At 63.6% G+C, this 56,873-nt stretch carries 54 protein-coding genes, 1 tRNA gene and 1 other annotated feature (1 of these 56 cut by a window edge); of the genes, 28 read left to right on the forward strand and 27 right to left on the reverse strand.

The window, feature by feature from the left end; genetic code table 11:
* Positions 1–409: 409 nt before the first annotated feature.
* Together katG and GGR39_RS06450 are read left to right on the forward strand one after the other, a co-directional pair.
* Positions 410–2,683: a catalase/peroxidase HPI gene (gene katG / locus GGR39_RS06445; protein ID WP_183616347.1), complete on the forward strand. Its 2,274-nt coding sequence runs from the start codon at positions 410–412 to the stop codon at positions 2,681–2,683.
* A 134-nt stretch (positions 2,684–2,817) separates the two neighbouring features.
* Entirely contained in the window at positions 2,818–3,081 is a 264-nt protein-coding gene (locus GGR39_RS06450) for a DksA/TraR family C4-type zinc finger protein (protein ID WP_058735818.1), read from the forward strand.
* A gap of 45 nt (positions 3,082–3,126) precedes the next feature.
* Here the strand turns inward: GGR39_RS06450 and GGR39_RS06455 are convergent, their stop codons facing one another.
* On the reverse strand, positions 3,127–4,605 hold the full coding sequence (locus GGR39_RS06455) for a SulP family inorganic anion transporter (RefSeq protein WP_183616348.1): 1,479 nt from the start codon (positions 4,603–4,605) through the stop codon (positions 3,127–3,129).
* A gap of 66 nt (positions 4,606–4,671) precedes the next feature.
* Positions 4,672–4,727 (reverse strand) — a sequence feature (sul1 is cis-regulatory element that is thought to sense ions involved in sulfur or methionine metabolism; They are found in Alphaproteobacteria).
* A 223-nt stretch (positions 4,728–4,950) separates the two neighbouring features.
* Here GGR39_RS06455 and GGR39_RS06460 point away from each other — a divergent pair.
* The 4 genes from GGR39_RS06460 (at position 4,951) to GGR39_RS06475 (ending at position 10,523) form a co-directional block, all read left to right on the forward strand.
* Positions 4,951–6,237, forward strand: coding sequence for a PepSY-associated TM helix domain-containing protein (locus GGR39_RS06460; RefSeq protein WP_183616349.1), 1,287 nt, complete (start codon positions 4,951–4,953; stop codon positions 6,235–6,237).
* A 420-nt stretch (positions 6,238–6,657) separates the two neighbouring features.
* Positions 6,658–8,853 carry a TonB-dependent receptor gene (locus tag GGR39_RS06465; protein WP_183616350.1) on the forward strand — a complete coding sequence of 732 codons (2,196 nt, stop codon included), beginning with the start codon at positions 6,658–6,660 and terminating at the stop codon, positions 8,851–8,853.
* 177 nt (positions 8,854–9,030) lie between these two features.
* Positions 9,031–10,287, forward strand: a complete 1,257-nt coding sequence (locus GGR39_RS06470) for a PQQ-dependent sugar dehydrogenase (protein WP_183616351.1) — start codon at positions 9,031–9,033, stop codon at positions 10,285–10,287.
* Positions 10,288–10,446: 159 nt separating this feature from the next.
* A tRNA-Arg gene (locus tag GGR39_RS06475) sits at positions 10,447–10,523 on the forward strand.
* Positions 10,524–10,722: 199 nt separating this feature from the next.
* On the opposite strand, the gene GGR39_RS06480 is transcribed toward GGR39_RS06475, so the two are convergent.
* Positions 10,723–11,190, reverse strand: coding sequence for a GreA/GreB family elongation factor (locus tag GGR39_RS06480; protein WP_183616352.1), 468 nt, complete (start codon positions 11,188–11,190; stop codon positions 10,723–10,725).
* A gap of 115 nt (positions 11,191–11,305) precedes the next feature.
* Positions 11,306–12,343: an aldo/keto reductase gene (locus GGR39_RS06485; protein ID WP_183616353.1), complete on the reverse strand. Its 1,038-nt coding sequence runs from the start codon at positions 12,341–12,343 to the stop codon at positions 11,306–11,308.
* A gap of 385 nt (positions 12,344–12,728) precedes the next feature.
* Here GGR39_RS06485 and rsgA point away from each other — a divergent pair, with 385 nt between their 5' ends.
* Complete coding sequence (gene rsgA, locus GGR39_RS06490; RefSeq protein ID WP_246388379.1) at positions 12,729–13,769, forward strand: ribosome small subunit-dependent GTPase A; 1,041 nt, start codon at positions 12,729–12,731, stop codon at positions 13,767–13,769.
* Positions 13,770–13,925 (forward strand): hypothetical protein, encoded by a 156-nt coding sequence (locus GGR39_RS06495; protein ID WP_183616354.1) that lies wholly within the window; start codon positions 13,770–13,772, stop codon positions 13,923–13,925.
* On the opposite strand, the gene GGR39_RS06500 is transcribed toward GGR39_RS06495, so the two are convergent.
* A complete protein-coding gene (locus GGR39_RS06500; RefSeq protein WP_183616355.1) occupies positions 13,922–15,331 on the reverse strand; it encodes an ABC1 kinase family protein in 1,410 nt (469 codons plus the stop codon). The genes GGR39_RS06495 and GGR39_RS06500 overlap by 4 nt on opposite strands.
* Positions 15,332–15,465: 134 nt before the next feature.
* Between GGR39_RS06500 and GGR39_RS06505 the strand changes: the two genes are divergently transcribed.
* From GGR39_RS06505 to GGR39_RS06520, 4 genes are all read left to right on the forward strand, one after another.
* Positions 15,466–15,741 (forward strand): UvrB/UvrC motif-containing protein, encoded by a 276-nt coding sequence (locus tag GGR39_RS06505; RefSeq protein WP_183616356.1) that lies wholly within the window; start codon positions 15,466–15,468, stop codon positions 15,739–15,741.
* 111 nt (positions 15,742–15,852) lie between these two features.
* Positions 15,853–17,049 (forward strand): hypothetical protein, encoded by a 1,197-nt coding sequence (locus tag GGR39_RS06510; RefSeq protein WP_183616357.1) that lies wholly within the window; start codon positions 15,853–15,855, stop codon positions 17,047–17,049.
* A gap of 18 nt (positions 17,050–17,067) precedes the next feature.
* Entirely contained in the window at positions 17,068–18,420 is a 1,353-nt protein-coding gene (locus tag GGR39_RS06515) for a lipopolysaccharide biosynthesis protein (RefSeq protein ID WP_343055799.1), read from the forward strand.
* Complete coding sequence (locus GGR39_RS06520) at positions 18,420–19,520, forward strand: glycosyltransferase family 4 protein (protein WP_183616358.1); 1,101 nt, start codon at positions 18,420–18,422, stop codon at positions 19,518–19,520. Before GGR39_RS06515 ends, GGR39_RS06520 begins: the two co-directional genes overlap by 1 nt.
* On the opposite strand, the gene GGR39_RS06525 is transcribed toward GGR39_RS06520, so the two are convergent.
* Positions 19,477–20,370 (reverse strand): glucosamine inositolphosphorylceramide transferase family protein, encoded by an 894-nt coding sequence (locus tag GGR39_RS06525; RefSeq protein WP_183616359.1) that lies wholly within the window; start codon positions 20,368–20,370, stop codon positions 19,477–19,479. The genes GGR39_RS06520 and GGR39_RS06525 overlap by 44 nt on opposite strands.
* Before the next feature lie 206 nt (positions 20,371–20,576).
* Here GGR39_RS06525 and GGR39_RS06530 point away from each other — a divergent pair, with 206 nt between their 5' ends.
* Both GGR39_RS06530 and GGR39_RS06535 read left to right on the forward strand, forming a co-directional pair.
* On the forward strand, positions 20,577–21,383 hold the full coding sequence (locus tag GGR39_RS06530; RefSeq protein WP_221225976.1) for a hypothetical protein: 807 nt from the start codon (positions 20,577–20,579) through the stop codon (positions 21,381–21,383).
* Positions 21,384–21,417: 34 nt separating this feature from the next.
* Positions 21,418–21,798 (forward strand): hypothetical protein, encoded by a 381-nt coding sequence (locus GGR39_RS06535; protein WP_183616361.1) that lies wholly within the window; start codon positions 21,418–21,420, stop codon positions 21,796–21,798.
* A gap of 14 nt (positions 21,799–21,812) precedes the next feature.
* On the opposite strand, the gene GGR39_RS06540 is transcribed toward GGR39_RS06535, so the two are convergent.
* From GGR39_RS06540 to phhA, 7 genes are all read right to left on the reverse strand, one after another.
* Positions 21,813–22,364: a DedA family protein gene (locus tag GGR39_RS06540; RefSeq protein ID WP_343055801.1), complete on the reverse strand. Its 552-nt coding sequence runs from the start codon at positions 22,362–22,364 to the stop codon at positions 21,813–21,815.
* A 123-nt stretch (positions 22,365–22,487) separates the two neighbouring features.
* Positions 22,488–22,814 carry a Rieske (2Fe-2S) protein gene (locus GGR39_RS06545; protein WP_221226007.1) on the reverse strand — a complete coding sequence of 109 codons (327 nt, stop codon included), beginning with the start codon at positions 22,812–22,814 and terminating at the stop codon, positions 22,488–22,490.
* Between the two features lie 56 nt (positions 22,815–22,870).
* Positions 22,871–23,518, reverse strand: coding sequence for a maleylacetoacetate isomerase (gene maiA, locus GGR39_RS06550; protein WP_183616363.1), 648 nt, complete (start codon positions 23,516–23,518; stop codon positions 22,871–22,873).
* Positions 23,515–24,816: a fumarylacetoacetase gene (fahA, locus tag GGR39_RS06555; protein ID WP_183616364.1), complete on the reverse strand. Its 1,302-nt coding sequence runs from the start codon at positions 24,814–24,816 to the stop codon at positions 23,515–23,517. The genes maiA and fahA overlap by 4 nt, the downstream gene beginning before the upstream one ends.
* Positions 24,813–26,120, reverse strand: coding sequence for a homogentisate 1,2-dioxygenase (hmgA, locus tag GGR39_RS06560; RefSeq protein WP_183616365.1), 1,308 nt, complete (start codon positions 26,118–26,120; stop codon positions 24,813–24,815). The genes fahA and hmgA overlap by 4 nt, the downstream gene beginning before the upstream one ends.
* Positions 26,117–27,157 carry a 4-hydroxyphenylpyruvate dioxygenase gene (gene hppD / locus GGR39_RS06565; protein ID WP_183616366.1) on the reverse strand — a complete coding sequence of 347 codons (1,041 nt, stop codon included), beginning with the start codon at positions 27,155–27,157 and terminating at the stop codon, positions 26,117–26,119. Before hppD ends, hmgA begins: the two co-directional genes overlap by 4 nt.
* 63 nt (positions 27,158–27,220) lie before the next feature.
* Positions 27,221–28,084, reverse strand: coding sequence for a phenylalanine 4-monooxygenase (gene phhA / locus GGR39_RS06570; protein ID WP_183616367.1), 864 nt, complete (start codon positions 28,082–28,084; stop codon positions 27,221–27,223).
* A gap of 93 nt (positions 28,085–28,177) precedes the next feature.
* Between phhA and GGR39_RS06575 the strand changes: the two genes are divergently transcribed.
* Positions 28,178–28,660, forward strand: a complete 483-nt coding sequence (locus GGR39_RS06575) for an Lrp/AsnC family transcriptional regulator (protein ID WP_183616368.1) — start codon at positions 28,178–28,180, stop codon at positions 28,658–28,660.
* A gap of 224 nt (positions 28,661–28,884) precedes the next feature.
* The gene (locus tag GGR39_RS06580; RefSeq protein WP_183616369.1) at positions 28,885–30,177 is read left to right on the forward strand and encodes an MFS transporter; all 1,293 of its coding nucleotides are present in this window, start codon (positions 28,885–28,887) and stop codon (positions 30,175–30,177) included.
* Positions 30,178–30,191: 14 nt separating this feature from the next.
* Here the strand turns inward: GGR39_RS06580 and GGR39_RS06585 are convergent, their stop codons facing one another.
* Together GGR39_RS06585 and GGR39_RS06590 are read right to left on the reverse strand one after the other, a co-directional pair.
* Complete coding sequence (locus GGR39_RS06585) at positions 30,192–31,952, reverse strand: SLC13 family permease (RefSeq protein WP_183616370.1); 1,761 nt, start codon at positions 31,950–31,952, stop codon at positions 30,192–30,194.
* A 93-nt stretch (positions 31,953–32,045) separates the two neighbouring features.
* Positions 32,046–33,650: an ABC-F family ATP-binding cassette domain-containing protein gene (locus tag GGR39_RS06590; RefSeq protein WP_343055802.1), complete on the reverse strand. Its 1,605-nt coding sequence runs from the start codon at positions 33,648–33,650 to the stop codon at positions 32,046–32,048.
* Positions 33,651–33,864: 214 nt separating this feature from the next.
* Between GGR39_RS06590 and GGR39_RS06595 the strand changes: the two genes are divergently transcribed.
* The 6 genes from GGR39_RS06595 to GGR39_RS06620 all read left to right on the forward strand — a co-directional run bounded on the left by GGR39_RS06595 (position 33,865) and on the right by GGR39_RS06620 (position 38,739).
* Entirely contained in the window at positions 33,865–34,713 is an 849-nt protein-coding gene (locus GGR39_RS06595) for a type 1 glutamine amidotransferase (RefSeq protein ID WP_183616371.1), read from the forward strand.
* Between the two features lie 145 nt (positions 34,714–34,858).
* Positions 34,859–35,455, forward strand: coding sequence for a TetR/AcrR family transcriptional regulator (locus GGR39_RS06600; RefSeq protein ID WP_221225977.1), 597 nt, complete (start codon positions 34,859–34,861; stop codon positions 35,453–35,455).
* A gap of 116 nt (positions 35,456–35,571) precedes the next feature.
* A complete protein-coding gene (locus GGR39_RS06605; protein WP_183616373.1) occupies positions 35,572–36,372 on the forward strand; it encodes an SDR family NAD(P)-dependent oxidoreductase in 801 nt (266 codons plus the stop codon).
* Between the two features lie 74 nt (positions 36,373–36,446).
* The gene (locus GGR39_RS06610) at positions 36,447–36,875 is read left to right on the forward strand and encodes a nuclear transport factor 2 family protein (protein ID WP_183616374.1); all 429 of its coding nucleotides are present in this window, start codon (positions 36,447–36,449) and stop codon (positions 36,873–36,875) included.
* Positions 36,872–37,852, forward strand: coding sequence for an SDR family NAD(P)-dependent oxidoreductase (locus GGR39_RS06615; protein WP_183616375.1), 981 nt, complete (start codon positions 36,872–36,874; stop codon positions 37,850–37,852). The genes GGR39_RS06610 and GGR39_RS06615 overlap by 4 nt, the downstream gene beginning before the upstream one ends.
* 56 nt (positions 37,853–37,908) lie before the next feature.
* Positions 37,909–38,739, forward strand: a complete 831-nt coding sequence (locus tag GGR39_RS06620) for a sugar phosphate isomerase/epimerase family protein (protein ID WP_183616376.1) — start codon at positions 37,909–37,911, stop codon at positions 38,737–38,739.
* A gap of 2 nt (positions 38,740–38,741) precedes the next feature.
* Here GGR39_RS06620 and GGR39_RS06625 read toward each other — a convergent pair whose 3' ends face one another.
* Positions 38,742–39,671, reverse strand: coding sequence for a LysR substrate-binding domain-containing protein (locus GGR39_RS06625; RefSeq protein ID WP_183616377.1), 930 nt, complete (start codon positions 39,669–39,671; stop codon positions 38,742–38,744).
* A gap of 112 nt (positions 39,672–39,783) precedes the next feature.
* On the opposite strand from GGR39_RS06625, the gene GGR39_RS06630 reads away from it, so the two are divergent.
* Positions 39,784–40,482, forward strand: a complete 699-nt coding sequence (locus tag GGR39_RS06630) for a pirin family protein (protein WP_058735790.1) — start codon at positions 39,784–39,786, stop codon at positions 40,480–40,482.
* Positions 40,483–40,539: 57 nt separating this feature from the next.
* Here the strand turns inward: GGR39_RS06630 and GGR39_RS06635 are convergent, their stop codons facing one another.
* The 5 genes from GGR39_RS06635 to GGR39_RS06655 all read right to left on the reverse strand — a co-directional run bounded on the left by GGR39_RS06635 (position 40,540) and on the right by GGR39_RS06655 (position 48,674).
* Positions 40,540–41,175, reverse strand: a complete 636-nt coding sequence (locus GGR39_RS06635; protein ID WP_183616378.1) for a DedA family protein — start codon at positions 41,173–41,175, stop codon at positions 40,540–40,542.
* A gap of 206 nt (positions 41,176–41,381) precedes the next feature.
* On the reverse strand, positions 41,382–44,732 hold the full coding sequence (locus tag GGR39_RS06640; protein ID WP_183616379.1) for a glycosyltransferase: 3,351 nt from the start codon (positions 44,730–44,732) through the stop codon (positions 41,382–41,384).
* A 107-nt stretch (positions 44,733–44,839) separates the two neighbouring features.
* Positions 44,840–45,601: an AcvB/VirJ family lysyl-phosphatidylglycerol hydrolase gene (locus GGR39_RS06645; RefSeq protein WP_183616380.1), complete on the reverse strand. Its 762-nt coding sequence runs from the start codon at positions 45,599–45,601 to the stop codon at positions 44,840–44,842.
* Positions 45,601–48,249 (reverse strand): bifunctional lysylphosphatidylglycerol flippase/synthetase MprF, encoded by a 2,649-nt coding sequence (mprF, locus tag GGR39_RS06650; protein WP_183616381.1) that lies wholly within the window; start codon positions 48,247–48,249, stop codon positions 45,601–45,603. The genes GGR39_RS06645 and mprF overlap by 1 nt, the downstream gene beginning before the upstream one ends.
* Before the next feature lie 77 nt (positions 48,250–48,326).
* Entirely contained in the window at positions 48,327–48,674 is a 348-nt protein-coding gene (locus GGR39_RS06655; RefSeq protein ID WP_183616382.1) for a hypothetical protein, read from the reverse strand.
* A gap of 189 nt (positions 48,675–48,863) precedes the next feature.
* On the opposite strand from GGR39_RS06655, the gene GGR39_RS06660 reads away from it, so the two are divergent.
* Positions 48,864–49,550, forward strand: a complete 687-nt coding sequence (locus GGR39_RS06660) for a winged helix-turn-helix domain-containing protein (protein WP_183616383.1) — start codon at positions 48,864–48,866, stop codon at positions 49,548–49,550.
* Positions 49,547–50,908, forward strand: coding sequence for an ATP-binding protein (locus GGR39_RS06665; protein WP_183616384.1), 1,362 nt, complete (start codon positions 49,547–49,549; stop codon positions 50,906–50,908). The genes GGR39_RS06660 and GGR39_RS06665 overlap by 4 nt, the downstream gene beginning before the upstream one ends.
* An 11-nt stretch (positions 50,909–50,919) precedes the next feature.
* On the opposite strand, the gene GGR39_RS06670 is transcribed toward GGR39_RS06665, so the two are convergent.
* The 6 genes from GGR39_RS06670 to GGR39_RS06695 all read right to left on the reverse strand — a co-directional run bounded on the left by GGR39_RS06670 (position 50,920) and on the right by GGR39_RS06695 (position 53,679).
* On the reverse strand, positions 50,920–51,414 hold the full coding sequence (locus GGR39_RS06670; RefSeq protein ID WP_183616385.1) for a GNAT family N-acetyltransferase: 495 nt from the start codon (positions 51,412–51,414) through the stop codon (positions 50,920–50,922).
* Positions 51,411–51,641 (reverse strand): DUF4170 domain-containing protein, encoded by a 231-nt coding sequence (locus GGR39_RS06675; protein WP_058737837.1) that lies wholly within the window; start codon positions 51,639–51,641, stop codon positions 51,411–51,413. The genes GGR39_RS06670 and GGR39_RS06675 overlap by 4 nt, the downstream gene beginning before the upstream one ends.
* Positions 51,642–51,750: 109 nt before the next feature.
* Positions 51,751–52,419: a hypothetical protein gene (locus GGR39_RS06680; RefSeq protein WP_183616386.1), complete on the reverse strand. Its 669-nt coding sequence runs from the start codon at positions 52,417–52,419 to the stop codon at positions 51,751–51,753.
* A 17-nt stretch (positions 52,420–52,436) separates the two neighbouring features.
* Positions 52,437–52,730 (reverse strand): hypothetical protein, encoded by a 294-nt coding sequence (locus tag GGR39_RS06685; protein ID WP_183616387.1) that lies wholly within the window; start codon positions 52,728–52,730, stop codon positions 52,437–52,439.
* Positions 52,727–53,134 (reverse strand): phage holin family protein, encoded by a 408-nt coding sequence (locus GGR39_RS06690; protein WP_183616388.1) that lies wholly within the window; start codon positions 53,132–53,134, stop codon positions 52,727–52,729. Before GGR39_RS06690 ends, GGR39_RS06685 begins: the two co-directional genes overlap by 4 nt.
* Before the next feature lie 26 nt (positions 53,135–53,160).
* Positions 53,161–53,679 (reverse strand): hypothetical protein, encoded by a 519-nt coding sequence (locus GGR39_RS06695; protein WP_183616389.1) that lies wholly within the window; start codon positions 53,677–53,679, stop codon positions 53,161–53,163.
* A gap of 175 nt (positions 53,680–53,854) precedes the next feature.
* Here GGR39_RS06695 and eno point away from each other — a divergent pair, with 175 nt between their 5' ends.
* On the forward strand, positions 53,855–55,141 hold the full coding sequence (gene eno / locus GGR39_RS06700) for a phosphopyruvate hydratase (RefSeq protein ID WP_058737841.1): 1,287 nt from the start codon (positions 53,855–53,857) through the stop codon (positions 55,139–55,141).
* A 48-nt stretch (positions 55,142–55,189) separates the two neighbouring features.
* Here eno and GGR39_RS06705 read toward each other — a convergent pair whose 3' ends face one another.
* Positions 55,190–56,062, reverse strand: a complete 873-nt coding sequence (locus tag GGR39_RS06705; protein ID WP_183616390.1) for an HpcH/HpaI aldolase/citrate lyase family protein — start codon at positions 56,060–56,062, stop codon at positions 55,190–55,192.
* A gap of 125 nt (positions 56,063–56,187) precedes the next feature.
* Here GGR39_RS06705 and GGR39_RS06710 point away from each other — a divergent pair, with 125 nt between their 5' ends.
* Both GGR39_RS06710 and GGR39_RS06715 read left to right on the forward strand, forming a co-directional pair.
* A complete protein-coding gene (locus GGR39_RS06710; protein ID WP_183616391.1) occupies positions 56,188–56,412 on the forward strand; it encodes a biotin/lipoyl-containing protein in 225 nt (74 codons plus the stop codon).
* Between the two features lie 45 nt (positions 56,413–56,457).
* Positions 56,458–56,873: the 5' portion of a peroxiredoxin gene (locus GGR39_RS06715; RefSeq protein WP_183616392.1), read on the forward strand. 127 nt of this gene lie beyond the right edge of the window; the window shows 416 of its 543 coding nt (coding positions 1–416); its start codon is at positions 56,458–56,460; its stop codon lies beyond the right edge, outside the window.

Genomic DNA, 56,873 nt, shown 5'->3' on the forward strand with positions numbered 1-56,873 from the left:
ATGGGACCGCGAGCTGCGGTCTTGAAGAAGCGCGATCATTCAGGTGATGCAGGCTACTTTGGGATTTCTGGACTTAAGCCCTGATGATCATCATGTCGCACAGCTTGATGAAGTGAGCGGGTAGACTTGGGATATCCGCATGAATTCTTGCCGGAAGATTATGCCCGATCGATGCAAACGGGTGGCAAAGATCATCTGTTGGACGATCACCGGCACTGACGTGAAGGCAAGCGCCGACCCGGTCGGCCATAGTCGCCAGCCCTTCTATGTATATCCGGAGCGGAGCCCAACTTTAGCCGGATTGTCCGGGAAAGATGGGCGATGACTGTCATCGGTCTTCTCGATTTGGCGCGCGCTCGGATTTGCGGATAACACTCCATCAGTCGCTACGTTCGACAGGGGAGCTTATATGAAAAAGACGCATCTATCGCTGATCGCGATCGCAGTTTCGCTCGTCACATCGCCGGTGATCGCCGCGCAGCCCAAGGCCAAGCCCAACAGGCCGGCCACCGCCGCCAAGACGGTCACGCAGGATCCGCCGGCACCGGTGATGCAAAAGCCCGGCGGCATGACTAACCGCGACTGGTGGCCGACCCGGCTTGACCTGACGGCCCTGCGCCAGCACGAAAATACCGGGGCGAACCCTTATGGTGCGGATTACAATTACGCCAAGGAGTTCGCGAGTCTGGACCTGGCTGCGGTTAAGGCGGACATTCGCCAGACGCTTCATACGTCCCAGCCGTGGTGGCCGTCTGATTATGGCAACTACGGTCCGTTCTTCATCCGCATGGCGTGGCATAGCGCCGGTACCTATCGCATGGGTGACGGTCGCGGCGGGTCGGACGGTGCCGAGCAGCGCTTCGATCCGTTGAACTCGTGGCCGGACAACGTCAATCTCGACAAGGCTCGCCGCCTGGTCTGGCCGATCAAGCAGAAGTATGGCGCCAAGTTGAGCTGGGGCGATCTGATGATCTTGACCGGCAACGTTGCGCTGGAAGACATGGGCTTCAAGACCGTGGGCTTCGCGGGCGGTCGCGTCGATGCCTGGGAGCCTGACGTGGTTTTCTGGGGCCCTGAGACCAAGATGATGGGCACGGAGCGCTCCAATCCGGATGGCACGCTGAAGCATCCGCTGGCCGCGACGACGATGGGCCTGATCTACGTCAACCCTGAAGGACCGGGCGGTAATCATGACCCGATCGGGGCCGCCGCCGACATTCGCCACGCCTTTGGCAACATGGCGATGGACGATGAAGAGACGCTGGCGCTGATCGCGGGCGGACACACGTTCGGCAAAGCCCATGGTGCGCATCCGCAGAAGGAATGCGTTGGGGTTGAGCCAACCGCAGCGACCACTGAGCAGCAGGGCTTTGGCTGGAAGAACAAGTGCGGCAAGGGCAATGCCGAGGACACGGTCACTTCGGGCCTGGAAGGCGCATGGTCATCCGATCCCACGCACTTCACCAATGAGTACGTCAACAACCTGCTCAATTTCGACTGGGTGAAGACCAAGTCCCCGGCCGGGGCCACGCAGTGGATCCCCGCCAAGGGCGCAGGGGCAGATCTAGTCCCCGATGCTCATCTGCCCGGTGTGCGCCATGCCCCGATCATGTTCACGACGGACATCGCGCTGAAGGAGGACCCTGCGTTCAAGGCGATCCTGGTTCGCTGGCAGAAGAATCCCGAGCAGTTCGCACAGGCCTTTGCCCGGGCGTGGTTCAAGCTGACCCATCGCGATCTTGGCCCGCAATCGCGCTATCTGGGGGCGGACGTACCGAACCAGAGCTTCAGCTGGCAGGACACCCTGCCGCAGGCGAGCTTTGCGCCGGTCGACGCCGCCGATCAGCAACGGCTCAAGACGATGGTGCTGGCCTCGGGGCTGAGCGAAGCGCAACTGATCCGGACCGCCTGGGCCTCGGCCTCCAGTTTCCGCAGCACCGACATGCGCGGTGGTGCCAACGGTGCGAGGCTCAGGCTTGACCCGCAGCGTGGCTGGGCGGTGAATGACCCTGCCGAGCTGGCAATGGTGCTGGACAAGCTGACCCAGGTTCAGACGCAGTTCGGCAAGCGCGGGCATCAGGTCTCCATGGCCGACCTGATCGTGCTGGGCGGCAACGCGGCGATCGAGCAAGCGGCGCAGCGTGGCGGATACAAGGTGGCCGTCCCCTTCACGCCGGGCCGCGTCGATGTTGACCAGGCGCGTACGGATGTGAAATCGTTCGCCAACCTGGAGCCCAAGGCCGATGGCTTCCGCAACTACTACAACCCCACGGCGGACGTCAGTCCGCCGGAGGAACTGGTGCTGAAAGCCGATGCGCTAAACCTGACGGTGCCCGAGATGACCGTACTGGTAGGCGGTCTGCGATCACTGGGCGCAAACAGCGGCGGTTCGCGGAATGGTGTGCTTACCAACCGCGCGGGAACATTGAGCAACGACTTCTTCGTGAACCTTCTGTCGATGGACAACGTCTGGTCCAAGGCATCGACCGAGGGGCTGTACGAAGGCCGGGACCGGGCAACCGGTGCGGTGAAGTGGACGGCGACGCCAGTCGACCTGATCTTCGGATCGAACTCGGAACTGCGCGCCGTATCGGAAGTCTATGCGTCCGACGATGCCAAGCAGAAGTTCGTGACGGACTTTGTGGCCGCCTGGACCAAGGTCATGAACGCCGATCGCCTCTGAATACGGCCATTCGGCTGAACACGGCCCACCCGGCGAGGAAGCTGCGCGCCGGGTGGGCTTGTTATTGAAATCAAAGGATTGAACGAGGGGACTGGGTTTCCCACATCGTTTGGGGGGCAACGCAAGAGTTCGAAATGGCCGGTGGATGGTCGCGCGATGGCGCGGTGCAGGATCAGATCGATGACACGGTAAGCGATGCCGTGCGCGGTGCGCGCGCCCGGATGCCTGCGGGCGAGGGGTTGGAGCATTGCGAAGAATGCGGCCAGGCTATTCCCGTTCGCCGCCGGGAAGCTTTGCCGGGGGTGCGCACCTGCGTGGCCTGCCAGAGCGAGCGCGATAAGGCGGTGGTCCATTCTCAGATCAACCGCCGTGGCAGCAAGGACAGCCAGCTACGGTGAACTGAGCACAGACGCCGGAAGGCCTTGCCGCGCTATGCTCGGCTCCTAACCAACTCGCGCCAAGGTGGGCGACAGACGATCCACCAGGATGGCGCTGGCCTGGTTCAGTCCCACGACGTCGACCACAATACCGTGATGCCGCAGCCGCGTGACCACGTCCTCAAGTGCGCCGACGGCCGTAATGTCCCACAAGTGGCTTTGCGTCAGGTCTATGCGCACCTTTCCGGCCGTGTCGCGCAAATCGAACTGATCGGCAAAAATATCCGCGCTGGCGAAGAATACCTGGCCCGAGATGGTGTAGGTGCGCGTGTCGGTCGCCTCGTCATAAATATCCGTCACCTCCATCATGCGCGTCACCTTGGAGGCGAAGAACACGCCGCTCAGCAGCACTCCTACCGCCACGCCCGCGGATAGATCATGCGTCGCGACGGTGACGATGACGGTCGCCAGCATGACGAAACCCGAAACCTTGGGATGACGGGCAAGGTCGCGGATCGATCCCCAGGAAAACGTGCTGATCGATACCATCACCATGATCGCGACAAGGGCGGCCACGGGAACTTGCGCTACCCAGGGCCGCAGTGGCACCATCACCAGCAGCAGGAAGACACCCGCGACCAGGGTGGAGAGGCGTCCGCGTCCACCGTAGCGGACGTTGCCCACGGTTTGCCCGATCATTCCGCAGCCGGCGATGCCGCCAAACAGCCCGGCGGCGACGTTTGCCAGACCAAGGCCGGTGCATTCGCGGGCCTTGTTGCTAGTGGTCTCCGTCAGGTCATCGACGACGCTGGCGGTCATCATCGATTCCAGCAGGCCCACCGCTGCCATCGCAAGGGCGTAGGGAAACACGATGCGCAAGGTGTCCCAAGACATCGGCACGCCGGGCCAGGTAAAGGAGGGCAGGGAGGAAGGCAGTCGGCCCAGATCGGCGACGGTATGGATCGGCATCGGGTAGGCCAGGCTGATCCCGGTGAGGACGACGATGCAGATCAGAGGTGAAGGGATGGCCTTTGTCACCCGGGGTGCCAGATAGATGATCGCCAGTCCTCCGGCGATCATGGCGTAGGTGTGCCAGGTGACATTCAGCATCTGCGGCACCTGGGCCGAAAAGATGAGGATGGCGAGCGCGTTGACGAAGCCGGTCCTGACCGAGCGCGAGACGAAGCGCATCAGGATATCCAGCTTCATCAGGCCGAATACGATCTGCAGCAGTCCGGCCAGAAGCGTCGCGGCCAGCAGGTATTGCAGTCCGTGGGAATGAACCAGCGCCGCCGCGACCAGCGCCACGGAACCTGCCGCGCCCGAAATCATCGCCGGTCGACCGCCTGCGAAGGCCAGGACGATGCCGATCATGAAGGACGCGAACAGGCCGACTTCGGGATCGATGCCCGCCACGAAGGAAAAGGCGATGACTTCCGGGATCAGGGCAAAGGTGCCCACCATGCCGGCAAGGATATCGCGACGCGCACCGGCGGCGCTGTCGAACCATTCGGCGCGATACCGCGCGAGGGATGTTGTTTGCATGTTGGAAAACCGACGATGTCGCGAGGCGGGGCTTACGTGGACCGAAAGCGATCGGCCCGCGACGAACGTTATCCGGCGGATCGGCGGCCGGAATAGCCACCCGGAGTTTCACCGGGTCCTTGCGAATGACCGGCCTGTAGCGCGGCAAAACCGATAGCGCAATCACCCCCCGACCACACCGATCCGGCCGCGCGACTCCGGGCTTGGCCGAAATTGCAATGGACCCGTGCGGCTTGGCCGTTCCGCAGCCTCGCCAAAGCGGGTGTAAGTTCTTCGACGAGGGACGGGCAACAAGGGCAACTTGCCGGCGGCCGAAAGCCAGGTGAGTTTATTGGTGGGCGCAAGATGGGCAAGCCGACGCGATTTCAGACCGCGAACGTACTGATCCACCGATATCTCGGGTTGCTGCTGGCCGTTTTCCTGATCATCATCGCCGTCACTGGCAGCATCATCGCCTGGTACGACGATCTGGAACGCAGCTTCAACGCACCGATGCGCGTCGTCCAGCCTCAGCCGCAGGGATGGACCGTGCGCGATGCGTTACGGATCCGGGCCAAGCTGGAGGCGCAGGATCCGCGATCGCACGTCTTCTCGCTGCAGTTTCCGCAACAGCCGGATCAGTCGCTTTTCTCCCGTGTGATGCCCGCCATCGATCCCGCATCCGGCCAGCCGTTCCCGCTCGATTACGATGAGGTTTTCGCCAATCCCTATACGGGTGAGCGGCTGGGCCAGAGGATGATCGGACAGCCATCGGTTAAGGGCTCAGGCCTGTTTTCGTTTCTCTACTATCTCCATTACGCGCTCTTGTTCCCGCTGGGGCTGGGGATCCTGCTGATCGGCATTCTGGGCCTGGCGTGGGCACTGGAGAGCCTGATCGGGCTCTATCTGACGCTGCCGCCAAAGCTCAAGCCGGCCAAGCCCGGCGTCAGGCAGCGCTCGTTCCTGCAGCGGTGGTCCACATCGTGGAAGCTCAGCAAGGGCGCGCCGCCCGCGCGGCGCCTGCTCGATCTGCATCGCGCTTCCGGTTTGTGGCTGTGGCCGTTGTTGCTCGTCTTCGCGGTGACCGGCTTTGCGCTGAACCTTGGTGGAATGTACGCCGGTGCCGTCAACCTGTTTGCCGATTATACGCACTTTCAGGAGCGGCCCCCCGTCCCGGCGCTGGCTGAACCGCTGATCGATCCGCCGGTGACGTGGTTCCAGGCAGCAGACCTGGGTCAGCGCTATTTCGAGGAGCAGGCCAGGGCGCATCGGTTCACCCTAAAGCAGCCCGCCGCGATCGAGTATCGCCGCGACCTGGGCGTTTATTTTTACCTCATGCACACGTCGCGCGATCTGCTGGACGGGCAGGGCAATCCCACGGAAACGGACTCTCCGGCCACCGCCGCCACGATAGCCATCGATGCGCGAAGCGGCAGATTCCTGGGGCTGCAGCTCCCGACAGGGCAGCATGGCGCGAACACCGTCACCAGTTGGCTGATGGCGCTGCACGTCACGGCGATCGGCGGGCGGCCCTGGCAAGTGGCCGTCTCCCTTATCGGGCTGGTGGTCGCAACGCTTTGCGCCACCGGGCTGCTGTTGTGGTGGCGACGACGCAAGATGCGCCAACCGGTTGCTAGGGCCCGGCGCACATGATCTCGGCCAAAGATGAGTGGGCTATACGTATATGGCCATCATTACAAAGGCGGTGGCCCATCATGCAATGAGCGCTCAAGCCCCTCGCTGATACGATCCTCCAGTCAGATCAGAGGCAGGGGCGACAAGGAAGTTTTCCGGACTTGCTCGTGAGCGGCTGAGGCGACCTAGGGGCAACAACTTCATCGCGTCATCACAGTTTCGGTGAACCGGGAAGGTGTGGCCATGCGCTGCCAGATCGCTGGTGGCGCCAGGTCGTGCAAGCGGCAGCTCACAGCCTCGATGGATCAATACCGTAAGAGGGCGCGCCGCCGTCAGGCGACAGTGCCCCGCGCAGGAAGAACAAAAACGTCTTTAGGGAATGGGGGTATTATCGTGGGTAAACAGAGTATTCGTGCGTCCGTCATGGCTTCGGCTTCGATGGCTGGTTTGCTGGCGCTTGCCCTGCTTCCGGCAACCGCAATGGCGCAGGAGGTGGGCTCGACAGCAGGCGCTAACGGCAGCCTCAGTTCGGATATCATCGTCACCGCGCAAAAGCGCGAGGAACGGCTTCAGGATGTTCCGGTACCCGTGACGGCCGTCACCGCCAGTGCCCTGCTGGAACAGAACCAGCTGAAGGCGCAGGACTTTTTCTCCAGCGTTCCGGGCTTGAATCTGCAGTTCCAGAACAACCGCGCCAATCTTTCGATCCGTGGCATCACGACAGGACCTGCCACGGGCAATCCGGTGGTCGGCTATACCATCGATGACGTGCCTTATGGCTCATCGGCCGGCCTTGCGGGCCTGTTCGGCAGCGCGCCCGATCTCGATCCGTCGGAACTGGCGCGCATCGAAGTGCTGCGCGGGCCGCAGGGCACGCTCTATGGCGCCAGCAGCATGGGCGGCCTGGTCAAGTACGTGACGGTCGATCCTTCCACCGAAGGCTTCAGCGGCGTGGTCGGCGCGGGTCTCAACACTATCCGCGGCTCGGGCGGCGATGTGGGCTACAACGTGCGCGGTGCCGTCAACGTGCCGGTCACCGAGACAGTCGCCGTGCGCGCCAGCGCCTTCACGCGTGAAGACCCGGGCTATATCGACAACATCGTGACCGGGCGTGACAATGTGAACAAAGTCCGCGTCACCGGCGGTCGGCTGTCTGCGCTATGGAAGCCGTCTTCCGATTTCTCGCTGAAGCTGAGCGCGCTGATCCAGGAACGCAAGATTTTCGGCTCCTCGGACGTCGATAGCAGCACCGGATCGCGGTATAAGCAGACCAACCAGTTCGGCACCGGGCCTAGCGAATGGAAGAACCAGAGCTATAGCGCGGTCATCAACGCCTCGCTGGGCAATTCCATGCTGACGTCACTCACCGGTTATTCGATCAGCGACAACTACGACACGGTGGACTTTTCGGCCGCGGCGCTGACGGCCCTTTGGCCCGATGTCTATGGCAACCCGCAAGTGACGCGCTGGGCAACGACGCTGCGGCAGGAATACCGCGTCAAGAAGTTCTCCCAGGAAGTGCGCGTCTCTACGCCTATCACCGATGATATCGACTGGATCGTCGGAGGCTTCTTCACCAAAGAGGCCACGAAATACGCCATCATCACGTTCGCCACGGACGCCACCAATGGTGATGTCTATGGCCTGCCGATCGTGTGGCGAGACAACCTGACATTCAAGGAATATGCCGGGTTCACCAACCTGAGCGTGCGCCTTTCCGATCGTTTCGATCTGCAGGGCGGCTTGCGCTATAGCGAGAACAAGCAGCGGCTGCACCATCGCGAGTTCACGTTCTTCGGGCCGCCCGAAGGCCTGTTCTCGACTCCCTCGTCGAAGGGACATGCGCTGACGTACCACTTCACCCCGCGCTTCAAGATATCGCGCGACCACATGATCTACGGGCGGATCGCCAGCGGCTACCGTCCCGGTGGGCCGAACGCCACGTGCGACGTGGGCATTCCCTGCTCCTACCGGCCCGACAAGACGGTGAACTACGAATTGGGCGCCAAGGGCGATCTGTTCGACCGCTCACTGTCCTATGACATTTCGCTCTACCTGATCGACTGGAAGGATATCCAGGTGACGCAGGTCGCGCCCAGCGGCACCTTCAACTACAACGCGAACGCCAACCGGGCGCGGAGCCGCGGCGTCGAAGCCTCGTTCGAAGCCAGGCCGACCGAGGGGCTGACGCTTACGGCCTGGGGCGCGTACACAGATGCGACTCTGCGCGAGGATTTCACCGCACTCAGCGCCGTCTATGCCGCCAAGGGGGACCGCCTGCCATATTCCAGCCGTTGGTCGGGCCGCGTGTCCGCGAACCAGGAGGTCCCCTTGAGCGAAACTGTAACCGGGTTTGCCAATCTGGCGGTCAGCTATGTGGGGCTGCGCAAGGGCGAATTCGTGCCCTCGGCCGCGCAGGCGGCCTTGCGTCAGACCTACCCAGCCTACACTCAGTTCGACCTCAATGGCGGTTTTAAGGGCGACACCTGGCGGGTGAACCTCTTCGTTCAGAACCTGACGAACAAGCGTGGCTTTACCGGTGGCGGGTTCAACAACCAGACTACGTTCAACCCGCTCTGGTTTAACTACACCCAGCCGCGCACCCTGGGCGTCAACGTCGAAAAGACATTCTGACCGACTGACCTGCGCCTTTCCTAGTGTGAAAGCGGCAGGCGTCGACGGTGATCGATGCTTGTCGCTTTGACAGGAAGGGCAGGGGGATTCGCATTATCGCGATATCGACCATGGCGGCGGGGCGCGGACAAGCGCCGTATCTGCCCCGCCGTCACGGTTCTGAATGGAAGGTTCATCATGCGTTTGACCACCCCTTTGCGGCATCTGATTTGCGCGGGGATCGCGCTGAGTACCGCGCTGCCGCTTCACGCTGACCCGCAAGAAGTCGGCCTGACGCCGGTCGCGGTCGGTCCCGGGCCCTTCACCTATGACACAGCAGAGCAGCATGGATTGCGTGTGGATGTCCTCGCGCGGGGGTTGGCGCATGGCTATGCGTTTGCCTTTCTGCCGAATGGCGACGCGCTGATCGTGGAACGCGGCCAACGTCTGCGATTCCTGCGTGGAGCCACGGGCGAGCGGCCCACGCTGGCACCTCAGCCGATCGCCGGCCTTCCAGATTTCAGCAAACAGCCTCATGTACTGCCCGATGACGTACTGGGCATACAGGACGTGGCGCTGGCGAATGACTTTGCCACCAGCGGGACCCTTTATTTCACCTACAATCGCCCGGTCGCCCTGGATGCGAAAGCAGGGCGGCTGACGGTCACCACCATCGTCGCGAAGGCGCGATTGCGCGACATGCGGCTGGTCGAGGTCAAGGACATCGTGGTTGGAGAAACCGTGATCGGAGCCGGGGGATCGCGCATCCTCGTTGCGCCCGACCAGACCCTGTATGTCAGTGTCGGCGCGCTCAGCACTGGGGACATCCAGTCCGCCCAGCGCACGGATAGCATCTACGGCAAGGTGCTGCACGTCACCGCCGACGGGAAGCCGGCGCCGGGCAACCCGTTTGTAGCGACGAAGGGCGCTCGGCCCGAAATCTACAGCTACGGGCATCGTGATCCGCTGGGCATCGCCTTTGACGCGAAGGGCAACGTCCTGGCCTCTGAGCACGGACCGATGGGAGGCGATGAACTCAATCGCATTCAGCCGGGGCGCAACTACGGCTGGCCGCTCTTCACGTATGGCACGGAGTATGGGGGATCGCCGCTTCCCAGGACGCCGGTCGGCCCCGGCACCGAGCCGCCGCTGATGATCTGGATGCCTGCGATCGCGCCGGCCGGGATCACCGTCTACAGCGGGGACAAGTTCCCGGCATGGAAAGGCAATGTCTTCATCGCCAGCGCCCGGCGCGGTGAGATCAACGGTACCGGCTCGCTGGTCCGCGTGGTGCTGGACGACAAGCTGCAGGAATTGCGGCAGGAAATGTTGCTTGGGGATCTGCACCAGCGCTTCAAGGATGTGCGGCAAGGGCCCGACGGCTTGCTCTATGCCTTGACCGACGAGGATGAGAGCGTGCTGCTGCGAATCAGCCCGGCGAAGCCTTCAAACTAGGACCGGGTTCGCCGGCCCCGCCGTGTATGACTTGTGGTCGTTTCTGCGGGCCGGGCGGACGAAAAATCCGGAATGCGTCCCAATGGCAAAAAAACTTCAACAGGCATCGTTTCTCGGCTTGCCAACATATCGAACCGCTTCTATTGGCAGCCCTCCAACGCGCCCGTAGCTCAGCTGGATAGAGCATCAGACTACGAATCTGAGGGTCGGACGTTCGAATCGTTCCGGGCGCACCACAAACCCCCGTCAGGTCTAAAGACCCGGCGGGGGTTTCTGTTTGTGGCGGTAATGCCTTTGGTAAACGCCATCTGAGGCGCGATGCCAGTCCTGATCATTGACGCCCAGCGTCGGGCGACTTCCCCAGTGTGGCCGGCGGTTGATCTGACGACGGCGCATTCCGCCAGACTACATCAGCTGGTGAAACCTGCCGCAGCCTCAAGCTTCCAGAGGCGCGATCTCCAATATCTCTATAAGAGCGCCACTGTCGCCAAACGGAACCTCCTCGCCGACGCCCACATCCATGATCGCACGGCAAAGAGGAGCGGAAAACGCGAGCAGACCTTTCTTGGGATTGGCTTCGTCGTCGCCGACGATCGCGATCGTCCGCTGCTTTCCGTTCATCCTGATCGTGACCCGGCAACCGAAAGCGACGTGCGAGCAGTCGGGCATGTCCATCAGTTGTGCCGTGGCCAACCGGGTCCGCCAGTACCGCAGCGTTCGCCGCGTTGCCGTGAGTGCCGACTCGTCAGTGAGGGTCGGCAGCATCGCTTCCAACTCTGCGACCTTCGATCCGATCAGTGCCAGCCCGCGTGGCGTGACCAGATTGGGGCCGGGCGGAAGCGGCAGCTCGAACTTGGGTTCGAGATGCTCGTCATCCCCTTCGCGCCGAAACGCGACGCTCATCGCTTGTACTCCGTCATACCCCATGGCCTGCCACACCCACAGGCGTCCGCCAAGCCGCGCGGCGTAAAGCTCGCGATCGCAGACCAACTTCGTGGCGATGCGATGGTGGCTCCGCCTATCGCCGTTGCGCCAACAGATCGCGCTGCAGTTGCCCTTGGCGTTCGAACATCCAGCCGGGGTATTCCTGCGGGATCGCGCTCACTTTATCGAGCGCGGCCAGTTCATCACTGGTGAGGTCGATTTCGGTCGCGGCCAAGTTGTCCGTCAACTGGTCGGGACGTTTCGCGCCCACGATCACGCTTGTCACCGATCGCTGGTGCAGTAGCCAGGCCAGCGCGATGCGCGCTACGGATACGCCATGGGCCTCTGCAATGGGCCGCAGGGCCGCGATGACGGAATCGCCACGGCTCGGTTCGACGGGCGGGAACGCGAAAGCTGCGCGGCGACCTTCGCCAGGTTCGTTCGCGCTGTACTTACCCGAGAGAAAGCCACCGGCGAGCGGGCTCCACACCATCAACCCCACTTCTTCCGACATCAGCATCGGCGTGATCTCACGTTCCAGTTCGCGGCCGACAAGCGTGTAGTAGGCCTGCAGCGATGCCAGGCGGTGGAGGCCTAGCCGTTCCGCGATCCCAAGTGCCTTGGTGATCTGCCATGCCGCCCAGTTCGAAACGCCGATATAGCGGACATGGCCATGCTGAACGAGCGTATCGAGCGCCCGCAGCGTTTCCTCGATCGGGGTCACCGGATCGAAACCGTGAATCTGGTAAAGATCCACATGGTCAAGCTGGAGCCGCTTCAGGCTCGCCTTGCAGGCATCGATCAGATGATACCGAGAGGCGCCACGGGCGTTCGGGCCTTGACCCGTTGCACCGAAACCTTTGGTGGCGACAATGATCTCATCACGCTTCAGGCCCAGGTTGCGAATGGCTTGACCGGTGATCTCTTCCGATGTCCCGTCCGCATAGACGTCGGCGGTGTCGATGAAGTTGACCCCGCCTTCGACCGCGGTGCGAACGAGCGTATCGGCGTCATCCTGGCCAAGCTGGCCGATCTTCCCCCACATGCCGGCGCTGCTGCCACCAAACGTCATCGTGCCCAGACAAATCTCGGAAACGAACAGGCCGGTGCGGCCGAGGTTATTGTAGCGCATGAGGGGAAATGGCCTTTTGGAAGGTGTTCAGCGAAGCAACGCTCCAACGGCCGCTCGGTTCAAACTTTTTCCTCGTCGCCCACTCCATAGCGGTGCCGCCGCCGCCGCCCACGGAGACGGGAGCAGCGTGCGCTTGCCTGCTGGCCGTGCGCGACGGATTGGTCTAGGCGCAGGTTCCAAGGCTTAGCGCCCAGCAGCTGCCCAGATAGTACCTTTGGAAACGGAGCGACCGACATTCCACGCAAACCCAATTACGATTTCGAGCGTCGTGAGCGCGAACGGCTCAGGGCCGAAGAGGCCGCGAAGAAGGCGTTAGCCAAGGCCAACAAGCGCGCGGAGCAGCAGGGAACGCTGGACCCGGATCAGTCAGGGGGCGCCTGAGCCCTTGGCGGAAACTACCAATCCTGTCCTGGCGCAACTGGGCTGGAGGCCTTTCTTCAGCGAACAGGTCACCCCCGAGCAGCGCGGCTCTTGCCAGCCTGTGCGGGTGATGTCGGTCCATCGGGGACGCGTGACGGTTTCGGGCGAGGGGATCGAGGATTCGATCTCGTCCAAACTGCCCCATGGCGACGGAGCGGAGAAACGGCCGACGGTTGGCGACTGGCTGCTGATCGACCGGGAAACGCGTGATCTCGTGCATATTCTGGACCGGGCGAGCCTGTTCAAGCGTCCGGCTCCCGGCGATCAGCGCCGCGTGCAATTGATTGCCGCCAATGTCGATACGCTGTTCATCGTGACGTCCTGCGATCAGGACTTCAACGTCGCGCGATTGGAGCGCTATCTGGTGCTTGCGGGTGAGGTGGGTGTACGCGCCGTTGTGGTCCTGACGAAAGCCGACTTGTCTTCCGATGCCGATGCCTTGGTTGAGGCTGCGCGCGCGCTCCAGGCGGATCTGCAGGTGGAGCTGGTCAACGGGCGCGATCCGAGCAGTGCCGACAAGCTCGCGCGGTTCTGTGGGTTTGGTCAGACCGTGGCTTTGGTGGGGTCGTCCGGTGTCGGCAAATCGACCTTGGTCAACACCCTTACGGGATCGACCAATATCGAGACCCAGCCCGTGCGAGAAGACGACGGGAAGGGCCGGCATACGACCACAGTCCGCCAGATGCATCGTCTCGCGCCCGGTCTGGATGGAGGCGGGTGGCTGGTGGACACGCCAGGCATGCGCGAACTTCAGATGTCCGAGGTCGCCGCTGGCGTGACGGAAGTTTTCGACGACGTGGCGGCCATAACGCTGGATTGCAAGTTTGCGAACTGCACGCACGCGGACGAGCCGGAATGCGCCATACGCGCCGCCATGGCGGACGGTCGGCTCGACCCCGCCCGCGTGGACCGCTGGCGCAAGTTGGCGGAAGAGGATGCGGTGAACAGCGGCGCTGCGGCATTGCGTCGCTCACGCGCCGATAAAGGCCGCGACAGGAGACGATGATTGGCTGATCTGTATCTACGCGCGCTGGAATCCGAACGCAGGCAATTGTGGGCCGAATGTCGGATGAAGGGCCTTGCCAGAGACACGCCGCAGCGTCTCCGGATCAGCGAGCTGGACAAGCTGCTGGCGGAACACAAGGCAAAATCATCCCGCTAAACCAGAGAGGCGGGCGGACGAGGCACGGTCTCTGATCGATCGTCCTGGTTATCGCCGAGAGCGTGCTGGGGGTGTCTGCTTTCAGATGTGATCGCAGCCGCCGCTAGTTCGCGGACCTGCACGCGAGCTCTCAGCCGGGCTGCCAGCAGCGCCGTGCCGCTGACCTTGCGCTGGACGAACAGGGTGTCCACCGGCGGCACGTGCCAGGCGGCGCGATCCGCCAGCATCGCTTCAGCCTCCTGACGCACGACCGGTACGAAAGCGCGGTCTCCAAAATCGAACGGCCCCTCCCGGTTCATGGCAGCATCGATCGCGCGGATGATGCGATCGATCGCTGGACGATGCGCGGTATCGGCTCCCGGGCCGATAAAACCCGTCTCCAGCGCAGTCTCGCGCACCTTATCCAGATCGCGCGCCAAACCAGCTTCGATCAAGCGCCGGTAGGCGTCCGAGGTCTGGGCCAAAACTGGGCGGGCGGCGCCGAAATCCAGCAAGACCAGCGTCTTCGTATCCGACTGCCAGCGGTAGTTCGCGAAGTTGGGGTCGGTCTGCATCACACCGAAGGTAAAAAGCTCGCGCAAGACCAGTTCGATCAGCGCGGTCATCGCTGCGTTGCGATCGGCCTGTGACGCGGTGGCGAGGTTCTCGATCGGAGCGCCTGCCACGAAGCTCATCGCCAGCACGCGCGGCGTGGTGAGCGCTTCCTCCAATACGGGCACGACATAGCGCGTATCTCCGCTGAGCAGATCGCCAAACCGCTGCAGTTCGCGGCCCTCGCGCAGATAGTCCGTTTCCTCAGCCAACTGTCGCTTGGCTTCTGCCAGCAGCGGAGCGAGGTCGATGGTGGCAGGAAGCATGTTCGAGATACGCAGCAAGGTCGCCACGTTGTCGACATCGGCGTCGATGCTGTCGGCTACGCCCGGATACTGCACCTTTATCGCCAGCACGCGGCCATCGGGCAGGGTAGCCCGGTGGACCTGACCGATCGAAGCGGCCGCGATCGGCGTCGCCTCGAAATGGCGGAAGCGACGGCGCCAGTCAGCGCCCCACTCCCGCTTTAGCACACGATCGAGCTGAGCGGGGGGCATGCGCTGCGCCTGGTCTCTCAGCCGGGCGAGGATGGTCGACAGCTCCGCAGGCAGAACATCCCCGGCGTCCATTGAAATCATCTGCCCCAGCTTCATGGCCGCGCCGCGCAAGTGGGCAAGCCGGTCGGCCAGGCGAGCCGCATTGCCAGGCGTCAGGATAAGGTCGTTGAGGCGGGGGCGCTCCCCCTGGGCCAGCCGTCGCGCGCCTTCGGCGAGCATGCCACCCGCCACGCCGCCGGCGAGCCGCCCGAATGTGCTAAGCCTTGATAGACGCCCGCGCGGAACCGCACGTGAGCCACTTTTGCGATCTTCCGTCATCCCGCCATAGCCTTCACGGGGCAGGTCGGTTCCACGGCGTACCGCCGTTGCCCTCAGGGGTATGGTGAAGCCTGCTTTTCCTAAGGCGTTGCACCCGCTCGATCCGAAGACCCGGTTGGGGCGTTATAGTCGCCATGACCGATACGATCGAGGAACTGCGCAAGAAGATGGAGGCGGCGGCTGCCGCCCTCGACTTCGAAGAAGCCAGACGATTGCGTGATGTGATCAGCCTCATGCGGGGTGGGGCAACCGCAGACGAGGCGGCAACGGCGGACCTTTCCGGCCTGACGCGGCAACAGCAGGGTGCGATGGGACTGGGCACGAGCCAGGAGCGTCTCGCGCCTCCTTCCGGATGGACCCCGCCCACCAAGCCCGACTTGATGACGAAAGGACGAGGCAAGCGGCGGTAGTATTTCTCCAGTAGCGACGGAGCGCACGGGCGCGCTGGTCGCTCCCGCGCTTCTGTAACATTCTTTGTCTAACGCGATGCGGGTTTTGTGCGGCCGTGGAGTCGATGAACGATGCGCATCGGATTCCTATTCAACCACGATCAGATTCACCAGGTGGCGCACAGCTTGCCAATCGCGCTCGCCATGGCAGAAGTTGATTGTTCGGACGAGATCATCGTCGCCACAACCAACGCCCGCCTCGCGGCAGAAGTACGCCGGATTGCCGGTGAGGCGATTGGGCAGAGCATAGAGCATGTCGAGCTTTCGCCATCGAAGCTGACCCGCCGCGTCGATGGCGTGCTGGGGCGGGTCGTGCCTGCATCCAAGCTGCTTATCTATCGTGACAATCTGCCGTTCTTCCGCAGCCTGGATGTGCTGGTCGTGGCGGAAAAGACTTCGCTGGTGCTGAAGGATCGCTATGGCCTGCATGACCTTGCGATCGTCCATACCCGTCATGGCGCCGGCGATAGGGCGATCGGTTTCGATCCCGCCAGCGCCCGGTTCGACCATGTTCTGTGTTCAGGTGCCAAGGTCCGCGCGCGGCTTATCGAGGAGGCACGGGTCCCGGCAGATAACATCAGCGTGGTCGGTTATCCCAAGTTCGATCTGGTGCGTGACGCACCCACCCATCGCTTTCTGCCGACGGTGGAAAAGGCGGTGTTCTACAACCCCCACGTCTCCCCACACCTGTCTTCCTGGTACAAACACGGCCATGCGGTGTTCGATACCTTCGTCGGCGATCCCTATTACGGCCTGCTGTTCGCACCGCATGTCATGCTGTTCGAACGGCCCTTCGTGGTCACGATCGACAAGCTGACGCTGGACCGTGCAGGCGACATACCGATGCGATTCCTGCGCGGAGACAACATCAAGATCGACCTTGGCAGCCGCGCTGCGACCGACATGACCTATACCTTGTCCGCCGATATCTACCTCGGCGATGCCAGCAGCCAGGTGTACGAGTTTCTGCTCAGGCCACGGCCCTGCATCTTCCTCAACAGCCATCGTCATGCGTGGAAGGGCGATCCCAACTTCCGGCATTGGACGCTGGGCGAAGTGATCGAGAGCCCCGACGAGCTGCCGGACGCACTTAAACGCTGTGATGATTTGCACGAGCGGATATATAGCGCGACCCAGCAAGAACTTTTCGCCGAGAGCTTTGACATCACCAACACGCCGTCGTCCGTTCGCGCCGCCGATGCCATCGCGCGATTTGCCGAGGGACGGCGTACGCGGTCTCGTCACCTCAAGCTTGCGCCGGCCGCCTAAGCGGCTGGTCGAAGGATCGTGGGACCGTCCGCCGTGCTGAGTGCCACCGTCCCGGTGGATGCGTCGTCCCGTCAAAAGGTGCGCGGCAATGTTCGGCGTATCTTCTCAGGGCTGGGTCTAGTCCTGGGCGGCAAGGCCGGTGCCGGGCTGATCAGCCTGGCGTACCTGTTCCTGGCCACCCGCTTTTTGGGACCGGAAGAATACGGCGTCTTGGTCCTCGTCCACGCCTACGTCACCACCGTGTGCGGCGTGATCGAGTTTCCCGCCTGGCAGGCGATCGTGCGCTATGGCGCCGAGGCGGCGGCGGATGATGACCGGCACCGGCTTGGCCGCTTGTTGCGCTTTGGCGCGGTGCTGGAGCTTTCGGCGGGCCTCTTGGCGATCGCCTCGGCCTTCGTGCTGGTGCCCTATGTCGGGCCGCACCTGGGCTGGCCGCCAAAGGCGATGGCCTTTGCGCCGTTCTATGCGCTGGCCGTGCTGGGCTCCGTGCGCTCGACGCCGGCGGGCTACCTGCAATTGCTGGGCCGTTTCGATCTGCTGGGGGTGCATAATCTGGTGCAACCGGTGGTGCGGCTTGGCGGCTGCCTGTTGGTGATCGCCATGGGCTGGGGGCTGAAATCGTTCCTTGTTGTCTGGATGCTGGCCGCCGTGCTGGAATTCGCCGTGATGTGGGCGATGGGCCTCTGGCTGGCCGCGCGCGAACTGGGGCCGGCGCTGCGCCGTCCGGATGCGGGTCGAGTAACGCAGGAGAACGCCGGCGTCTGGCGCTTCATGCTGGCGACGAATGCGGACGTGACCCTGAGTGAGTTCGCGGGCCGCGCCGCGCCGCTGATCGTCGGATGGGTGCTGGGCCCTGCGGCTGCGGGCTTGCTTGCGGTGGCCCAGCGCGCGACGGTGATCATTGCGCAACCGGCACAGATTTTGGGCAACACTGCCTACGCGGAATTGGCCCACATCGTCGCGGCGGGGCAGGGCGGTCGGCCCTTGCGGCGCACGCTGATGCGGGTCGTGTCGATCGCGCTTCTGGCCACCGTTCCGGTCGTGCTGGTAGTGCTGGCGTTCCCCGCGTTCATCGTCCATTTGCTGGCAGGTTCACGCTTTGATGCCGCCGCCGCGCCGATGGTGCTGCTGGTGTTGGCCCGAGCCGTCGCCCTGGTCGCTCCTGCCTGTAGTTCGGCGCTTGCCGCGCTGGGGCAGCCATCGCGGTCCGTGATGGCAAACCTCTTCGCCAGCCTGGTGTTTCTGGGCGCACTGCCGCTATTGCTGGAGCGCTACGGGCTGATGGGGGCGGCTTATCAGGCGCTTGGCCAGGCGATCCTGGCCAGCGGCCTGCTAGTGATGTTGGTCTGGCGATCCAGCCTGCGGCACTGATGCGCCCCCGGATCGCCTACCTCATCAACTCGGTCGAGGGCGGGGGCGCGGCCCTGCCCGTGCCCGCGATAGCAAGCGTATTGCGCGCTTGCGGAGCGCAAGTGCGGGTCTTCGCCCTGACCCGCCGGGATGGTCGCGCGCTTCCGGCGATGGCGCAAGCCGGGCTCGATCCCTTGGTGCGAGACGGCGGGGAGACGGACCACCTGGCCGCCCATCACTGGATCAAGCGTGAGGTGCAGGCGTGGGGCGCAACCCACTTGTGGACATCGCTGAGCCGCGCAACGATCTTGGGGCTGCTTGCGGGTCCGGGCATGCATCTGCCGGTGATCGCCTGGCAGCATGCCGCATTCCTGAAGCCGTGGAATCGCCGTCTCCTGCGTCTGCTCCAGGCCAGAGCGAGCCTGTGGGTGGCGGACTCCGAGTGCGTGGCCGAACTCACGCGTGACAGGCTGAAAGTGCCCGCCGATCGGCTGGAGTTGTGGCCGATCTTCGCCGCAGATCCGTCCATGCCGACTGCGCGAAGCTGGCAGTCCGGCGAAATCCTGCGGATCGGCAGCCTCGGGCGCTTGCATCCGGTGAAAGGCTACGATGTCCTGGTCGCTGCTCTTGCCGAGCTGGCTCGCAACGGCTTTCGGGCGCCGGTCTCCTTCGAAGTGACGATTGCGGGCGAGGGCACCGAGCGGGCAAGTCTGGAAGCCGAGATCGCCGCACACGCCTTGCCGATGCGCTTGCCAGGCTATGTCGAGAACCCGCGCGATTACCTGGCGGCCCAGCATCTATACGTGCAGCCATCCCGATCCGAGGGCTTTTGCATCGCCGCGCATGAGGCGATGAGCGCCGGGCTGCCGGTAATCGCGTCACGAGTGGGCGAACTGGGCTTCACCATCGTCCCGGGCCAGACCGGATGGGTGCGGCCGCCGGGAGATGTCGGCGCATTCGCGCAAGCCCTGCGCATGGCGTTGAGCGACCCTGACAAGCTGGCGGCGATGGGGCAGGCCTCGCGCGCGCTGGTGCTGGAACGCTTCTCCCAAGCGCGGTTCGAGGCGGCGGGTCAGGCTATCTGGAGGCGCGTCGCAGCACTCGGCCCAGTTCGATCCTGAGGCCCGCCAGCGATCGGTCGACTGTCTTGACGTCGATCAGCGTCAGTGGCCCGCACGCCGAAAAAGTGTGCATCCCCTCACAGTTGCGGGGCGCTGTCGCGGGATAGGGCAAAGGATCGCCCGCGGTCGCCGAGAAATGGCCCTCGTCCAGTGTGTCGATCCATAACGGCCGGGTCGCCCCTCCGTAGGTTCGCGTGCAATCCTGCACCGGCAGCACGATGTGCCCGTCTATGATGATGGGCGTTCCGCCGGGCCGGGCAGACTGACGATCGCGCCGAACGGGATTACCGGGATGGGGCATCCAAGGCCCCGTCAGCGTGTCGGCCCAGGCCACATGAAGCTCTGCCACCTTGCTTTCCCGGCTGTGCGCCGATGCATAGAGCAGCCACCAGCGCCCGCCATGGCGCAGGATCGATGCGTCTACCGGCACGCAGTCCAGCGCGATGGTGCATTCCGCCCGCCAATCTTCCATGTCGCCATGAGCGCGATAGAGCGTCAGCGTGCCGGACCGATGCGCTTCTGGCAGCATCCAGGTCGCGCCTTCCCCCTCGAACACGAAAGGGTAGGACAAGTGCCAAGGCTCGGCCAGCGCCACCGAGCGATCTACAAGATTGAACTGCGCATCCAGGACGAGCCGCTCGATCCGCCCGTGGCGGGTGCGGTAGTCGTACTGTTCGACAAAGAGGTGAAGATCGGGCCCCCTCATTCTTCCGAAGGGGTCGGCCAGAAACGTGAACGCCGGCTCCTCGTCCAACCAATGCACCTGCGCGTCGGCGCTGCCGCTCACGATCAGTTGCGAAGCCGGGGTCCGCACGATGCCACAGCGCCAAATGTCCTTACGCCGTGGCATTTGGCCGCTTTCCGAAGCGAGGGTGGTGTCGGCAAGTCATGGTGATCGTGGGGTCCGCGGCGGCATGGACCGGGACAATGGCGGAGACATCCGCCACATTCAACGCCGGGCCGCAGATTGGGCCATCGCTGAATACCATTGACGGCATAGTGTCACGGATCAGTCTTAGGGACCGACTTTCCTGAACTTTGGGATCGATGGTGCCAATGCCGCTCCTCCTTGCACTTGCGCTGGCTGCGCTACCCGTCGGCTTTGGCGGTGGCTCGGCCGAAACTTTGCGGCGGTTGCCCGCGCCGGAGGCCAAGCAGGGCGTGGCTGTGGGCCCTCGCGATGTCTATGCGATCGCCAACTACCGGATCGCGCGGTACGACAAGCGCTCGGGTGAAAAACGCGCCGCTTGGGAGGGGGATCCACAGCGTTATCCGCACATCAACAGCTGTATCGTGGAGGCGCGTGAGCTGGTTTGCGCGGCGTCCAACTTTCCCCAGGTGCCGCAGGCCAGTTCGGTAGAGATTTTCGATGCCGCCACGCTGACGCACAAGCGCTCGGTGTCTCTGGGGATAGGGAGCGGCTCGCTGACCTTCGTGGATTGGCATCAGGGCGCATGGTGGGCGATGTTCGCCAACTACGACGGTCGCGGAGGAGAGCCGGGACGCGATCATCGTTACACGCAGCTGGTCCGCTTCGATGCCGAGTGGCGGCGGACGCAAAGCTGGGCGCTGCCTCGTTCCATCTTGGACAGGATCGCGCCGATGAGCATTTCCGGAGGCGGCTGGGGCCCGGATGGGCGGCTGTACCTTAGCGGACATGACTTGCCCGAGCTTTACGCGGTCGGCCTGCCCAACGGCGGCGCGACGCTGGACCATCTCGGCACGTACGCGATGGCGGCGGAGGGGCAGGCGATCGATTGGGACGAAACCAGCACGGGCCACTTCTGGGGCATCAGCCGCAAGGGTGGCGAGATGATCGAGATGAAGCTGGCTCTCGCCAAGGCGCCAAACCGCCCGGACTGATGACATCGCCATTGCCTTGCACGATAGGGCTGCGATGGCACGACGCGTTGTTACCGGGTGGAAATTGGACCTCGCCGATTGCGCTCGCCTGCTCGATCTCATTCCGGCACTGTTCCCTGACATCGTCGCCGATCATGTGACGTTGCGTTCGGGCACGGATGGAGACACGCCGCTACCCTGCAAGACGACCGGCGAAGTCGTCGGCGTCATCGACGATGGCTTGGGGATTCAGGCCCTGGTGGTGCGCATCGGTGGCACCACGGCGCGCGCTGATGGCTCGATCTTTCACATCACGTGGTCGCTTGATCAGGCCAAGGGCAGGCGCGCGGTGGAGAGCAATCAGGTTCTGGCAGAGAAGGGTTGGAAACCGCTGGCCCAGCCTATCGCGATCCGGCTGATCCCCGCCCGGTTCTGAGCGCTGCGGCAGGGTCAGGCCAGGGGCGCGGGTTGCTCGATCTGGCTGTCCCTATCGTCAGCCAACGACCGCCGCCGATTGTAGAGCAGGATCGCCCCCACCGCGACCACCACGAGCGCTATCGCCAGGATCGGGGCCAGCGAATGAAGCCGGCCAAAGGCGCGCTCGATGGCGTTGCCGAAGCAATAGCCCAGCGTCACGAAGACAAGGCCCCACACGACGGCGGCGACGGCATTGATTGCCAGGAACTTCATGCAGGAAAGGCGGGTGGTGCCGATGGCGATTGGGCTCACCGTGCGCAGGCCGTAGAGAAAGCGAAACGCGAAAACGAATAGCGTCGGGTGCTTATTGAATGCGGCCATGGCCTTGGTGAACGTGGGCCGGTGCTGCATCCGACGCACGAAGGGTCTCTCGCGAAAGCTCCGGCCGAGCAGGAAGAATAGCTGATCGGCCACGAACGATCCGGCAGCCGCAACCATGGCGGCGGGGAAGAAGGGCAGGAGGCCGCGGTGGACCATGATGCCGCTCAATACCACCACCGTCTCACCCTCGATACCGGCGCCCACGAACAGGCCGAGAAGCCCGTATGTCTGGATGATGTGATCGAGTGAAATGGTCCGGCCCTTTCGCGTGGATCCCCCTAGATCACTCTAAACCCCACGACGCGGCGGCTGTTCCGCCCCCCTTACTCACCCCGGCTGCGGCGAAGCCCCGGCGGTGACGATCCAATCCTCCTGGACCGCCACGGGCCAAGCTGTCAGCGACTGGCCGACGCAAGGGCCGCCCACGCACTTCCCATCCGCAGGACGAAACAAGGCACCGTGCCAGCTGCACAGTATGTGCGCGCCATCGGGCGTCATGTAATCGTCCAGCGTCTGTGCCAGCGGCAGGCCGGCGTGCGGGCAGCGATCGACATAGCCTGCAACCTCTTCCGCGCCGAGGCGCACGACGAAGCCGTGGAAGCGGCCGCTGCGCATCTGCAGGACGAAATTGCGGGCCGCGCCGGGGACGATCATGTCCGCCGGGCAGAGCCGCACACCGGCTGGTGTTGCGAATACCCGCGTCCCGTCCGTCACGCCGCATCCGCATCTGGCTGGCGATCAGGTTGGGCTGCTTCGACCGCATCCAGTGCCTCTGCGGCCGAACCTGCGGCAACGAGGCCGGGATAAGCCGACAAATCAACGCCAAAGCGGCGGGCACTGTAAAGCTGCGGCACCAGGCAGCAGTCCGCCAGAGTGGGCGTATCGCCAAAGCAGTACCGGCCGCCATGCTGTGCCGTCAGGGCCTCCAGCGGAGCGAAGCCTTCGTGAATCCAACGGGCGATCCAGCTCTTCACTTGTTCGTCGCTGGCATGAAAATCGCTGCGCAGGGCCTGCAGCACCCGCAGGTTGTTGAGCGGGTGGATATCGCACATGATCAACGCCGCCATCGCCCGGACCATTGCGGCGTCATCCGGGTCCTCGGGCACCAGCCGGGGTGCGGGCCAGCGGGCATCGATCCACTCGATGATGGCGGGGCTTTCGAGGTAGACCTTGTCGCCATCCGCCAGGGCCGGAACCAGCCCATGCGGAGCCAGCGCAAGATAGTCTTGCGAGCGCTGAGCTCCGACCCGCAAGTCATGCGTCACTTGCGTGTAGCGAAGGCCCTTGAGGTTCAGGGCGATGCGGACCCGATAGGCTGCGGATGACCGCCAGTAGCCATGCAGGACAAGCTCGCTCATCGTGCGGGCAGCACCTGCGCGCGGCATTCGCCCAGGCCGATAGAAACCGCCCCCGGCGCGGTGGCGCGCGCTTGCAGAATGATCTCGTCGCCGTCCTCCACGAAGGAGCGGGTCTCGCCATTGGGCAGGGTAATCGGTTCCTTGCCGCCCGTGGTCAGCTCCAGCAAGCTGCCGAAACCCTCGCGCGTCGGCGCGGAGATTGTGCCGGTTCCCAGCAAATCGCCCGCCGTCAGGTTGCAGCCGTTCGAGGCGTGGTGGGTGACGATCTGGTTCACCGTCCAGTACATGTTGGTGGCAGGTCCGGTGCTGAGGCGGAAGGGAGCTTCACCCGCGTCTCGCATACGTTGCGTCAACAAATGCGCTTCCAAAGTTATCGAAAGCGCGCCGTGCGCCTGATCGTCCTCACTGCTCAGATAGGGCAGGGGAGCGGGATCGCCTTCCGGCCTCGGTGGCTGCGCGGTGCGGAAGGGGGCCATGGCGTGGCTGGTGATCACCCAGGGGGAAATCGTGGACTGGAAGTTCTTCGCCAGAAACGGACCCAGGGGTTGGTACTCCCAAGCCTGAAAGTCACGCGCCGACCAATCGTTGAGGAGGCAGAAACCGGCGATATGTTGCGCAGCGTCGGCGATGGCGACAGGATCGCCCAAGGCGTTGCCGTTGCCGATCCAAACGCCCAGCTCCAGTTCGTAGTCGAGGCGGGCGGTCGGGCCAAACAGCGGGGTGTCAGCCTCCGGCGGTTTGCGCTGGCCCACCGGGCGGCGGACAGGCACGCCCGATGGCCGAATCGAAGATGCGCGGCCATGGTAGCCGATCGGCACGTACTTGTAGTTTGGCAGCAGCGGATTGTCGGGCCGGAACTGTTTGCCGACATTGTTAGCGTGATGGATGCCGACGTAGAAGTCGGTGTAATCGCCGATGCGCGCGGGCAAGTGCAGGGTGCAGTCGCCGGCATTATGCAGCAAAGGCTCCACAGCGGCACGGTGCGCCTCGTCCGACAGAATGGCGCTGAGATGGTAGCGCAAGGCGCGCTGTTCCGCCTGCGGGAGGGCCAGCAGGGCGTTTAGCGTGATGTCATTAGCCACCGCAGCAGCGGCTACCTCCAACGTGCCGGTCTGGGCCAGGGCGCGAAGGTCAAGGATCATGTCGCCGATGGCAACGCCGATGCGAGGCGCGCCGCCCTTAGCGGAGAAAACGCCGAAGGGCAGGTTCTGGATCGGAAAGTCGTGATGCCCATTCGCGCTGGCGACCCAACTGGATCGAGCCGGATCATGCGTTTCGTCGGTCGTCCACCAAGTCATGCGGCATCCTCTCCGGTGGGCAGTCGTGCCTTGGCGAACTCTTGCCAGCAGGCGTCGTAGTCATCTTGCAGCAGCGGCGTTTCCATCGCCCAGCGCGTGGGCGCGATAAGGTAACGGCTCTCGAACATGAAGGCCATGGTGTCTTCGATCTTGTGCGGCGCCAGCGTGGCGGACGTGGCTGCGGCATGGCTGGCGACATCGGGGCCGTGCGCCGACATGCAGTTGTGCAGGCTTGCCCCGCCGGGCGCGAACCCGCCGGCCTTGGCATCGTAGGTGCCCTCGATCAGGCCCATGAATTCGCTCATCACATTGCGATGGAACCAGGGCGGACGGAAGGTATCCTCCGCCACCATCCAGCGCGGCGGAAAGATCACGAAATCGATGTTGGCGGTGCCCGGCGTATCGCTAGGGCTGGTGAGGACGGTGAATATCGACGGATCGGGATGGTCGAAGCTGACCGTGTTGATCGCGTTGAAGTGCCGCAGATCATAGCGATAGGGCGCGACGTTGCCGTGCCAGGCCACCACATCGAACGGACTGTGAGCGATGGTGCTGGCCCACAGTGATCCGCCAAACTTCTGAACCAGTTGATGCGGCTCTTCGATATCCTGATACGACGCGGCCGGCGCTTCGAAGTCACGCGGGTTGGCCAGTCCGTTCGATCCGATCGGGCCGAGGTCGGGCAGGCGGAACAGCGCGCCATGGTTTTCGCACACGTAGCCGCGCGCTTCGCCGTCCGGCAGGGAAACGCTGAAGCGAACGCCGCGCGGGATCAGCGCCAGGTGCAAAGGCGGCACCTCCAGCACGCCCATCTCGGTGGTGATCCGCAAGCGGCCCTGCTGCGGCACGATCAGCATCTCGCCGTCGGCCGAGAAGAACGCACGCCTCTCCATCGAGCGGTTGGCCGCGTAAAGATAGATCGTGCAGCCTGTGCCCGCCGCGCTATCGCCGTTGGCGGCATAGGCGGTGAGGCCGTCCATGAAATCCACAGGATCGGTGGGCAGCGTCAGCGGGTTCCAACGCAGGCGATTGGGGGAGGGGGCAAGGCTGTGAGCTTGATCCGTCGCCAGCAGGGGGTTGCCCGCGTAAGGCGCATACGGGCGATGCTCCGCGCTCGGTCGCATCCGGTAAAGCCAGCTACGGTGGTTCTGCGCCCGCGGCGCGGTGAACGCGGTCGCGGAAAGCTGCTCGGCATAGAGGCCGTAAGGCACCTGCTGGGGCGAGTTACGCCCCACCGGCAACGCACCGGGCACCGCCTCGGTAGCGTGATGGTTGCCAAAGCCGCAGAGCATCGCCGTACTCATGCGTCGACGGAGATCACGCCGCGCCGGATCTGGTCCAGCTCGATGCTTTCGAAAAGGGCCTGGAAGTTGCCGTTGCCGAACCCCTCGTTCCCCTTGCGCTGGATGATCTCGAAAAAGATCGGTCCGAACAGCGGCTCGGTGAAGATCTGCAGCAGAATGCCTTCTTCGTTCTCCACGCTGCCATCGATCAGGATACGATTGTGACGCAGACGTTCAAGATCCTCGCCATGGCCGGGCACGCGCTTGTCCACCAGTTCGTAATACGTCTCGATCGTATCCTGCAGCCGCACACCCCGCGCGCGCAGCTTTTCCACCGTGGCGTAGATGTCGCTCGTCGTCAGGGCGAGGTGCTGGATGCCCTCACCGTTGTATTCGCGGATAAATTCCTCGATCTGGCTCTTGTCGTCCTGGCTCTCGTTCAGCGGGATGCGGATGGCGCGATCGGGCGCGATCATCGCCTGGCTGAACAGGCCGGTCGCCTGGCCCTTGATGTCGAAGTACTTCTGCTCCTCGAAATTGAAGAGCGTGCGGTAGAATTCGCTCCATACCCGCATCTGGCCGCGCCGCACGTTGTGGGTCAGGTGGTCAAGCAGATCGAGGCCGACGCTGTTTTCGGCTTCCGTTTCGCGCCATCCCGGGAACTCGGCCCAATCGGCATAGAGGTCGACACCGTCCTGGATGAAATAGAGGTACGAGCCGCCTATCCCCTGGATCACGGTATCATCCTCGTCGGTGCGCCGCGCGCCGTGGTCCAGCGCCCAGGCCATCGCCGCCGCGGGATCTTCCACGCGAAATGCCATCGCGCTGGCCGAGGGGCCATGCTCGCCCCGGAACGCAGCCACGCGGCCAGCATCGTCACGGTTCAGCATCAGGTTGATGCGGCCCTGCTTGTAGCGCGTGATGTTCTTGTGCGGGTGACGATGCGTGGGCACGAAGCCCAACTGCTGGAAGTGAGCGGCCATCGCCTGCGGATCAGGCGAGGTGAACTCGACGAACTCGAAGCCGTTAAGGCCCAGCGGATTGGTCTGGTCGGACATGGGCGGTTCCTCTCAATATTCTAGATAAGGCGTGGCTGGCGCGATTAAAGCGAGCGGCGCATCTCAGGCCCGCGCCTTGGCGTTCGCGTAGGCCTGTGTGCCTTGGGTGAAGACCGCATCCTGCGGCAGGACGGTGGTGATCGCGTGGTCGGGCGCGCCTTCCAACTCGTGGTAGAGCGGCGCGAAGTCGGTCTCGACCGTCTGCTTCAGCAGGTCCTCGAAGCTGTCGATGACGAAGTAGGTCTGTTGATAATCATCGATCCGATAGGGCGTGCGCATCAGGCGCTTCAAGTCGAAGCCCAGCCGGTTGGGCGAAGGATCGTTCAGCGCAAAGATGGATTCCCCATGCGAGGAAACGATGCCTGCGCCATAGAGCTTGAGGCGATCGCCCTGGCGGATCAGGCCGAACTCCACGGTGTACCAGTAAAGCCGGGCCAAGCGATTGATCGCCCCCAGGCCGTCGGCGCGCAGGCCACCTTCGCCGTAAGCCTGCATGTAATCGGCGAACACGGGATTGGCGAGTAGCGGCACATGGCCGAACACGTCGTGAAAGATGTCCGGCTCTTCCAGATAATCCAGCTGCTCCGGCGTGCGGATGAAGCGACCCGCCACGAAACGCCGGTTCGCCAGGTGCTCGAAAAAGACCCGATCCGGCACCAGACCCGGCACCGCGACGACTTGCCAGCCGGTGGCTTTCATCAGCCGATCTGACAGTTCGGCAAAATCCGGGATCCCCGGCTTGGACATGCGCAGCACATCGAGGCCATTGATGAACTCATCCACCGCCCGCCCTGGCAGCATCTTAGATTGCCGCTCGAACAAGTGATCCCACATCGCGTGTTCGGCTGCGGTATAGGCCTGCCAGTCCTGCGGCACCGTCCAATCGGCAGCTGCGCCTTCGGGGGGAGATGATGCGATATGCGACATACCACGTTGTCGCACGAAATGGCTGAAATGAAATTTCTAAGTCAGCCATAAAGCGGCCTTCTCCGATGAAATATCATCAGATATAACGCGTATATGAAAGACGGAAATCAATTCGATCTGATTGATCGCAGAATACTCACGCTCCTGCAACACGACGCCTCGATCAGTCACGTCGAACTGGCGCAGCAGGTGGGGGCGTCCACCGCGTCATGCTGGCGGCGTATCAGGGCGCTGGAGGAAGCGGGCGTGCTCAGCCGGCCGGTACGCCTGGTCGACCCGGAAAAGGTCGGGCGCGGTGTCAATGTGATTTGCCACATCCGGATGCGATCGCACGCGCAGGACGCGCGCAAGGCGTTCGAGGGCTTCGTGGCCGAGCGGCCGGAAGTGGTGGAGAGCTTCTCGATGTCAGGCGAATGGGACTACCTGCTTCGCATCGTCGTCGCCGACGTGGCGGGCTACAACATGTTCCTGATGCAGACCATGCTGGGCCATCCTTCCGTTGCCGGAGCGGCTTCTCATTTTGCCTTGTCGATGACGAAGTACACCACCGCGATCCCGATCGCCGACAGGGGCTGAGGCCCAGTGTTTGTTGCTGGCGCCACATTGTTCCCGCCAGGCCGAAATTGCCGTTTCTCTACGTGGATGGGATGTCACTCGAAGTAAGCATATAACAATTAAGCAAATTTCCCGGGGTATCGCTCGCGATTCCCATCGCCACGTAGCCTTAAAATATTTTATGATGTTGCTGGCTCGAAACAGCCGCACCGGGTGTTCAATCGCGGATATCTCGGAGCGTTTCGATGGCAACGGTTGCACTGACGGATTTCAAACCCGCCACGGGTGATGACACCAAGCGCGCCAAAAACGCCCTGCAGGCGCTCAACTTCTTCATGGCTGATATGCAGGCCGGCATCGGGCCATTCCTGGGCGTGTTCCTGCAACAGCGCGGCTGGACCTCGGGACCGATCGGGACGGTGATGACCGTGGGCGGCGTCGCCGGCATGCTGATGACCGTTCCGGCAGGAGCTTTCATCGATCATACCGAAAAGAAGCGTCTCGTCGTCATCGTCACCGGCATTTGCACGGTGATGGCGTCTTTCCTCATTCTTCTGTCGCAATCGGGACTGGTGGTGACCTTCAGCCAGGTGGCCACCGCGATCGCGGGGGCGGCGATCGGGCCAGCCGTCGCGGGCATGACCTTGGGCGTGGTGCGGCAAAAGGGTTTCAATGCCCAAAATGGCCGCAATCAGGCCTGGAACCACGCCGGCAACGTGGTGGGCGCGGGTCTATCCGGTTGGCTTGGTTGGAAATACGGCATGCCGGCGATCTTCTATCTGGCCGCCGTGTTCGGCGCTTTGGCGATCATCACCGTGCTCATGATTCCTGAGAAAGCGATCGACCATCGAGCAGCGCGGGGTCTGGAACGGGGTGAGGACGCCGCTGATGAGCCCGAGGAAGGCGGCAAGGCCGAAGGGTTTCGCACGTTGTTGCAAAACAAGCCGATGCTGGTGCTGGCGGCGGCGCTCGCCTGCTTCCACTTGGGCAATGGCGCGATGTTGCCGCTTTACACCCTGGCAGTCGTGGGGGCGGGCAAAGGCAACCCCGCGCTGTTTACGGCCACCGTTGTCGTGGTGGCGCAAGCGGTGATGATCGTCGCCTCGCTGCTGGCGATGAAGATGTCAGCGGGAAAGGGGTACTGGTTGGTGCTGTTGATATCGTTTGCCGCGCTACCGCTTCGTGGGCTGCTGGCGGGTACCTTCATCGAGCATTGGGGCGTTTGGCCCGTCCAGGCGCTGGACGGCATCGGAGCGGGCCTTCAAAGCGTGGCTGTGCCGGGCCTAGTGGCTTGTCTGCTCAGCGGCACCGGGCGCGTCAACGTGGGCCAAGGCGCGGTGATGACCATTCAGGGCGTCGGCGCATCGCTCAGCCCGGCGATCGGTGGCTGGCTGGCCGAGGTGCTGGGGTATCATGTGGCCTTCTACGTGCTGGGCAGCTTTGCCCTGATCAGCCTGGCGCTGTGGATCGGCTTTGGTGCCATGCTGCGGCCCGCTTGCTCGGGAACGCGTGAGACAAGCCGCCGTCAGCCAGCATAATCGCTACACTGCGCTTACAGCGGCCAGGTCCAGAGGATCAGCGGCGTCCCCACTGCCAGCACCAGCAGCGATAACGGCGCGCCCAATCGGGCATAGTCACTGAACTTGTAGCCACCAGGGCCGAATACCAGCGTGTTGCACTGATGGCCGATCGGGGTGAGGAAGTCGCATCCCGCACCGATCGCTGTCGCGATCAGGAAAGCCTCCGGGCGATAGCCCAGGTCGCTGGCGAAGACCGCGGCGATGGGGGCCATAACCAGTACGGTCGCCGCATTGTTCAGGAATGGCGTGACGGCCATCGCCGCTGCCAGGATGAGCATAACGGCGCCCCACGGCGGCAAAGTGGCGGCCAGATGCGATAGCTGCGTAGCGATGACATCGGACGCGCCGGTGCTCTGCAACGTGGCGCTGACGGGGATCAGCGCGCCGAGCATGATCAGGATCGGCCACTCGATGGCTTCGTAAGCATCGCGCACCGGCAGCGCTCCAGTCACCAGTATCAGGCCTGCGGCGGCGAAGAACGCTATGGCGACGGGCACAAGACCGGTCGCCGTCGCCGTCATGGCGGCCGCCAGGATGATCACGGCCAGCCAACCGCGCCGCGCTGTGCCCAGGCGAATCTGACGCTCCGCGATCGGCAGCACGCCCAGTTCGCGCAATCGCTCGGGCATCATATCAAGCGCGCCTTGCAGCACGATCACATCGCCGGCCCGCAGGATGCTTTGTCCCGGCTCTTTAGCGAGCTTTTCACCTTCGCGCGAAATGGCGATCAGCCGCAGCCGCAATCGGTCCTGCAACCGCATCCGCGCGGCGGATCGATCGACCAGTGCCGACCCGGCCATGATCACGCCCTCCACCACGCCAGTATCGTCGTCCTGCTGCTCCTTGTCCTGGCCGGTCAGGATCAGCCCGTCGCGTGCGATGACGCGCTCCAGCGCATCGGGCTCACCGGTAAGGACGAGGACGTCGCCCGCTTCCACCACCATCTCGGAATGAGCTTCCTTGCTGTGGCCGCCGCGCTGGATCGCGGTAACGTCGACATCGTGGTCATGGCGGGCGACGAAATCAGCCAGGGTCTCCCCGATGCTCTGGTTGATAGGTGGGACTCGCGCCGCCGTTTCGTAGGAGGAAAGGTTCAGCGCCTGTCCCATGGAGACCGTGCCCTGCCGGTCGGATGGCAGGAGGCGATAGCCCAGGCGCAGGAATAAGAGGCCCACGATCAGCAGACCCAGTCCGGTCGGCAGATAGTCAAACATGCCGAACGGCTGTCCTGTCATCTCCTCTCGCACGCGACTCACGATGATGTTGGGCGATGTGCCGACAAGCGTCATCAAGCCACCCAAAAGAGAGGCGAACGACATCGGCATCAGGAAAACCGAGGGATTGGTGTCGCTCTTACGGGCGAACTGCGTGGCTGCCGGCATCAACATGGCCAGCGCGCCGACGTTTTTGACCAGACCAGAAGCCAGCCCGACGCAGGAAGTCAGCAGCAGCAGTTGTGAACCGACCCGCCTGATCCGCTGGGACAGATAAGCGACCGCGTCTTCGATCAAACCGGAACGCTGCACTGCGGCTGAGATGACCAGCGCCGAGCCGACGATGATCACGATGTCATCCGAAAAGCCGGTGAAGGCCTGATCCGGCTTCACCAGGCCAAGCGCTATGGCGCACAGCAACGCAATTATCGCGGTCACGTCGTAACGAAAGCGTTCCCACAGGAACAAGGCCATCATGCCAAAAAGGACGGCTACGGACAGCCACTGTTCAACGGTCATCGCACCTCGCGAAAGGAAGCTTAGGGTGTGGCAACCCACCGGCTCGAAGCAAGTGCCAGAGCAGGCCGTCTTTTTTCGCGGCGCGCCAAGCCATCAATGGAGAATTGGGGCGTCTACCCTCACGCTGCCCGTCAGATTCAGCGCTTTTAGAAAGCGGATATCGTGACTTGCGACGAGCAGCGCCCCGTCGAACGATCGCAACGCCTGTTCCAGGGTCTCGATCGATTCGATATCCAGATGGTTGGTTGGTTCATCGAGGATGATCATCCAGGGTGATGCGGGTTCGGACAAGGCGGCGGCAAGGCCCGCACGCAACAACTCTCCGCCAGAGAAGGTGCCGACGATGCGCTCCGCCTCGCGATTGCGGAAGGCGAAGCGCGCGCAGGCGGCGCGAACCGCCTCTTCGTCCAGCGTCGGATGCAGTCTTTTCAGGTTGCCGACCAGCGTGTCATGCCGATCCAGCGCACCAACATGCTGGTCGAGCATGACGATCCGTTCCCGCCGACTTCGAACGAGGCCGCTCGATGGCAAGATTTGGCCGGCGATCAGCCGCAGCAAAGTGGATTTGCCGGCGCCGTTAGGCCCGGTGACGGCCAAGCGCTGTGGTCCTTGCACGGCCAGTGTCCAAGGACCCAATGTGCGATCGCCCAGTTGCACGGTCGCTTGTTCTAGGGTGACGATCTCGGACGAGGCGGGCAATCCGCTTGCTGGTAGGTCTATCGTCAGCGGCGTCAGGATTTCGACCCGCGTATGCGCCTCATCCCGGTCTCGGGTTGCCTCGTCGATCTGCGCCTTGGCCAGACGCCGGGCCTGACCGCCGCTGTTCTCCGCGCGCTGCGCTTGTGCACCCAGCAGGATTTTGGGTTCGGAGCCTTTCGCGGCGAACGCGCGCCCCGCCTTGTCCCGGCGTTGCTTGGCTTCGCGCGCCGTTTGCGCCGAAGCGCGCGCAGCCTTTAGCGCCGCTTCACCACGTGTCAGTTCATCCTGCGCAGCCGCGCGCTCAGCCTCGCGGATCGCGGCGAAAGCGGACCATCCTCCGCCGATGATGCGATTGCCGATCGTGCGCAGCTCGACAATGCGATCCATGCCTTCCAGAAGTTCCCGGTCGTGGCTGGCCACCACCACGCCGCCACGCCACTCCGCGATGAGCCGAGCGATTGCTTCGCGTCCCGTGAGGTCGAGGTTGTTGGTCGGCTCGTCCAGCAGCAGCAGATCGGGCGGCGCGATCAGCAGGCGGGCCATGCCGATCCGCGTCTGCTCGCCGCCCGAAAGCGTACCCATCAGCCGCTGCAAATCGATGCCGCCCAGTGCGACTTGATGGAGGGCGCTATCGATGGCGGCAGGCAGGGCCCAGTCGGCCGCGTCGAAATCGGCTGCATCGCCGTGCCCCGCCTCAATCCGCGAAAGGGTCGCGAGAGGTTGGGCGACGCCGATCGCGTCGGCCACCGTTTGATCCGGGTGCCAGGCTTGGGCCAGCATTCCGATAGTGCCTGTGCAAAGCACGGTGCCGGCCAGCGGCGTCGCTTCGCCCGTGATGGTGCGCAGCAGGGTGGACTTGCCCGAGCCGTTGCGTCCCACCAAGCCAACGCGTTCAGCGCCGACGGACAGCGTCAGGTCATGGAAAAGCGGCCGCCCGTCAGGCGTGGCAGCGCAAAGATTCGAAAGCGTGAGGAAGCTGGACATGGTTACCGTAGACAACAGGGAAGGCAGGGCGGTTTGCGCTGATCTTCAACTGGTACACGGTGCAGGCATCCTTGATTGCGAACGCACCCTTAGCGCCGGACCGCACAAATTTCCAGCTTTGTCACTTGGCGTCCGCCGCCTTGGGCGCACCATCGGGCAGGGCACCTGTTGCGCGCCGCCGCGTTCTTGGGGGCTATCCTCTGATCCCTCCCATCGCTGAAAGTCGAACATGCCCAGATACCTGGTCGCGCAAAGTGAATTGCCGGAGGAGCGTGCAAACCGGCGAGAACGGGCGGGGAAGAGCGCGGGAGAAACCTACAAGGCCACGTTATTACAGTTGAGCCCTAGAGCGGACGTCACGATTGTCTCTCCGGCGGACGAGGATGCGCCTGCTTACAGTCAGGAAGAATTGGCCGCTTTCGACGCCGTGTTTCTTACCGGGTCACCCATGCACGTCTATCGCGAAACCAGCGAGGTTGCGCGGCAACTGATGTTCATGCGCGCGGTTTTTGCTTCTGGCACGCCATCGTTCGGTTCATGCGCGGGGCTGCAAGTGGCGGTAGCGGCTGCGGGCGGATCGGTGCGAAAGATGCCGCAACGCATCGAAGCCGGGTTGGCCCGGCGCATCTCCGCTACCCCGGCTGGAAAGGATCATCCTTTGCTGACCGGCAGGCCAGGTTCCTGGGATGCGCTGGCGATCCATGGCGATGAAGTGGAGGCGCTGCCGCCCGGTGGCGTCCTGCTAGCCTCGAACGAAGCCACCCAAGTCCAGGCGGCGGAGATACGCCATGATCGCGGGGTGTTCTGGGGCGTGCAATATCATCCGGAACTGGCGCTGGGCGAAGTGGCGGTATCGCTGCAAGGCCAGGCCGAGGACCTGATCGAAGCAGGTCTGGCTCATAGCGAAGAGGATGTGGACGCCATGTCCCGCCGGTTCACCGCACTGCATCGCAATCCGGAAGATCGCGCGCTGAGATGGCAACTCGGCGTTGATGCGGAAACCGCCGAGGAGGACCGGCGGCGCCGTGAGATCATCAACTTCATAAACCACGCGCCCGCCCTTCGTAACGGCGGCTGACCGGTCGTTCACCAACCAGGAGTGTACTGGCGCACCGGCCACACCGATTGCGGTCTTGGCAAAATCGGCATAGCGCTATGCCGCGATGGATGGTCCGACCAAGCTGCAGCGTAAACCTCTGACATCCCCGCGCCGGGGCCGGCCATTGAAATCGGAAGCGGAAGAGCGCCAGAACCGCCTGCTGGATTATGCGCTGCTGCGGTTTCAGGAGGAAGGCTATCGCAATGTCTCGGTTGATGACCTTGCCTCCGGATTTGGTGTCAGCAAGTCCACCATCTACCTGCGATACGGTAGCAAGGCTGGCTTGATGAGGGCGGCGATGCTGCGGGCCACGCCGCTTGCCACCGTCCCGATGAGCAAGATCGATATAGACCCCGCGCGGTGCCCGGTTGATGTGTTGCGCGATTTTGCTCGGGTCTTCAGTCGTTACGTCAACGATCCGCCGATCAGGGCCTTGTGGCAGGCGGTGACGGAGGCCCGCGGGGAAATCGCATCATGGGAAACGATCGTGGCGGAGGAAACCGAAAAGATCATCCTGCCGGTCGCGCTTTATCTGAAGTATCTGCGTGTAGCGGGACTGGCCGATATCGATGACGAGCACCAGGTCGCCAGCTATTTTTTTGACCTGACCGGCAGCGGCTTTGGCCGGTTTCTGGGCCCCCCGCTCGATAAGGAACAGCAAAGTGCGTCCAACGAAGCGGCCATCGCGTTTTTTGGTCGCGGCATCGGCCTCAAGATCTGACGGGGAGAGTTGGCGGCCGTTGGCGGCAGATCGGAGCATAGGCTCGATCTGCGGACTTGCACAATCGAAACTCTGGTTCGATTATGGCAGGCGAATCAAGACGCATGGAGGGATGTTTGGGCCGTCTGCAAGGTAAGCGCGCGATCGTGATGGGCGCAACGCGTGAAGGCAACATGGGTCAGGCAATTGCCAAGCGCTTCGTCGATGAGGGCGCAACGGTTGTCGTTTCCGGTCGCGGTGCGGGCGGGCTTGAGGACTTCGCTCGCAAATACGGCTCTATCGCGGTGCCCGCAGACATCTCTTCCAAGGAGTCCGTGTTTTCGCTGTTCGAACAGGCAGAGAAGGCCATGGGCGGCGTCGATATCGCGGTGAACGCAGCAGCGACTGGCCAGTACGGGCCTTTCGAAGATACGCCGGAATCCGAGCTGGACGAGATGTTGAACATCATCTTCAAAGGTGGCTTCTTCTTCATGCAAGCTGCGGTCGGCGCGATGAAGCGCGCCGGTGGCGGCGCGATCGCCGTCGTCACTTCGCAAGTCGCCACGATGATGTTCGAAAATCACGCACCGTATATGGGCGCGAAGGCTGGTATCGAACACGTTACACGCACGGTCGCCAATGAATTTGGCCAGTTCGGCATCCGCGCCAATGTCATTGCCCCGGGCATGACCGTGACGCCGATGACGGCAGGAATGCTGGCGCCTGGCATGGTGGAGGCTTTCGCCAGCGAAACGCCGCTGGGCCGGATCAACACCGTGGAAGACATCGCGGCGGCCACCCTGTTCGCCGTCTCTGACGAATGCTTCATGACCGGTCAGACCTTCCACACGACCGGCGGCATAACCCTGCGGCGTCTACCTATGGCGTCGGAGATCGGCGCGGCGATCGAGAGTGCGACAAAAAAGCAGGCTGGATAATCGCGCTGCTTTCGCGCTCAGCAGAAGTTTAACGAAGAGTTTGCCCACAACGTTCTGACTACAAGAGGCGACCCTTGGAACTTGCTGAAAAGCTGGATGCGGTGGAGGAAATAAAGAAGCTGAAGGCTCGATATTTTCGCTTCGTCGATACGAAGCAATTCGATGCCTTCCGCGACCTGTTTCTGCCCGAAGCGCGTTTTGACGGAGAGGGCACCGGCATGGGCCCGATCGCCGATCGGGATGCATTCATCGCGCAAAGCATCGCCGGTTTGACGGGGTGCGTCAGCGTTCACCACGGCCATTGCCCGGAAGTCGAACTGGATAGCGAGACAACGGCGACGGGCATTTGGGCGATGGAGGATATGCTCCAGTGGGAGGCGGGCCCTGTTCGCTCGCTGCACGGCATGGGGCATTATCATGAGACTTACGAAAAGCGGGACGGCCGCTGGTACATCGCATCCTGGCAACTGAAGCGCCTTAGGGTCGACATGGTGCCCGCGTGACCGAGGCGGTCCGCTTCGATGGGCGTGTGGCGATCGTCACCGGTGCCGGGAACGGCCTGGGCCGGGATTATGCGCTCAACTTGGCGGCGCGTGGTGCGAAGGTCGTAGTGAACGATCTGGGCACGGACACCCGCGGCAACCTGCTGCCATTGGGGGAGAGCGGTGCGGACAAAGTGGTTGCGCAAATCCGCGCGGCAGGGGGTGTGGCGGTCACCTGTCATGAAAGCTGCGCTACGCGATCGGGCGGTAACGCGATCGCACAGGTGGCGCTCGACAGCTTTGGCCGTATCGACATATTCATCCATAACGCCGGCTTCCTGCGGAACGGGCCGTTCGAGACGCTGACGGACGAGCATATCCGGGCGATCGTGGATGTTCACCTGATGGCGGGCTTCTACGTCGGCCAGCCCGCGTTCGCCGCGATGAAGCGGCAGGGCTATGGACGGATCCTGCTGACAAGCTCGGCGTCCGCGCTTTTCGGCATGCCATGGCAGAGCAATTATGCTGCGGCGAAGATAGGGCTGGCGGGGCTGGTCAACGTGCTGGCGCTGGAAGGCGCGCAGCATGGCATTACGGCTAACGGGCTTCTTCCAGCCGGTTCGGGACGGCTTGGCCAGGATACCGATCTGGACTGGCCAGCCGGAGCGTTCGACAAGCTGCCGGCCGGAATGGACCGGATCGCACCGGCCATGCACAACGATTATGTGACACCGATGGCGCTGTGGCTTGTCAGCGAACAGTGCCAGGCCACGCATTCGCTGTACAGCGCAACGGCTGGGCGCTTCGCCAAGGTCTTTATCGGTGCCGCCAAGGGCTGGCTGGCCGATGCCCAGCAGCCGCCCAGTGCCGAGGATATCGGCGTTCATTTCACCACGATCGAGGACATCTCGCAGTTCGACACCCCCCTTAGCGTCGTAGAAGAATTCGGCCCGATCGCGGCCGCCCGCTTGGCACAAGAGGGTGCACAATCACGATAGACCGCGCAGGCCGCGATACGACGGCAGCCGGTAAAATATTTGGAGAGGATGGTACTATGCCAAAGCTTGGTCTTGAATTTCTGGGGGCCTTTGGCCTCTCGCCGGTGGAACTGGTCGGTATCGCGGCCGATCTGGATTGTCAGTTCATCTCAACGATCATGGAGCCGATGGACTACAATCCGGAGGGGCATGCTCGATGGTCTCTGCGTCAGGACCCGAAATTGGTCCAGGAATTGAGGGCGGCAGCGCGGGATACCGGGGTCGAGATCGGCCTGGGCGATGGTTTCGCCTTGCTGGCCAATCTGGACGTGCGCGAGGCTTACGCCCGTGATCTGGACATTCATGTCGAAATAGGAACCCGCCGGATCAACACGATCAGCTTCGATCCCGACGTGGAGCGAACCATGGATCAGTTTTGCCAGATCACGGAAATGGCAACGGCAAGAGGAATCGAAATCACGACAGAGTTCTGCCCGATTGCCACGATCGCGACCTTGGATATGGCGAAACGCACGGTCGATAAGGCCGGGCCGCCAGCCACGATTCTTCTGGACACTATGCACTTTCACCGCTCCGGCGCCACGACAGACGAGTTGCGCGCGATGGATAAGAAGCTGATCGGCCATATCCAGCTTTGCGATGTTCCGCAGACGCCGCTGTTCGATGATTACATGGAGGAGGCGTTGTACGAGCGTGGCATTCCGGGGGACGGCGTGGCTCCGCTCTCCGAAATCCTGGCGGCGCTGCCCCAGGTCGAATACATCGGCCTCGAAATGCCGCTGCGCTCGCTGATGGAGCAGGGGGTGGGCGTCAAAGACCGCATGGCGCGTTGCGTGGCGGGCGCGCGGAAGGTGATGGCAGGGGCCGCTGCGCTAGAGCAGGCATAAGGTTAAAGATCGCCCAGGGCCGGATCTTCCACATCGTTGCGGCCCTCTGCGACGAACTGTTCCAGCAGCCATGAGGCAGCCGGGCCGGGCGGCGTGTCGCGCCGCCAGATGCCGCCGAAGCGATAGGTGCCGCCCGTATGGTCCGGCATCGCCAGCCGGACCAGCGCACCCGATTGCAGGTCTCCCTGGATCATCGGGCCGGGCATGTTACCCCACCCGATCCCTTCGCGAAGCAGCGCGTGCTTGGCGCTGAGATCGGCCAGTCGCCAGGTCTTGTGGCTGACCACCGAGAAATCGCGCCCTTCAGTGAAGCGGGAGCGATCGGTCAGCACCAACTGGGTGTAGCCCCGGCCAGCGCCCGGCGGGATCGTTGCCATGCGGCCTAGCGGATGATCCGGAGCGGCGACGGGCACCATCGTAATCAGCCCGGCGGCAATGCATTCCAAGCCTTCGACCCCGGCGGCAAGCGGTCCCGAGATGCCGACCACCGCCGTGCCGTCCAGCACCATCGCGGCGATCGCACCCAGCGCCTCCACATGAAGGCGTAGCGACACGGTGGGGAATTCGCGCGCGAAGGCTCTCAACACGCGCCCGACACGTTCTGACGGCACCATGACGTCGATCGCCAGGTCGACCTCCGCCTCCAAACCTTGCAGCAGCCCGCGGACTTTGGCGCGCAGGCCATCGATCCCTTCGCTGACCGCGCGAGACTCCGCCAGAACCGCGCGGCCGGCCACCGTCAGCTTGGGCTTGCGGGTTCCTTCCCGATCGAACAGCGTCACGCCCAGCTGCGCTTCCAGATTGGCGATGCCGTAGCTGATCACCGACACCGCCCGGTTCAACTTGCGCCCCGCTCCGGCGAAACTGCCTTCGTCCACGATCGCCAGAAAGATGCGGAGTTGATCGAAGGTGGGATTTCCGGGGTTGCTCACTATTCAACTCTCTCTAACAAACCGATGCAATTTATCCCTCTGTCTGGAAGAGTGCGCAAGGCCCATATGGGTTGGGCAAGCCGGCGCCATTCGTCGGCGCCGGAGAACTTCCATGATCGACCTTCGTCCTTTCGATACGCTGGGCGGCGCCAATCACGGCTGGCTCGATGCCAAGCATCACTTCTCGTTCGCCAGCTACTACGATCCTGCGCGCCAGCAGTGGGGCAATCTACGCGTCTGGAATGACGACGCCATTGCACCCAAGACCGGTTTCCCGCCCCATCCGCATCGCGACATGGAGATCATCACTTACGTGCGCGAAGGTGCGATCACGCATCAGGACAACCTGGGCAATCGTGGCCGAACCGAGGCGGGGGATGTGCAGGTGATGAGCGCGGGCACGGGCATCCAGCACTCCGAATACAATATGGAGGATGTGACCACGCGGATCTTCCAGATCTGGATCATGCCGACCCGCGCCGGTGAAGCGCCGCAATGGGGTGCCAAGCCCTTCCCCAAGGGTGAGCGGTCCGGCCAGTTCGTGACGCTGGCGAGCGGCTATGAAAACGACAATGATGCCTTGCCGATCCGCACCGATGCACGCGTGGTGGGTGCCACCATCAAGGCGGGTGAGACGGTGGAGTATCCACTTGGCGCGGATCGCAAAGCCTACCTCGTCCCCGCGACGGGGGCGGTGGAGATCGATGGCGTGCGGGTGAATACCCGCGACGGCGCGGCGATCAGCGACCTGGAAGTGTTGCGCGTCACCGCGATTGAGGACTCCGAAATCGTCCTGGTCGACGCCGCCTGATCATCATGGGCTGCGGGATGCCTTCGGGCGTTCCGCAGCTTTTTTCTGGCGGCGCTGTCAGCGTGAGCCGCGTTTGCGCTTCTTTCCCAGCACTTTCGTCGTCAACGTCGTCGCCACGCCGGTGAAGAGCAGCACACCCACGCCGAAGGCCAGGATGTGCCACTCATTGATTTTCAGGCCGGGGCCCATCGTGCGCGCGGCGATGATGCCGGGGAGGAACATCAACGGCACCCACAACACTGCCGACACGATGTTGGCGATCTGGAACGGCCGCTTCGCCATTTCCACAACCCCCGCCACCAGCGGCACGGTGGCGCGGATCGGACCGAGAAACCGGCCCATCAGGACGGCCTTGAAGCCATGGCGGCGGAAGAACAGCCGGGTGCGCGCCACCATCGGACGATGGTTCTTCAGCGGCCAGCGATAATAGATGCGCGGGCCGATCCGCCGGCCCATCCAGTATGAAACCCAATCGCCCACGATTGCCCCGGCGATGGCCCATAGGATGATCGGTGCGGGATCGAGCACGCCCGCGCCGATCAGGCCGCCGATCGCCAGCATGACCGTAGTGGCCGGAATGAATAGACCGATCACCGCCATCGATTCGCCAAAGGACAGCGCCCCGATGATCGGCCCGGCCCAGAAGCCGTGCGCGGCGATGGTTGTCGTCAGCCCGGAGGTCAGATCGCCCATGCGGCGCCTTGCTCGGCATGCGCGGGCAGGCGGTTGGGCCTTGCAAAATGCGGATCGGGAACGGCGGTCAGGTGCACGGCAGGCCTATAGGCGGGAAGGGGATCGTTTGAATAGCGCTGGATCGTAACCACGCCGTAAAGCAATGTTTCCTTACCGATGCGCCGGTCAAGCCGGACCGGGCGAGCGGTGCGGCGATTGCGGGGAGATCAGGCGGGCTGCGCGGTGACGGGAGTGGCGGCGGGCATCTCGCCTTCGGGCTTGGCGTCTGCCGAAACGCGGCCAGTACGCTCCAGCTTTCCCCAGCCCACGATCCATCCGCCCACGGCAGCGGCGATGGCGCGAAGCACCACCCAGTACATGATCTGGCGATAGACCAGCCGCTGCGCGATCAGCAGGTGCGCGGGATAGCGTACGCCGCGATCGTCCAGGCGATAGGCGATCCAGCCGCACAGCACATCGATGGTCACAAAGGCTATCCAGTAGGTCCCCATCAGACCCACGTCACCGCGTGTTTGCACCCAGCCGTGCGCCTGGATGCGCAAGGAGGTGCTGATGATCGAAAGCAGCAGGGTCAGGTCGATCAGCGGCGAGATCGCGGCGAAACCGATCTGGAACAGCCAGGCCTGGGGCAGCCCGATCATGCCCAGGCCCCAAGGCTTTCGGCGGCGCAGCGCGGCGCGGTGCTTCCACAGGCATTGGAGCGTGCCGAACGCCCAGCGGAACCGCTGCTTGGCCAGCGCGGCAAAGCTTTCGGGCGCTTCGGTCCAGGCGACGGCGCGCGGGTCGAACGTGACGCGCCAGCCCGCACGCTGGATGGCGATGGTCAGGTCCTGATCCTCGGCCAGGGTATCCTCGGGATAGCCGCCCACGGCATCGAGCGCCGCGCGCCGCCATGCGCCCACAGCGCCCGGCACCACCGTCATCGCATCAAACCCGGCAAGCGCGCGCCGTTCGAGATTTTGCGCGGTGATGTATTCCACGGCCTGCCAGCGTGTCACCAGATTGACTCGATTGCCGACGCGCGCATCGCCGGCGACCGCGCCCAACCGGGGATCGGCAAACCAGCGGACCAGGCGGCGGATCGTCTCCGTCTCGAACTGGGTATCGGCATCAAGGGCGATGATCACCTCGCCCGTGGCATCCTGAAGCGCGCGATTGAGCGCGGCAGCCTTGCCACCATTAACCAACGTCAGCAGCGTGACGCGCGGATTTTCTCCAAAGGCCGCCCGCACGACATTGCTGGTGTCATCCTTGGAGCCGTCATCGACAACGATCACCTGCAAGTCAGGATAATCGCTGGCGAGCACGCGGCTGACCGAGGAGACGATTACCCGCTCCTCATTGTAGGCGGGGATGATCACCGACACGCTGGGCTCGTGGACGGGTGGCTCGCCGCGCTTGCGGCGGCTTTGCAGCCACGCCAGCCCGGTCATGATCACGGCGCGGGCGATCCCCAGCGAAATTGCGAGGTAGAACAGCCAGGCCAGCATCGCACCCACCGTCATCATCACGACGAAGGCCATTACGTCTATGCGCACGGCGGCCAGATCGGTGCGAGAGATCGCGGGCATCGCCTGCGCGGGTGATATGCCGGCAAGCTGGGACGCAGTGGTGAACTGATAGCCTTGCGCCTTCAGCGCCGCGATGATGCGCGGCAGGGCGGCCACCGTCTGCGAACGATCGCCGCCGCCATCGTGTAGCAGGATGACGTTCATCGTGTTTTCGGCCGTGGCGGAATGCACTTGGTCCAGCACCTGCTGGACGATGGCATCCGTGCCCGGCCGCTGCCAGTCGTTGGGATCGACGTGCAGCCCCACGATCGTATATCCGGCCTTCTGGGCCTCCAGCGCTGGCCCCAGTTCATCAGGAGTGGAAGGCTCCGCGTCGCCGAAGTAGGGCGCGCGAAACAAGGTCATGCTCCGCCCGGTATAGGCTTCCACCAGTCGCTGCGTGGTATTCAATTGGAGGCTCGTTTCGCGCGCGCCGGCATCGGCCAGGTTGGGGTGCGTGTAGGTGTGATTGCCCAGTTCATCGCCATCGGCGATGATGCGCTTGAGTAGGCCGGGGTTGTCCAGCGCATACTCGCCGATGACGAAAAACGTCGCTGGCACGTGCGCGGTTTCCAGTTCTGACAGGATCTGCGGCGTCCATTTGGGATCGGGCCCATCATCGAAGGTGAGCGCCAGCAGCTTGGGATTGCCGCCGCCCGCGCGATGAACGACGTAAGGCGTCGGCAGGCTTTGGAACTGTTCCTGCGTGATCAGGCCATTGGGCGCGAAGGTGGTGGTGCGATGCCCTTCGCGCGGGGTGGCGGTGATGCGAAGGATTTCTCCGGCGCCCTCCACGTCGGCGCTGCTGACAGACGTCGCTAGGGAGAGATCGGGGCGGGTGCCCTTGCGAAAGGCGTGCAGGTCTTTCCAAAAGCCGCTGTCCTCGGTGCCCAGCCGCCACATCGCTAGGTCCTGCAAGCCCATTTGCTTCAGGATCGTCATCTGGTTCCAGCTGGCCGCGGCATCCAGCATCCACACGGTGTGCTTCTCGCCATCCTCGTCATAGGCGAAGCCGGAATTGCCACTGGCGGGATCGAAGACGACCGGGGCGTTGCTGTCATGCGAGGCAAGCCAGGCGTCCTCGATCGCCAGGGCATCGGCTTGCTTGCCGTGCCAGTCATAGCCATAGCTGCCCAGCGCCACGATCAGCTTCGAGCGGCCGACGAGCCCGATGGCGCGCTGCACTTCCCGCGCGAACCAGTCCTGCGCCGCGATCGGACCTGCTTCGCCGCCGCTCCAGTGCTGATCATAAGCCATCAGGATGATCTTGTCGGAAGCCGCGGTGATCGCCCCGAGCGGCCAAGCCTCGTCCTCGGCCGGAACGGTAACGGCGATCAGCGAACCGCTGGGCAGCGCGGTGCGCAGCTGGCGGATGAAGGCGACGTAATCGGTCATGGCTGTTTCGGGCAAAGCCTCGAAGTCCAGCACCAGGCCCTTTTCATGCCGGTCGGCGACCATCTTGCCCAGTTGCCGGGCAACAGCGACACGCTGCTTGGGATCGTGAAATAGCGCGGCGGCGCCCTTGCCGTCCCATTCGTCGGGGAGCAAGTTCTGCACCATCGGCAGCACAGAGAAACGGTGCGATGTCCCGCTGACGAGGCGGTCGAACCGCGCGTCCTGCTCAATCTGCACCTGATGCTGCGGACCCGAGACGTTGACCATCGCCGGCACCACCCAGTCCAGATCCGCGCCATTACGTTGCAGCGAGAGGAAGCTGGCGTCGCTGCCGGGAAGGTAGAAGCCGATCGACAAGCCGGTCTGAGTAGAAGGGCCGCCGTGCAGCGCGGGCATCCACGCCTTCAGGCTATGGCCGGCCTTGGACTTGGCGAAACTGGAGGCATGCAGATGCGGTGTCGGCAGGTCCAGCTCCCGCTGGCGAGGCACCGCGACCAGCGTGGTAGCGAATGCGACCGCACCCAGCACCGCGACCAGCAGGGTGATCGAGAGCAACCTGCGCGACCAGCGCGTGCGGCGGCCGGTGGGATCATAGAAAACAGGCTTGCTCACGACCGTGCCGGACTCCGGATACTTGGGCTCAGGCTATCGTCTGTAGTGCGGCCCAGGTGGGTGCGATCTGTCCGGCGCCTTAACTTTGCGTCATGTCCGGTTGGCGCTCAGGGGCGCAGAGCAGGAACGTGCGGTTTGAGCGCCCCGAGCGCGGTCCGGATCAGCAGATCGCTATCATGGTTGAGGTAGTGGCCGCCGGGCAGGCCGATCACCTTCGCGGACGAGGTGATGAGCGGACACAAGCTGTCCTCCTCCTTCAGACCGTAGATGCAGATCACCGGGGGCCTATGCATCCGGGCCAGCGCGGCAGCGGGCTGGGCGTCGGGCTGGCCCAGGTAGGCAATCCCGCTCAGGTCCGCCCTGAAATAGACGTAGCGGCCCGGCACCATGAGGTCGACCACGCCGACATGGCGCATAAGATCCGGCGGCAAGCGGGGCGCGACGGTGGCGACGATATCGGCCCCATAGGACTGGCCCACCAGGATCAGGCGCTTCGCCCCGGTCAATTGCATCGCGCGCTTCATCGCGTATTCGACGGTCGCCTGCGCCTCAGCCAGAGAGCGATGATGCGCGAAGATGACCGGCGCGCTCACGCCCACCACGGTCACCCCACGGTCCTGCAAGGCGCGGGTGAAATAGCGGCTCATGCCGTATTCGAAGCCCATGTCGCCTGATACCATCACCGCCGCCACCGATTGCGCGGGCGAACGCGCGGGATAGATGCGGATCGGCACGCGCCCGAACAGATGCAGCGCCGTGGCGTTGGTGAAGAGCAACGCGGCGGTGATTAGCAGCAGGGCAACGGCGGCAACCACCTTGCGCCATCTGCGGCGCGCGCGCTTCTGCCGAAACGAACGAAGCATCGTCATCACGAAGCCTTCAGGGCGCGAGGCACGAACAGGGCGGGGGCGGGCGCGATCATCGCGGTGGCGGCCACCTGCGGCGCAGCAGCGGGGCCGGGACCTTGCTCCTTGGCACTGATCAGGCGCGACACATCGTGCAGCGCCTGCAACAGCCCCACGCCTTGCGGCCCGGCCGCATAGCGCGGCTCCCAGCGTGGGGAGAACTTCTCCTTGTAACTGCGCAGGCCGCGAAAGCCATAGAATGTCTCCCCCAAGCGGAAGATCAAGGCCGCCGCCTTGGCCCAGGCCGGGGCAAGCGCGCGCCCGTCAATGCCGGACAGCGGCACCATGCCCAGGATGAAGCGCTGGTAGCCTCGTTCCTTCGCCCAGAGCATCAGCCCGGCGAACAGGAAATCCATCGTGCCCGGGGGCGCTTCATCGCGATAGCGCATCAGGTCCACCGAGATCTCGGCCTTATTGCCCGCCAGCCACAAGTTGGCGAAAGCGACGATCCGATCCTCCACCATGACCAGCGCGACATCGAAATTGCTCAGGTACGCGCGGTCGAACCGACCCAGGCTGAACCCCTTCTCCTGATGGCCTTTCGCCGCCATCCATTCGTTCGAGACTTGCTCCAGTTCGTCCAGGATCACCGGAACCGCCGGGGCGGGTACGATGCGCAAGGTGGCGCCCGCCCGCTCCGCCACACGACGCGACTTGCGCACGCTGCGCAAGTCCGGTGTTTCCAGGGTGAAAGCGGGCAGGTCGACCACCGCTTCCTCGCCGAATTTCACTAGTTGCAGCCCAAGCCCGATCGCCAGATCCAGCGCGGCGGGCGAAACCTCGTACAGCAGGATGCGCCCCTGCTGGCGGTGGGAGAGCGCCCGCAGGCTCCACAGCAGTTCCGGCCAAGCCTCCCGCGCACCCACCGGATCGCCCATGACGATCCAGCTTGAGCCCTTCACCTGGTACATCAGGAAAGCGTCTCGCGCCTCGGAGATCAGGAAGCGCTTGTCCCCGGTAAGCGCCAGCATCGCTTCGGACCGGCCACTGGTGGCGACGATCTGGCGGATCAGCGGCCAGTCCTGATCATCCAAGCCCTGCAAACGACCAGTCGGGCTGGGCCGCATCAGCCGCCACACCGCAAATCCCGTCAGCACCACCGCGCTTGCCAGAGTGGCGCGCATGTAGCGCGGGGCATCGCCGTGCAGCGCGAAATTCCACCACAAGTCATCGCTGTAGGGGACATGGCGATAGGCAAACAGGCCGGACCAGGCAACGATCGCCGCCACCGAAGCCGTGGCCGTCAGCCAGCCCGCCGTCAGAGGCTGATCGATCAGAGCGGTGCGGCGATAGAACGCGTGCCGCGTCAGATGGAGCAAGGCGGCCAGGCCAAGGCAGGCGGTCGCCTCTTCATAATCGATACCCTTCGCCAGCGAAAATACCGCACCCGCCACCAGCAGCGCCCGCGTGGCCAGGCAGGCCCCGTCCAGCCGCCGATACAGCCCCGGAGCCAGCAGCAGCAGCGCCGTGCCGCACAAGCTGGCCGCGATGTGGCTGGCCTCGATGAAAGGCAGCGGCACGATGGCACCCAAAGCGCCCATGCGCGCATGGATCGCGGGCAGCGAGCCGGACAGCAGCAGCATCGCGCCACCCAGGAACGTCGCCAGGCTCAGCAGCGGTGGCGCTACGTTCACGGCGATGGCCTGGAGGCTCTCCAGCACGCGATTGGCGCGGGTGCTGCGCCGGGCCTCGTGCCACGCCAGCATCACCACGCCCAGTGCCAGCGGCAGGAGATAGTAGATCACGCGATAGGCGATCAGCGCGGCGAACAAGCTAGCCCGGTCGCTGGGGACCACCGCCAGAACGACGGATTCGAAGATGCCGACGCCGCCGGGCACATGGCTGACCAAAGCCGCCATTATCCCCAGCGCATAGGCCAGGACGAAAGCGGGCAGTTGTGACGGGTCGGCGGCAGGCAGCAGCACGAACAACGCCGCCGATGCGCAGGATATATCGATGACGGAGACGATGACCTGCGCCGCCATTTCACCGCGACGAGGCAGGGGAACCTTGAACCCGAAGATCGTGATGCGAGAGCAGGAGAGACTGCCGGCCACGATCATGGCGACCAGCATGGCCAGGATTGCCGCGCCGGTCATCCGGGCCGTGGCCTCACTGATGCTGAGCGTGGCCAGTTGCAGGGGTCCGTGATGAAGCAGCAGCGCTGCCGAAGCCACCGTAACTACGCCGACCCAGAACATCGCCGCGGCAATCCCGACCACGCGGGCGATATCCGGCGCCTCCAGTCCGGCGGCGGCATAGACGCGGTACCTGGCGGAGCCCCCCGTCAGCAACGCCAGTCCCAGGTTGTGGCTGAGCGTGTAGCTGCTGAACGACGCCAGCGCGGCCTTGCGCCAGGGCAGGGGGCGATCGATCACTCGCAGGGCCAGGACATCGTAGAAGGTCAGCGCCAGATAGCTCGCTGCCGTCAGCGCCAGGGACAGGGCGATCTGGACCAGGCTCAGATCATGAACGGCAGAGCGAACCTGGGAATAGCGCACTTGCTGGGTCAGCCGGTTCAGCGCCAGGAAGCCCAGCGCGATGACGATCAGCACCACGCCCGCCGCAATCGGTCGCCGGTATCGCTGGAGCAGGGGGCGCAGGGTCTTCATCACAATGCCGGGTATGAGGCCGCCCGCCTTGCCGTCCGATCACCGTAGCGTGAACAATCGGCAATCTTTCGATCGATCTACCAGCGCAGCGAATAGGTGATCACGAAGCAGGCGATGGTCAGCAGCACCATGGAGAGGATGAAGGTGGCATCGGCAATATGCTCCAGCCAGTGCAGCCGGCGGATCGAATGGACCCGCAGCGCGAAGTAGGAAGACAGCGTTGCCAGCAGGAATGTCACCGCGTCGATCGACAGGAGATCGTCCGCCCAGGTGCTGTCACCGTGGACCGAGTTGCCCACCCGCAGCACGCCGATGCCTGTCATGCAGACGCCCACCATGGCCGAAGCGATCGGGCAGATCAGGCGGCAGACGCTTTCGTCCAGCGCACGCCGGCGGGTTTCGTCGGGATCGCCGCTGCTGATCACGACTGCTTCTCCTGCTGCGTTCGCGGTGGGGCATAGCGCCGTTGGCCTGCGGGGCGGCTGACCGGCTCATGAGCAAAATTTAATGAAGCGGCATTGCGCCTGATCGCGCAATCGCGCCACTGTGGTGTTCGTACCTGCTCGACGATACCACCGCACCCGCCAAGAGCTTCGACAAGGCCCAAGATCGCGATGACCCAGAAGATCCTGCTGATCGAAGATGATACGACCACCGCCGATTTCATCGCCAATGGCCTTGAGGAAGAGGGCTTCCTGACAGACCGCGCCGCCAATGGCCGCGATGGCTTGTTCCTGGCGACGGACGGCACTTATTGCTGCATCGTCCTGGACCGGATGTTGCCCGGACTGGACGGCATGGCCGTACTGGCGGCTCTACGCGGGGCCGGGATCGCCACGCCCGTCATCATCCTCTCGGCGCTGGGATCGCCCGAGGATCGCATCAAGGGCCTGACCAGCGGCGCGGACGATTATCTGACGAAGCCTTTCGCCTTTGCCGAGCTGCTTGCGCGAATCCGCCTGATCGTGCGGCGCGGCACGGCTGCTCCGGCAGTGCAAACGGTTTTGCGTTGCGATGACCTGGAGATGGACCTGCTTTCACGCCGGGTGCAGCGCGGCGGCCGCCAGATCGACTTGCAGCCGCGCGAATATCGCTTGCTGGAGTTCCTGCTGCGCCATGTCGACCAGGTGGTGACGCGTACGATCCTGCTGGAAGGCGTATGGGATTATCACTTCGATCCCGGCACCAACGTGATCGACGTTCACCTCAGCCGCCTGCGCAAAAAAATCGATGAGGGACAGGCTCGGCCACTGCTGCACACTGTTCGCGGCGCGGGGTACAGGATCGGCGCGCAGCCGTGAATGCCAACTCGACCACGTTTCGCTTCGCCGGGCTGGTTTTCCTGTTCCAGATCCTGGCCGCGGCCGTGCTCTTGTTCGGCCTGGGCGCGCTGCTGCGCTCGCAAAGCCGCGATGCCGCGATCTCGCGCGCGGAGACGATGCGGACGGATCTGTTGGAATCGTACCAGTTCGGCGGGGCCGAGGCCTTGGGTCAGGCCGTGGACGGGCGGCTCATGGCCGGTGGCAGCCGGGGCGCGGTGCTGTTTCTCGCCGATGCCCGGGGCAAGCCGATCGCCGGTAATCTGCGGCAAGTGCCGCCCCGCCTTGCCCCATCGCGTGGTTACACCTTGCTGAAGGTGGCGCGCACGGACCATGTGATGCCCGAGGCGATGTTCCTGCGGGTCGGGCGGCTGACCGGCGGCGAATTGTTCGTCACCGGCACTATCGTCGAAAGCGAACGCAAGGTCTTGGCGCAGTTGGAGCGCGCTAGTCTGGCCGCACTGGCGCTGTCGATCGTCTTTGCGGGCTTCGCGGCTTTCGTCTCCACCCGACTGATCACCGATCGCCTGCGCGCGACGGTCGCCACCTTGCGCAATGTGCGGGGTGGGGACTTGTCCCAGCGTGTCCCGCGGGACGGTACGCGCGATGCCTTCGGATTGCTGGGGTCAGAGGTCAACGCGACGTTGGACCGGGTGGAGACGCTCAATGCAGAACTGAAAATCGCGACCGACACGCTGGCGCACGATCTCAAATCGCCACTCACCCGCATGAAGTCCGCGCTGGACCGGCTGGGACGAACCGTGCGCGAGCCGGAAGCGCTCGCCAGCGTCGATCAGGCCTTGGCCGAAAGCGAACGGTTGATGGCGATGATCGAAACCGCGCTCAGCATCACCCGTGCAGAGGCCGGACTTGGCCGCGAAAGTTTCGAGCGGACCAACCTGACCGAAATGCTCGCCACGATCGTCGAGATATATGCGCCGATGGTCGAGGATGAGGGGCGCATGATCACGCTCAACGCGTCGTCGGCCGTCATCGTCCCGATCCATCGCCAGCTGATGGATCAGGCGATCGGCAACCTGATCGACAACGCGATCAAATATGGGGCCGGGGCGATCACCTTGTCCGTCCGCAACGTGGAGGGAGGGGTGCTGATCGCGGTGGCGGACGAAGGGCCCGGCATTCCGCCGGAGCGCCACGCGCAGGCCCTGGCCCGCTTCCAGCGGCTGGACGATGCCCGCGGCGGCTGGGGCGCGGGGCTGGGTCTGTCGCTCGTGCAGGCGGTCGCCCGCCTCCATTCCGGCACCATGGAATTGCGCGATCACGCGCCTGGATTGGAGGTGGCGATCGTCTTGGGCGGTCAAGCAGACCCCGCCGCCTAGGGCGATAGGCCTTAGTTGATCGGTTGGACTTCCGCGACTTGGCGCAAGTCCTTGCTCATCGCGTAGTTATGGATGGGTACGCCATCCATCAGGAAGTCCTCGCGGCTGTCCTGCCGATAGCCTGCCGCCAGAAACACCGGCCGTGCCAGCTCGCTGGCGTCAGTGGTGATCATCGCCAATCCCGAACGGACGGCGAAGGCGCTTGCCTCTTCGATCAGGCGCGAGGCATGGCCTTGGCGCGTGTGATCGGGATGGCAGTAAAGCATGTCGAGGTGGCCGTCGGCTTCCAGCAAAGTGAAAGCCGCAGGATCGCCCGCCGGCGAGAATGCGATGGTGATGCGATCGCCAAAGTGGAACCATTCCAGCCACTCTGAAGGCTCGCGCGTTTTGCTGGCCCACACTGCGACTTGCGCGGGATTATAGGCGAGGGGGCCCACCTGCGTGATCGACGCAAGGTGAATATCCCGGAGCGCATGTTCGTCGCCCGGCCTGAAGCATCGGATCACTTCGTATCGTCACCGGGGAGATCGGGCTGCAGCAGCTTGTGCAGATGGACGATCACGTACTTCATCTCGGCATCGTCCACCGTGCGCTGTGCATTGGCACGCCATGCCTCTTCGGCAGAGTGAAAATCGGGATAGACGCCCACGAGGTGGAGTGACGGAAGATCGGAGAACTCAAGAACGCGCGGATCTTTGACGCGGCCGCCCATGACGAGGTGAAGCTTTTGCATGAAGGGGTCGATATCCTCTTCGAGTGAGATCGACCCCTACCCGTTTCCGGCGCCGTTAGGCAAGCTTTCAGCCACGGGGCACTGCCCGAGGCTAACTTGCCTTACGTAATCAGCGGCGGATCCGCGCCTTTGCATCATCGAGCTTGTCGAGGATGCGGTCTGCCAGGGTTGTCCGGCTTTCGGGAACACCGAATAGTTTGCTAGACTGGGCGAGGGCCTTGTCACCCAGGCGGCCGAGGCGATCGGACGCACGACCGCCGAAATCTTCCGCCCGCTCTGCTGCTATATGGCTTATGCGCTCTACCCGATCGGCTGCCGCGTGGCCCAGCACATTAGCCTTGCCCAGGGCGGCGATGCCCAGCTTTTCGGCACGGGCGATGGCTTTTTCGCTGGCCTTTTCCGCCCGGGCAGCTGCGCGTCCTGTGATCTTTTCAGCCTTTTGGGCGAAAACCCCGGCGCGCTTGCGGGCAATGGCGCCACCATCCTCGGCACGATCAAGAGCGTCGCGGCCAAACGAAAGCGCACTTGCAGCGCTTGCTTCGGCCAGCCGCAAGGCGCGGTTCGATAGCTTGCGTCCCTGGCGGCTACGCGGGATCAGCGCGGTGATCGCCAGTCCTACGACGAGACCGCCCGCCACGGTTACGAGCGGATGCTCCTTGACGAAGTCGATCACCTTTTCGGACGGTGTCTGGGGCGGCACAGCGTGAGGCAACTTCACGATATTGGTGGAGGTGCCGTCAGCCTTTGTTGCCGGAGTGATCTGGGTGTCGGGCGCCATGGGATACCTCATGTTTTCTATTTGAAGGACTTCAACACGCGGTTGAGCCCATCGATAATGGGATTTCGCAAAAACCAAAGCACGATCGCCGCGATGGTTCCTCCGATAACGGCGGGATGTTCCTCCACCACGGCGACACCCTCGTCGAAGATGAGCTTGGCGTTGTCGATCACCTCGTCGGCTATCCGCCCGCCGATACCGCGCACCGAAAGGTCCTGCTTCACATGGGCCAGGCGGGTATCGAGGTTCAGCTTGCACGTGTCACGCGCGGCTTTGTCGGCCAGGACCTTGGCTTCCAATGCCGCCGTCACGATGCCTTCTCCCCGCCCATGACCATCATCAGAATGCCGATCCGCTTCTTTGCCTTGAGCAGCAGCAGCACTGCGATCGCCAGCAGGCCCAAAGTTACAGCAGCCATCGCGCCCCAAGGCGTGAGCCATGGACCCAGCGCGATCACCAGCCCGACCACCAGGGCCATTATGGCGAAAAACACCAGCACCAGTGCCGCCACCGCATAGACGATAATGCTCTTGCTGGCGCTGACGGCATAAGCCGCCCGCGTCTTCTGAAATTCAAATTCCGCCTCGGCGTAGGATCGCGCATCGCGGGCAAGTTGTTGAAGGTCGTCGTTGAGCGAGCGCTGCCGCGCTTCGCTCAACGCTACATCGTCCTCAGGATCGGAAGACAGACCCGGAGCGGGATCGGTGCTCAGCATGTGCGTGCTATGCGTCGACGATCGCCTTACTTCAACACACGGCCGATGAGATAACCGGCGGCAGCCGCCAGGCCGAGTGCGAGGGCCGGGCTCTGGCGCACGAACTCGGCCGCTTCCTCGCCCAGTTCGTCGATGCTCTTTTCGTCCAACTTGGTGGCGACGTTCTGCACCGATTGCGCTGCGCCACGCGCGTAGTCGCCGTATTTCCCGCCGACCCGCTCATCCAGAACGTTGGCATTGTCTTGGATCAACTGGCTCAGGCTGGACAGCGCACCGCTGGCGCGGGCCTTGCCATCATCCGCGAGACCATAGGCCTTTTCTTTGTACTCTTCCGTCCGCGCCTTGGCATCGCCGGTCAGGCCATCGGCCTTGTCATGCAGCTTGCTCTGCACCTTTTCGCGATACTCTTCGGCGCGCGTCTGCGCTTCCGAACCCAGCGCCTTTGCCCCGGCGATGGCTTCATCGACGGCCTTGGTGAAGTGGCTCTTCGCATCGTCCGTGCCAGACGTTCCGCCAGTTCCGGGAAAAGTGGTGGTCTCGACCATGGTACGTCCTCCTGAATGGGATTTGCAAAGCTGAATCTGACGCATGTTTATGGGCTTTTGATAACACAACTCGCTGATCAGTGCTGCAACGCAACTTGTCAGCGAAGGTTCCCCTGCTAAGAGCGCGGCAAACCCGCGCCTAACACAGCGCGTCATTGCAGGAGCGTGAGCCGAAATGACTGCCATCATCGACATCCATGGCCGCGAAATTCTCGATAGCCGTGGCAATCCCACCGTCGAGGTCGACGTGCTTCTCGAGGACGGCAGCTTCGGCCGCGCCGCAGTTCCCTCGGGCGCTTCGACCGGTGCGCACGAAGCCGTCGAGCTGCGCGATGGCGACAAGAGCCGCTACCTCGGCAAGGGCGTGCTCAAGGCGGTCGACGCCGTGAACAACGATATTGCCGAAGCCCTGGTCGGCATGGATGCCGAGGATCAGCGCGATCTGGATCTGGCGATGATCGAACTGGACGGCACGGAGAACAAGGGCCGCCTGGGCGCAAACGCGATCCTGGGCACCTCGCTCGCCGTCGCCAAGGCTGCTGCGAACGCTCGCGGTCTGCCGCTCTACGCTTATGTCGGCGGCGTTTCGGCCCATGTCCTGCCGGTGCCGATGATGAACATCATCAATGGCGGCGAGCATGCCGACAATCCGATCGACTTCCAGGAATTCATGATCATGCCGGTCGGCGCGGATTCGATCGCCGAAGCCGTGCGCTGGGGCGCCGAGATTTTCCATACGCTGAAGAAGGGCCTCCACGAAAAGGGCCTGGCCACCGCGGTGGGCGATGAAGGCGGTTTTGCCCCCAACATTGCATCGACCCGTGCTGCGCTCGATTTCGTCAGCCAGTCGATCGAGAAGGCCGGCTTCAAGCTGGGCAGCGAAATCCAGCTCGCTCTGGACTGCGCTTCGACTGAGTTCTTCAAGAACGGCAAGTACGAGATCAGCGGCGAGGGCTTGTCGCTGTCGCCGGTTGAATTCGCAGACTACCTGGCCGATCTGACCGCCGCCTATCCGATCATCTCGATCGAGGACGGCATGAGCGAAGACGATTTCGAGGGTTGGAAGGCGCTGACCGATAAGATCGGCCACAAGGTCCAGCTGGTGGGCGACGATCTGTTCGTCACCAACCCCAAGCGCCTGACGATGGGCATCGAACAGGGCTTGGCCAACTCTCTGCTGGTGAAGGTCAATCAGATCGGCTCGCTGACGGAGACGCTGGAAGCCGTGTCGATCGCCCAGCGCGCCGGTTACACCGCGGTCATGTCGCACCGCTCGGGCGAGACCGAGGACGCGACGATCGCCGACCTTGCGGTTGCCACCAATTGTGGTCAGATCAAGACCGGCTCGCTCGCGCGCTCGGACCGGTTGGCTAAGTACAACCAGTTGATCCGCATCGAGGAAGAGCTGGGCAACGCCGCGCACTATGCAGGCGCAAAGGCATTCGGAAAGCTCAGCGTCTGATCGCTGGCTAGAGGATCGGCGCCGCCCCGGACCCGATCCGGGGCGGCTCTACCTTGTCGCCTCGATCCTCTCGAAGACGGCTAGCAACCGCTGCGCCTGTTCCAGATGCAGCAGTTCCGCCATCTTCCCCTCCACCTGGATCGCGCCTTTGCCCGCATTTTCCGGCAGCGCGAATGCGGCGATCACGGCGTTCGCCCGCGCCAGTTCCGCCTCGCTCGGCGAAAAGGCCGTATTGCAGGGCTCGATCTGCGCGGGGTGGATAAGGCTCTTGCCGTCAAAGCCGAACATCAGGCCTTGTCGTACCTCCGTCTCGAAAACATCCAGGTCCCGGAACTCGTTGCATACCCCGTCAAGGATGGCGATGCCGTGTGCGCGCGCCGCAGCGACAGCCATTGAAAGGAACGGCAGGAACGGCGTGCGGCAAAGCGTCAATTGCGCCCGCATTTCCTTGGCCAGATCGTTTGTACCCATGATCCAGAGCGACAGCCGCGTGGTATCAGCCATGGCGGCGATTTGCGGCAGGTTGCCGACAGAGCGACACGTCTCGATCATCGCCCATAACTGCAGCGCGGCCGGTGCGGCGCCCAGCGCCTTCTGATAGGCCACGATATCCTCCGGGCCATTCACCTTGGGCACCACGACGGCATCGGCCAGCGATCCCGCGATGGCAGCCAGATCGGCCGCCCCCCACGGCGTATCGAGACCGTTTACCCGGATCGCCACTTCGCGATGACCGAAGCCACCTGCGTTCACGGCCGCCACCGCCGCTTCGCGGGCCTCGTCCTTCCGGTCGGGCGCGACGGCGTCCTCAAGGTCGAGGATGACGACATCGCACGCCAGGGTACGGGCCTTAACGATCGCCTTGGCGTTGGAGGCGGGGAGGTAGAGCGCGCTACGGCGCGGGCGCAGGTTCGAATCCATAGGGCGTCTGCTAGCGCGATCGGGCGTGATGGAGAACCCGCTCGTGGTGGCTTTGCGCCTGAGACGGAAACGACCGGACCGGCCATTCGTTATCCCGGCAGCTTGAATAACGGGGCGATGAAAACATGGCAGTCGAAATCCTGCTTCCGCAAACGACACCCACCGCTCAGCGCGACCGCGTGACCCGCTGGTTCGCCCACGATGGCGACACGGTTCGCGAGGGTGAACCGTTGTTCGCGCTGGAGAGCGGCAACAATACGATCGCCGCCCCTGCTTCGGGCGTGCTGAAGATCAACGCCTCGAGCGATGCCAGCTACGAGGTGGGCACCGTGTTGGGCTATATCGACTGATCGCGGCATATGGACAGGGGCCGCCTGCCGGTCCAGACTATGCATATGAAAACGCTTCTGACCGCCGCTATTGCCTCCCTCGCTCTCGCCCTTCCCGGCGTGGCCCTCGCCAATTTGCCGGTGGGTGCGAAGGCGCCAAGCTTCGCCACGCAGGGCGCGCTGGCGGGCAAGGAAGTCCCGCTCGATCTGCGCGCCGCGCTGCGCAAAGGCCCGGTGGTGCTGTATTTCTATCCCAAGGCCTTCACGCAAGGGTGCACGCTGGAAGCGCATGCCTTTGCCGAGGCTACACCCGAATTCGCCAAGTACGGGGCGACCGTGATCGGCCTTTCGGCGGATGATCTGCCCACGCTGCGCAAGTTTTCGACCGAAGCGTGCCGGGATAAGTTCACGGTCGGTGTCGCCAATCCCCAGATCATCAAGTCGTACGACGTCGCGCTGAAGCGGGCGGGTGGCCCGGCGGC

The organism is Novosphingobium fluoreni, assembly GCF_014196615.1.
Lineage (GTDB): Bacteria > Pseudomonadota > Alphaproteobacteria > Sphingomonadales > Sphingomonadaceae > Novosphingobium > Novosphingobium fluoreni.

Coding starts and splice junctions, on each gene's coding strand:
- hmgA (WP_183616365.1), bottom strand. CDS start 26,120: ATGAGTACGGCGATGCTCTGCGGCTTTGGCAACCATCACGCTACCGAG.
- GGR39_RS06520 (WP_183616358.1), top strand. CDS start 18,420: ATGCGCCCCCGGATCGCCTACCTCATCAACTCGGTCGAGGGCGGGGGC.
- GGR39_RS06460 (WP_183616349.1), top strand. CDS start 4,951: ATGGGCAAGCCGACGCGATTTCAGACCGCGAACGTACTGATCCACCGA.
- eno (WP_058737841.1), top strand. CDS start 53,855: ATGACTGCCATCATCGACATCCATGGCCGCGAAATTCTCGATAGCCGT.
- GGR39_RS06705 (WP_183616390.1), bottom strand. CDS start 56,062: ATGGATTCGAACCTGCGCCCGCGCCGTAGCGCGCTCTACCTCCCCGCC.
- hppD (WP_183616366.1), bottom strand. CDS start 27,157: ATGTCCGACCAGACCAATCCGCTGGGCCTTAACGGCTTCGAGTTCGTC.
- fahA (WP_183616364.1), bottom strand. CDS start 24,816: ATGACTTGGTGGACGACCGACGAAACGCATGATCCGGCTCGATCCAGT.
- GGR39_RS06480 (WP_183616352.1), bottom strand. CDS start 11,190: ATGAGCGTCGCGTTTCGGCGCGAAGGGGATGACGAGCATCTCGAACCC.
- GGR39_RS06695 (WP_183616389.1), bottom strand. CDS start 53,679: ATGGTCGAGACCACCACTTTTCCCGGAACTGGCGGAACGTCTGGCACG.
- GGR39_RS06450 (WP_058735818.1), top strand. CDS start 2,818: ATGGCCGGTGGATGGTCGCGCGATGGCGCGGTGCAGGATCAGATCGAT.
- katG (WP_183616347.1), top strand. CDS start 410: ATGAAAAAGACGCATCTATCGCTGATCGCGATCGCAGTTTCGCTCGTC.
- maiA (WP_183616363.1), bottom strand. CDS start 23,518: ATGAGCGAGCTTGTCCTGCATGGCTACTGGCGGTCATCCGCAGCCTAT.
- GGR39_RS06675 (WP_058737837.1), bottom strand. CDS start 51,641: ATGCAAAAGCTTCACCTCGTCATGGGCGGCCGCGTCAAAGATCCGCGC.
- GGR39_RS06510 (WP_183616357.1), top strand. CDS start 15,853: ATGCGCATCGGATTCCTATTCAACCACGATCAGATTCACCAGGTGGCG.
- GGR39_RS06620 (WP_183616376.1), top strand. CDS start 37,909: ATGCCAAAGCTTGGTCTTGAATTTCTGGGGGCCTTTGGCCTCTCGCCG.
- GGR39_RS06465 (WP_183616350.1), top strand. CDS start 6,658: ATGGCTGGTTTGCTGGCGCTTGCCCTGCTTCCGGCAACCGCAATGGCG.
- GGR39_RS06645 (WP_183616380.1), bottom strand. CDS start 45,601: ATGACGATGCTTCGTTCGTTTCGGCAGAAGCGCGCGCGCCGCAGATGG.
- GGR39_RS06505 (WP_183616356.1), top strand. CDS start 15,466: ATGACCGATACGATCGAGGAACTGCGCAAGAAGATGGAGGCGGCGGCT.
- GGR39_RS06585 (WP_183616370.1), bottom strand. CDS start 31,952: ATGACCGTTGAACAGTGGCTGTCCGTAGCCGTCCTTTTTGGCATGATG.
- GGR39_RS06580 (WP_183616369.1), top strand. CDS start 28,885: ATGGCAACGGTTGCACTGACGGATTTCAAACCCGCCACGGGTGATGAC.
- GGR39_RS06635 (WP_183616378.1), bottom strand. CDS start 41,175: ATGGGCGATCTGACCTCCGGGCTGACGACAACCATCGCCGCGCACGGC.
- phhA (WP_183616367.1), bottom strand. CDS start 28,084: ATGTCGCATATCGCATCATCTCCCCCCGAAGGCGCAGCTGCCGATTGG.
- GGR39_RS06630 (WP_058735790.1), top strand. CDS start 39,784: ATGATCGACCTTCGTCCTTTCGATACGCTGGGCGGCGCCAATCACGGC.
- GGR39_RS06485 (WP_183616353.1), bottom strand. CDS start 12,343: ATGCGCTACAATAACCTCGGCCGCACCGGCCTGTTCGTTTCCGAGATT.
- GGR39_RS06680 (WP_183616386.1), bottom strand. CDS start 52,419: ATGGCGCCCGACACCCAGATCACTCCGGCAACAAAGGCTGACGGCACC.
- GGR39_RS06500 (WP_183616355.1), bottom strand. CDS start 15,331: ATGACGGAAGATCGCAAAAGTGGCTCACGTGCGGTTCCGCGCGGGCGT.
- GGR39_RS06545 (WP_221226007.1), bottom strand. CDS start 22,814: ATGATCGTCCCCGGCGCGGCCCGCAATTTCGTCCTGCAGATGCGCAGC.
- GGR39_RS06535 (WP_183616361.1), top strand. CDS start 21,418: ATGGCACGACGCGTTGTTACCGGGTGGAAATTGGACCTCGCCGATTGC.
- GGR39_RS06455 (WP_183616348.1), bottom strand. CDS start 4,605: ATGCAAACAACATCCCTCGCGCGGTATCGCGCCGAATGGTTCGACAGC.
- GGR39_RS06530 (WP_221225976.1), top strand. CDS start 20,577: ATGCCGCTCCTCCTTGCACTTGCGCTGGCTGCGCTACCCGTCGGCTTT.
- GGR39_RS06470 (WP_183616351.1), top strand. CDS start 9,031: ATGCGTTTGACCACCCCTTTGCGGCATCTGATTTGCGCGGGGATCGCG.
- GGR39_RS06575 (WP_183616368.1), top strand. CDS start 28,178: ATGAAAGACGGAAATCAATTCGATCTGATTGATCGCAGAATACTCACG.
- GGR39_RS06660 (WP_183616383.1), top strand. CDS start 48,864: ATGACCCAGAAGATCCTGCTGATCGAAGATGATACGACCACCGCCGAT.
- GGR39_RS06525 (WP_183616359.1), bottom strand. CDS start 20,370: ATGCCACGGCGTAAGGACATTTGGCGCTGTGGCATCGTGCGGACCCCG.
- GGR39_RS06690 (WP_183616388.1), bottom strand. CDS start 53,134: ATGCTGAGCACCGATCCCGCTCCGGGTCTGTCTTCCGATCCTGAGGAC.
- GGR39_RS06710 (WP_183616391.1), top strand. CDS start 56,188: ATGGCAGTCGAAATCCTGCTTCCGCAAACGACACCCACCGCTCAGCGC.
- GGR39_RS06595 (WP_183616371.1), top strand. CDS start 33,865: ATGCCCAGATACCTGGTCGCGCAAAGTGAATTGCCGGAGGAGCGTGCA.
- mprF (WP_183616381.1), bottom strand. CDS start 48,249: ATGAAGACCCTGCGCCCCCTGCTCCAGCGATACCGGCGACCGATTGCG.